Raw genomic sequence first — 57,671 nt, 5'->3', positions numbered from 1 at the left:
GGGTGGTGAGGCGGGAGCGGTTCCCGCTTACGGGTTCCGGTCCGCTCGGTGTGGGAGCGCTCCCACCTCACTCACCATCGAAGCTAGCGCCGCGGGGTGAAGATGTAAACGCCTGACGCACAAGGGCCGCCCCCGGATGACTGGAGCTCCCGGGGCGCGGTCGCGCTCTCACCGCCGAACGGCCGTACGGAGGTCAGGTCGGTGCGTGGTCCGCGGGGCCGGGCTCGCGATGGGCAGCTCGATCGTGAACTCGGTGCGCCCCGGAGCGCTTTCCACGTCGACGCGGCCCCCGTGCGCGGCCACCACGGCCGCCACGATGGCGAGGCCGAGGCCCGAACCCCCGTTCTGAGAACCGCTGCGGGAGCGGGAGACATCGGCTCGGGTGAAGCGTTCGAAGACGGACGGGAGCAGGTGCGGCGGGATTCCGGGGCCGTCGTCGCGCACGCGGATGACACACCGCTCGCCCACGACCTCCGCCGAGGCCACCACCGTCGTGCCGGCGGGCGTGTGGACCCGTGCGTTGGTCAGCAGGTTGGTCATCACCTGGCGCAGCCGGGCCTCGTCGCCGAGGACCGGCGCCGGGGAGTCGAGGAGCAGGGCCAGTTGCCAGTTGTGGTGCTCGCCCGCGGCCCGCGCGTCCCACACCGACTCGGCGACCGTCGCGGCGAGGTCCACCTCGGCCGACCGCAACGGCCGTCCCTCGTCGAGCCGGGCGAGCAGCAGCAGGTCCTCCACCAGCCCCGTCATCCGCGCCGACTCCGCCGACACACGTCGCCAGGCCAGCGTCGGCTCGATGCGCTGTGTACCCCGGTTCATGAGTTCCGCGTATCCGGCGATCGAGGCGAGCGGGGTACGGAGTTCATGGCTGGCGTCGGACAGGAAGCGCCGCATGCGTTCCTCGCCGGCCTCGCGTTCGGCGAGCGACGACTCCACGTGGTCGATCATCCGGTTGAGGGCGGCGCCGACCTGGCCGGCCTCGCTCCCCGGGTCGGTGTCGCGTTCGGGGACGCGGGTGAGGCCGATGACCGCGCCCCGGCCCAGTGGCACGCGCGAGACCTCGACCGCGGTGGCGGCGACCCGTCCCAGGGGCCGCAGTTGGCGCCGTATGACCACCGCGCAGACACAGCCCGCGATCGTCAGTCCGACGGCGGCGACCACGGCTTCGGCAACGACCAGATCCCGGATCATGTTCTGGACGTCGTCCATGGGCAGCCCGGTCAGCACCCGCACACCGTTGTCCGCGCTGCCGCCCACCGCGGTGATCCGGTAGGTGCCGAGTCCCGGCACGGTACGGGTGTGCATCGAGCCGTCGGCCTTGATGCCCGTGAGTGCCGACCGCTGAGCGGCGGTCAGGTCCCGAGGCGCCTCGTCCTGGGTGACGACCTGGGCGGTGAGCAGGGTGCCGTCGGCGGCGAGCCGGGCGGCCAGGGTTCCGGTGGGCTGGCCGTTCTCGTCGAGGAAGCCGAGGTCGGTGTCCAGTTCGGGGTGGAGCTCGGCGCCGCCCTGGCTGCGCGCGACGGCGCCCGCGACCCGCTCGTCGAGGTTGCCCAGCAGGTACTTGTGCTGGGCGAGGACGGTGGTGGCCGCCATGGCCGCGCAGACCACGGTCAGGGTGACCCCGATGAGGAACAGCAGGCGGGTCCGCAGTGAGCGCCCGCGCAGACGTACGGTCATCTCCCGTCCTCCCCCGGCCTGATCGCGCACCCGAGCCCGCGCGGGGTGTGCGTTATCGGCGCCCGGCCCCTGTCGATCCCGCGGCGCGGGCCGGAGCCGTACACCTCGACGAACTCGTCGGCGCTGTCGAAGCAGGTGGTCCACACGTGTTCGAGGATCCGCCCCTTGCCGAGCACCTGGCGCGGATGGCCCATCAGCGGGCTGCGCAGGTCGAACTCCTTGGCGGTGAGCCGGACGGGGGCGCCGTCGACCTCCTCCGGGGAGAACGGCTCGGTGGCGTGGCCGTCGGCGCCCGCCTCCGGTCCGTCGAGACGGTGCACGCGAGCATCGCGGGCGGTGAGCGTCGGGACGGGCAGCCCGGGGCTCCCGTACCGCGGCGTGCGCGGCACCTGGAGGCCGCCGAGGTCGGGCAGCGTGCCGCCGAGGACGACGCCGTGCGGGGCGCGGGAGCAAGCGGTGCGCGGCGCGCTCTCGCCGTCGGCAGCCGGGTGGGGCCGCCGGCCCGCCTCGGTGACGGCCACGCACGACAGTTCCGTGAGCGCCGGTTCGTCGTCGACGATCAGCACACGGATGTGACGGCCGCGAACCCCGTTGGTGCCAGACATGTACGAATCGTGTCCCGGTTTCCTGGGGGAACCCTGTGTTCAGGCTGGGTGACGGCCGTGGGACGCGGTCAACTGCCCTGGCCGAAGGTGGCATTGGCACTCCCCGGCCACACGAATCCCTTGAGCCGCTCTCGTCCCGAGCCCACGCTGATCACTGGCTTCCGCGCCACGAGGGCGGAGGCGTTTCAGCGTTCAGGGGAGGACGTCCACACATGCGAAGACTCCACGCCCTTTGGGCCGTGGCCGGAGCGGCCGGGCTGCTCGCCGGGGCGGTCACGCCCGCGGCGGCAGGTCCCGTGTCCCCGGCCATCGAACCGGGCAGCACGCAGACACCGCACACCGACACCCAGACCGTCACCCTCATCACCGGCGACACGGTTTCCGTCACCACCGGGCCCGACGGCAGATCCGCCGTCGAGGTCGAGCGCGGCAAGGGCCGTGAGGCGGCCACCTTCCTCTCCAGCGAGAAGAAGGGCGAGGTCAGCGTCCTGCCGGCGGACGCGATCCCGCTGATCCAGGCGGGCCGCCTCGACCCGGCCCTCTTCAATGTCACCCAGCTGGTCAAGCAGGGGTACGCGGACTCGAAGACCGGCACCACGCCGGTGATCGCGACGTACAGGAGCGGCAGCGCGACCCCCGAGGGCGCACGCCGGACGCTCAGGCTGCCCGCGATCGACGGGGCCGCGCTGAGCGCGAAGAAGTCGACCTCGTTCTGGGCCGACATCGCTCCCGCGCTCGGCACCGCACCCACCGCGAAGGCCGCGAAGCAGCTCGGCGAGGGCATCGACAAGCTCTGGCTCGACGGCAAGGTGCAGGCGTCCCTCGACGTCAGCGTGGAGCAGATCGGCGCACCCGAGGTGTGGAAGTCGGGCTACGACGGCAAGGGCGTCGACGTCGCCGTCCTGGACACCGGTGTGGACACCGGGCACCCGGATCTGGCGGGGAAGATCGCCGAGACGCAGAGCTTCGTACCGGGCGAGACGGTGCAGGACGGTCACGGCCACGGCACCCATGTGGCGTCCACGATCGTCGGCTCCGGCGCGGCCTCCGGCGGCAAGCGCAAGGGCGTCGCGCCGGGCGCCGATCTGTTCGTCGGCAAGGTGCTCGACAACACCGGCCACGGCCAGGACTCGTGGATCATCGCGGGCATGGACTGGGCGGCCCACTCCGGGGCGAAGATCGTGTCGATGTCGCTGGGCGGTGACGCCACCGGGCCCTCCGACATCCTGAGCGAGACCGTCGACGAGCTGTCCGAGTCCACCGGCACCCTCTTCGTGATCGCTGCGGGCAACTCCGGTCCGGCCGAGCAGACCGTCGGCACCCCGGGCATCGCCGACTCGGCGCTGACGGTCGGCGCCGTCGACAAGTCCGACAAGCTGGCCTATTTCTCCAGCCGGGGCCCGCGCGCCGGCGACTACGCGGTCAAGCCGGAGATCACCGCACCGGGCGCGGGCATCACCGCGGCCCGCGCCGCCGGCACCACCATGGGCACGCCGGTCGACGACTACTACACGACGTCGAGCGGTACGTCGATGGCCACCCCGCATGTCGCGGGTGCCGCGGCGCTGGTCGCCCAGGCCCACCCCGACTGGACGGGCCGGCAGCTCAAGCAGGCGCTGGCGACCACGGCGAAGACCATGCCGGACGCCGACGTCTTCCAGCAGGGCGACGGCCGGGTCGACGCCGTACGGGCCGTGAATCAGGGCGTCTTCGCGACCCCGGCACTGAGCTTCGGCAAGTACGAGGAGGCCGACACCGAGGTCGCCGCCAAGGACATCACGTACACCAACACCACTGACAAAGCGGTGGAGTTGAAGGTGTCCTCGTCACTTCGCGACGCCGTACTGAACGCGGACACGGTCACCGTCCCGGCGAAGGGCACCGCCAGCGTCGCGGTCACGGTCGACCCGGCCAAGGAGGCGACGGGCCGGTACACGGGCCACATCACCGCGAGCGCCGACGGTGTTCTCGTCACCACCGCCGTCGGCTTCGAGAAGCTGCCGAAGACCTACGACCTGAAGGTGTCGCTGCTGGGCCGCGACGGCAAGCCGTCCACATCCGCGTCGCTCTTCATGCTGCAGGAGCTGAACGGCGCGTACGCGGACACCTACGGGTTCATCGGCCAGGGCTACACCTTCAAGGTGCCGGCCGGTACGTATTCCACGGCGTCCTGGATCTCCAAGCGGGACGCGGCCGGACTGGAGGTCGAAACCTCGATCGTCGGTGATCCTGAGATCGAGGTCGACAAGGACACCGAGGTCGTCCTCGACGCCCGCAAGGCGGTCGAGATCAAGCCGAAGACCAAGGAGGACTCCGAGTTCCGGGGCTTCACCACCACCTGGCACCGGGAAGGCCCGGGCACTGGCCTGGGGGTGACCTACAGCCAGGGCTGGTGGACCGACCACGTCTATGTGGCGCCCACCGAGAAGGTCACCCAGGGCATGTTCGAGTTCTCCTCGAAGTTCCGTCTGTACGCCAAGGAGCTGACGGCGAGCGTCACCGGCCCGGAGAAGTACGCGCTGCCCCTCGACTACGCGCAGACGTACAGCGGCCTCCCCGTGAAGGTCAGCGGTGACCACACGGTGCGGGCGGTGGACGCGGGCGCCGGAACCGCGGCCGACTTCGAGGGACTCGACGTCAAGGGGAAGGTGGCCGTCGTCCACGTGGGCGCCGGCAAGAGGGCGGACGAGGCACTGACCAACGCGACCGCGGCCGGGGCCGGTTACGTCCTCGCCTACCAGGAGACGCCCGGGTACTGGCTCGGTTCCGTGCAGAGCATGACCATCCCGCTGATGCTCGCCACCGGCGAGGCCGGCGCGAAGCTCGGCGCCCTGCTGAAGAGCGGGAAGCAGGTCAAGCTGAAGCTGACCGGCACTCCGGTCAGTCCGTACGTGTACAGCGTGATGTTCCCGCAGGTGGGGGGCGTCTCGGCCGACCAGACGTACAACCTGAACAGCTCCAACACGGTGAAACAGACGGTTCGCTACCTCGGGGCCCGGGCCGGTGATGTCGGCAAGGACGCCGTGTACCGGTACCGCCCCTGGCAGTCGGCCGACATCGCGACCACCACCAACGTACAGCTCGGCACGGAGCGCACCGAGTACTACAACGTCTCCGACACCCGGATCTGGCACGCCGTCTATCCCAACTGGAAGGCGAGCCAGCCTCAGCGGGGTGTCGTGCGGACCTTCGAAAAGGCGGGCAGGCAGCCCGCCGAGGACTGGCTGGGCCAGGTCGTCCGCCCGGCGACCGCACAGCAGTACGGCCTTTCCCAGCGCACCGGTGACAAACTCACCTTCCGCATCCCGGAGTTGAGCGATGCGACACCGGGCCACTACGGATCCGTGGACAACGTCCTGGACACCGCGAAGGGCAAGCTGTACGCGGACGGGCAGTTGGTCGGCGACACCGCGCTCGGCGGCTACGGCACCTTCACCGTCCCGGCGGCGAAGTCCTCGTACCGCCTCGTGGTCGACGCACAGCGCACGGCCGACTGGGCGGCGTACTCCACCGGCACCCACACCGAATGGTCCTTCGCCTCGGCGCACACGGACCAACAGACGGCGCTCGGGCTGCTCTCGGTCGACTACGACGTGGCCGGGCTCAACCTCCTCAACAGCGCGAAGGCCGGACACACGTCGAAGCTCGGCCTCTCCGTCCGGAACCAGTCGGGCGGCGTCACCGCCGGTTCCCTGAAGGCCTGGGTCTCGTACGACGACGGCACCTCCTGGAAGGAAGTGAAGGTCAAGAACGGCAGGGCGGAGCTCAAGCACCCGAAGAAGGGCGCCGGGTTCGTGTCGCTGCGCGTACGGGCCGCCGACCGGGACGGCAACACGGTCGACCAGACGGTCGCACGGGCGTTCGGCCTGAAGTAGGCGACCTTCGTCAAACATTGCGAAAATCCTTAACAAAGATCGTCTAACGTGCCGGGCCATGGTGAACACGGCATACGACACGGCAAGGGAGACCCCTGTCGCGAGCCCCTGGGCCGCGGTGGGGGTCTCCGCGTTCGACGAGCGGTTGTATCAGGCCGTCCTCAACCAGCCCGACGCCGGCGCGGCCGGCTGGGCGCTGCTGACCGGTGCCTCCCCGGCCCGGGTCCGCGAGGCCTGCAACCGGCTTCTCACGCTCGGTCTGCTGCAACCACCGGACTCCATGGGCGGGTTACGGGCGGTCGACCCCCGGGTGGCGATCCGCGGGCTGATCCGGCGGCGCGAGACGGAGTCCGAACTGCTGGCCTCCACCGCCGAGGAGATGGCGACCGCGTACGAGGCGGGGCTGCTGCGTGAGGAGCCGTCCCGGCTGGTCGAGGTGGCGTCCGGCGAGGGCGCCATCGCGGCACGCCTGGAGGAGATGTACGCGCGCGCGGAGCACGAGGTGTGCCTTTTCGACACACCGCCGTATCTCGCCCCGGCCGGTCCACAGGTGGATCTCCAGGCCGATCTGCTCAACCGCGGGATCGTCTCCCGTGGGATCTACGCGGCGACCGGCCTGGAGGATCCGAAGGTCCTGTCCCGCGCCTTGACGATGGTCGAACTCGGCGAGCAGGCCCGGGTGTTGCCTTCCGTCCCGCTCAAGCTGCTGGTGGTCGACGGATGCCGGGCGCTGCTGCCGCTGACCGCCTCCGTGGCCGGCGGCTACTGCGCCGTCGTGATCTGGCACTCGGCGGTGACCGAGGCCCTGCAGAAGCTCTTCGAGATGGCCTGGCAGCAGGCGACTCCGCTGGGCCAGGCGGTGGACGACGGTGAACTCTCCGAGAGCGAGAGGACGTTGACCCGGCTGCTGACGGCCGGACTGAAGGACGAGGCCGTGGCCCGCCACCTGGGCGTGAGCCTGCGAATCCTGCGCCGACGGGTGAGCGAGCTGCAGGACCGGCTGGGCGCGTCGAGCCGGTTCCAGCTGGGGGTACGGGCCGCGCAACGGGGCTGGGTGTAGGGGCGCGGAGAGTACACGTACGCGAAGGGCCGCACCCCCGCCGGAGCGGGAGGTGCGGCCCGACGCCTGCCTGATCGCCTGTCAGCGGCCAATGGCTGACGGCTGGTTGGGGTCTGTCGAGCGAGCGGTGCACCGCCTCGGTCCGGTCACGGACCGTGGCCGGCGCGCGCCCGCAGGGAGACGCACCCGCCGGTCCCGAGCCGGTCGAGGGCGAAGGGCCGGCGGCCCGCGTCGAGCGCGTGGGTGACGCAGGGGTGACGGAAGGGGCCTGCGGCCGGTCGGAGCGGACGTGTGGATGCGGACGCACCGGGGCGGCGGGCACACGTGCGCATGCCGTGTTCGACGGAGCGATCCGGCCGGGGCGAGGCGATTTCATGACATCCCCGTACGCCTGCGGAGTCGGTCGGCACGGGTGCTGACCGTCTCGCGACGCTCGGCCCGTCGGCTCGCGGCAGTTCCTGCCGACGCCCGCCCCGATACGGCAGGCTGGGCACCGTCAACGTCCCACGGAGGAAGGAGCGGCCGACTCATGACGGACGGCTCGTTGATCGACGAAGTACTGCGCGGCACACCCGTCTTCGACGGCCACAACGACCTGCCGGTGGCGCTGCGCGCACTGACCGGCTACAGCGTCGAGGGTTTCGACCACGGCCTGCCCGATCTGCACACCGATCTGCCCCGGCTGCGCGCCGGCGGAGTCGGCGCGCAGTTCTGGTCCGTGTACGTGTCCTCCGCACTGCCCGAACCCGAGGCCGTGGTCTCCACCCTGGAGCAGATCGACGCCGTCTACCGGCTCGCCGCCCGCTATCCCGACACGCTGCGCATCGCCTACACCGCGGCCGACGTCGAGAGCGCCTTCGCCGAGGGACGCATAGCCTCCCTGCTCGGCATCGAGGGCGGCCACAGCCTCGCCGAGTCGCCCGGCGTCCTGCGGTCGTTCGCCCGGCTCGGCGTGCGCTACGTGACCCTGACCCACAACGACAACACCTCCTGGGCCGATTCGGCCACCGACGAACCCGTGGTCGGCGGCCTCAACGACATGGGCCGCGCGATCGTCGCGGAACTCAACCGCACCGGCGTCCTGGTGGACCTCTCCCACGTCGCCGAGTCCACCCAGCGCGCCGCCCTCGCCGTGACCACCGCCCCGGTCCTGTTCAGCCACTCCTCCGCGCGGGCCCTCAACGACCACCCCCGCAACGTGAGCGACGAGGTGCTGGAACTGCTGGCCGGCAACGGGGGCGTGATCCAGCTGACCTTCGTGCCGTCCTTCGTCTCCGCCGACGTCGCCGCCTGGGACCGCGCGCTCCGGGACGAACGCGCACGCCTCGGCCTGTCCGACGCGTCCTGGGGCTGGCCGCGCGCACCGCGCCCCGGCGAGGACCCGAAGCTGGTCGCCGAGGAAGTCGCGCGGGGCTTCGCCGTGGCGCCCGCCGAGCGGCTGACTAGCTGGCTCACGGCGCACCCCCGTCCCGAGGCGACCGTCGCCCAGGTCGCCGACCACGTGGAGCACGCCCGCGAGGTGGCCGGAATCGACCACATCGGTCTCGGCGGCGACTACGACGGAGTGGACCACCAGCCGACGGGTCTCGCCGACGTCTCCGGCTACCCCAACCTGCTGCGCGAACTCGCCGACCGCGGCTGGTCCCGGCCCGAACTGGAGGCGCTGACCGGCCGCAACGTCCTGCGTGTCCTGCGCCAGGCTGAGGACCGAGCCACCGAACCCCTGTGGCCCACGACTCCCCTGCGCTGACGGTCCGACAGGCCCCCGTCAGCGGCTCCCGGTGGGTTCCCGCCTCCTTTCCGGCGGGTCGCCCGGGCCGCCGTACGGGGCCCGCCGGGCGCCGACCGGTGGTCCGGTCGGCGCCCGGCGGGCAGGGGTCTCCTCCGTCGGCTTCGGAGGTGTGCGCGGTCGGGCCCCTTTCCCCTCCCGGCGGCGCGGGCCTCCCCCGGCGGCGCGAGTGTCAGCCGGCCACGTCGGGCAGCAGGTGGAGCGGCAGGTCCGAACGGCGGTTCACCCGCAGTTTGCGGTAGGCGCGGGTCAGATGCTGCTCCACGGTGCTGACGGTGATGAACAGTTTGCTGGCGATCTGACGGTTCGTGTGACCGTCGGCTGCCAGTTCGACCACTCTTCGCTCCGCGCGGGTGAGCTGTTCCGCCGAGCCGGGCTGCGGCTTGCGCAGGATGTGTCCGCGCATGCCCGGCGGGAGCCCGTTCGGGGCGGTCACGGCGGCCGAGTCGCCGCCCGGGGCGCCCTGGGGCAGCGCGGGCAGCCGCGGGGGCGCCCCGGGCAGCGGCTGCAGGAACGCCTGCAGCGCGGTGAGTGCGGGGCTGTCGATGGACCCGGGCGGCGGCGCGGCGGCGGGCTTCGCCTGCTGCTTCGACCCGCTGGTGGCGTTGCAGGACAGCCCGCACAGCTCCGCGAGGAGCCGGACGCGGCCGTACTCGGTGCGGGCCGCCGCCTGGTCGCCCATCTGCTCGTACGTGTGGCCGAGGTCGGTCGCGGCGCGCAACTGCTCGTACCAGTCGCCGCCGGAGCGCAAGCTGTCCAGGGCCTGGGCGAGCAGTCGCGCCCGCTCGCGCAGGTCGCTGACCGTGACGGCCAGCAGGGACAGGGCCCGGCCGCGTGTGCGGTGGTCGTGCAGGGGCGTCAGGGTCAGCTGCTCCTCCAGGAGCTGGCGGGCCTCCTGGTCCCGGCCCAGGCGCAGCGTCGCGGCCGCCGCCTCGACGCGCCAGGCGACCAGGTTCCACGCGTCCAGGTTCCACTTCCGCATCAGTTCCCCGCAGCGCAGGAAGTCGCTGAGTGCGGCCTGGACCCGGCCCGCGGCCAGGTGGTGCCGGCCCCGGGCCTGGAGGTAGAGCAGGCCACCGGGGGTGCGGAAGGCCACGTCGGGCACGGGGACCGACAGCAGCTCGGCCGCCTCGTCCGGGCGGCCGAGTGCGGTGAGCGCGGTCACCGCGGCGGACAGCGGCAGCCCGGCCGCCGCCGCCCAGCTCTGCACCGGTATCAGCGCCAGCGCGCTGCGGGCGCACTTCTCGGCCGCGTTCAGCTCCCCGCGCCGCAGGTGGCTGAGGGACTGGAGCGCGCCCAGGAGGGCGGTCCACATGGGGGCGTTGCGGTTGGCGGCCTCCTCGGCCAGCCGTCGGCACCATAGAAGGGCGCGCTCGTCGTGGCCGGCGTAGATCAGCGCCGTCAGGGCCACGATCAGGGGGCTGAGGGTGTCCTCGTCCAGCCGGCAGCCCTGCAGCACCCCCTCTGCGGCCTCCACGACGTCCTGGCCGAAGTCGCCGACGAGGACGCCCGACAGTGAGGCGGCCGCTCGCAGGTACGGGCTGTTGGCGCTCTCGGGAACGGGGGGCTCGGAGCGCGACGCGGACGGCAGCAGACGTGCCGCCAGCTCGGGAAAGGCCTGGGACACCATCAGCGTGATGGTCAGCGCCTCCCGTCCGGGCGTCACCCCGTGCTTCGCCAGTTGGGCGCCGATGCCGTCCAGGACCTCCGCCCCCTGCTCCAGCCTGCCCTGCCACAGCAACTGGGTCACCAGGGCGGTCAGGTCGCGGCAGTCCAGCCGGCCGACGCGCGCGGCCTCGTACAGTTCCGGCAGGTGGCGGGCGGCGACCGCGGGGTTGATCCGCCACTCGGCGCGCATCAGCGCCGAGCGGATCTGCGCGCTGGTCCCGCAGTGGTCGCACATGTCGAGCGCCGCGCACAGGCAGTCCACCGCGAGGACGACGTCGTCGCTGCGCAGTGCCTCCTCGGCGGCCTGCCGGAGCGTCTCCAGCACCCAGGCCTCCTCGCTGCGCCCGGCGGCGACGAGGTGCCGGCCTATCTGCCCGGCGGTCGCGTGCCGGTTGCGCAGCGCCGCCGCGGCACGGGCGTGCAGCGCGGCGGGCCGCTCGGGGGCCATGGCGCGCAGCACCGCGGTCCGCACGCTCTCGTGGCGGAAGCGGCCGTCCAGGAGCAGGCCGGCCTCCTTCAGCGAGCGCAGTACGTCCGCCGCGGCCTCGGCGGTGAGGCCGAGCATGTCGGCGGCCACCTGAGGATCGGCGTCGTCGCCGAGCACCGCGAGCGCGTGCGCCGCGTCCCGCATGGTGATCTCGCAGCGGAACAGGCAGGTCGCGACCGCCCGGCCGAACGCCTCGCCGGCCGGCGCGGTGCCCGGCGCGGTCTGACAGGACTGGTGGTCGTCGGCCAGCGCCCTGACCAGGAGCGGATTGCCGCCGCTGATCCGGTGGAAGTCGGCGGCGAGGAACTGTCCGCTCTCGCCGAAGCGTTCGGTGAGCACCGCGCGCACGCCGGCCTCGCTCAGCACGCGCAGCTGCACACTCACGCAGTCGAGCCGGTGCATCAGTTCGGTCTGGAACAGGGTGCGGTGGGCGTGCGGGCGGCTGCACTGGGTGAAGACCAGCATGATGGGCGCCGTGCGCAGCCGGTGCGCCAGGTGCAACAGCACCAGCAGAGAGGCCGCGTCGGCGTAGTGGGCGTCGTCGACGCCGATCACCAGCGGTCCTTCCGCGGCGAGGTCGAAGAAGACCTTGCTGAGCCGGTGCAGGGTGCCGGGAGACACGCCGACGGCGCCGCCCAGGTCCTGGAACTCCGTCTCCCCCGGGCCCGTTTGCTCATACGCGACGGCGGCCAGGGTGCCGTCGAGCGCCGACTGCACCTCGTCCAGCGCGTCAGCGGGGATGTCCGCGCCGTACAGCAGCTGACTGACCAGGCCCAGCGGCAGGGTGCGCTCGGCCCGTGAGCCGGTCGCGCTGAGGAAGACACCGCCGGCCGCGACGGTGCGCTCGGCGAGTTCCAGCAGAAGGGCCGTCTTGCCGCTCGCCACCGGCCCGGTCACGACAGCCACTCCGCCGTTGCCCGTCAGCGTTTCGCCGAGCAGTCCGTCGAGCGCGGAGATCTCACTATCTCGTTCAACCAACGACATCAAACACTCCCCCGTAATTGCCTGATTATGGAGTCCCCTTTGCCATTGCTTGGGAAATCGCCCGATCAACGCCGCAGTATCCGATGCGGGGCCGCGCCCTGACGTCCGGTCCGCCACTGGCGACAAACACCCCATCTACAACGCACCGCAACCAAGCGACTGTGTGGCGACGAGATCGCCCCCACCCTGGCCAAAGGGGAGAATCGGGCACAGATCGGAACAATTGACGGGGCCTGGAGGTGTCCTCGGCCGAGAAGCCGACAGTGGCATCCGGCACCACCCGTCAGCACCACCTTCCCTCGCCGGTAGCCGTCCCGCCGAATGCGAATGCCTCGCACCGTGACGGCGATGCGCCTCCTGCCGGAACACCCCGCCTCAGGAGCACACTTGCCAGCCCACGTAAATCAATTATCGTTAACGGGCCGATTCTGACATGTTCGGTCGCGGATTTCCACCAATCTTTTATTGCGGGTTCGTTACCCAGGTGACGGCGGCGGAGCGCGATCTTGCTGGTCGGGCCGGTGTGGACGCCGACGCGTCCACCGGAGGCCGCCACGCGTCGCGCGAAGGTGCGAAAAGCGGGCGGCTACGGGTCCCAGGCCGGATTCCACCCACGCGGGCGGGGCGGGCTTCGAGGCGGCCACGACGGGTTTGCCGGTCCGTTTGCAGGTCGGTACCCCGGGCGAAGTCCGTTCGTCCGCGGAGGGGTTGACACCGGGTCAGCCGTCGGGCCGCCGTCCACCTCACCCACTCCGACAAGCGTGGGCCAACCGGCCCAAACTGCGATCGAACGGCCCGGACACCGGCGAAGGCCGGAGCCGGGGCTCGCGCGGCGAACTCGCCTGCCCCCGAAGCCACTTCAACTCACCGGCCCGCGCTCACGGGAGCCGCCCCGCGCTCACCGGAGTCGGACCGCGCTCACAGGGCCGGCCGGGCACCGTGTCCGTCGTCGCCCTTCGGGTCCGGCGGGCCGCGCCCGCCACGCCTGCCCACCGCTCACCGCCCTGCCCGCCGCACGAGCCGGTCCGTCGAACGGCGCCGCCACCCGACGCACTCACGCACAGCCACCACCCGCGACCACTCTCCGCGCCCCAAGAGCGCGATCCGCAGCCGGAGTACTGGACAGGGGAATTCACCTATTCGGCGCTCGGGAAATCCCTCCGCACCGGAATTCTAAAGCCGCGTTAAACCCGTTCTGAAGTGGCGAAATATCCGCAACAAGGTGGACAGGGAAGAGCTCCGAGGGTTAAGTTCTGATCAGGTGACGGGGTCATATCCGATGCTGGCCGACAGATGGGCGTCCCTCCATTAAGTGGCAGTCCACCTCAGGTGACGGTCTCGGCGGGGCCGCCGCCCGTAACACCTCGCTATTCCCTTCCGTGTTCCCTGGTAATTCCGGTTTCACTGCCCCGCCGATTCCTCCCGCCGTTCCCCGTCACGCGGTCCCGTGCCGGTTCCACGCGTGACCGCTCACGAAAGCGAAGCCCGCCGTGCTCGAGTCATCACGCCCCCTGCATCTCGCGGTCGCCCTCGACGGAGCAGGGTGGCATCCGGCGGCCTGGCGCGAGCCGGGCGCCCGCCCGGACGCGCTCTTCACCGCCGGTTACTGGCGCGACGTCGTCGCCGAGGCCGAAGGCGGCCTGCTGGACTTCGTGACCATCGAGGACTCCCTGCGGCTGCAGTCCGACGACTACTTCGAACCGGACCGGCGGACCGACCGGGTGCGCGGACGGCTGGACGCGGTCCTCACCGCCGCCCGCGTCGCCCCGCACACCCGGCACATCGGCATCGTGCCGACGGCGATCGTCACGCACACCGAGCCGTTCCACCTGTCCCGGGCGATCGCCACGCTGGACCATCTCAGCGGCGGGCGGGCCGGCGTACGGGTGCAGGCAGCCGGACGGGCCGACGAGCAGGACCACTTCGGCCGCCGCGACTTCCCGACGCAGCACATGGACAATCTGGAGGAGCCCGAGGTCCAGCAGGCCGGGCTCGACCACTTCGACGAGGCCGCCGACTACGTCGAGGTGCTGCGTCGGCTGTGGGACAGCCGGGAGGACGGCGCGGACACCGGTCCGGTGGCCGACCCCGGCAGGCTGCACACCATCGACTTCGAGGGCCGCTGGTTCTCCGTCAAGGGCCCCTCGACCACGCCCCGTCCGCCGCAGGGTCAGCCCCTCGTGGTCTCGCTCGGCCACTCCGGTGTCTCGTACCGGCTGATCGCCCGCGCGGCCGACGTCGGCTTCGTCACGCCGCGCGACGCGGCCGACGCCGCCGACATCGCCGGGCAGGTCCGCGCCGAGCAGGAGGCGGCCGGCCGCGACGGCGACGGTCTGCACGTGTTCGGCGAACTCGTCGTCCTCCTCGACGAGTCCGAGCAGGCGGCGGCCGACCGGCTGGGCCGCCTCGACGAACGGGCCGGCGCCGCCTACGAGAGCGACGCGCTGGTCTTCACCGGCACCGCGTCCGGGCTGACCGACCTGATGGAGGAGTGGCGGCAGGCCGGGCTGACCGGCTTCCGGCTGCGGCCGGCCGTCGCCGCGCACGACCTGCCCCGGATCGCCCGGGACCTGGCCGGCGAACTGCGGCGCCGCGGCCTCTTCCGTACCGCCTACCAGGCCGGCACCCTGCGCGGCCTGCTCGGCCTGCCCCGGCCCGCCGGCCGCTACGCGACCGCCTGAGCCGGGCGCACCGACCACCAGGACCTCGAGGCAGGACTGCATATGGGCAAGCCGAGCAGACAACTCCATCTCGCCGCGGCGTTCCCCGCCGTGAACAACACGACCGTGTGGAGCGATCCCGCCGCCGGGAGCCAGACCGACTTCGACTCCTTCCGGCATTTCGCGCAGACCGCGGAACGCGGGAAGTTCGACTTCCTGTTCCTCGCCGAGGGCCTGCGGCTGCGCGAGCACAACGGGCTCATCCACGACCTGGACGTGGCCGGGCGGCCCGACACGTTCACGGTCCTCGCCGCGCTGGCCGCCGTCACCGACCGGCTCGGACTGACCGGCACGATCAACTCCACCTTCAACGAACCGTACGAGGTGGCCCGGCAGTTCGCCAGCCTCGACCACCTGTCGGCGGGCCGCGCCGGATGGAACGTGGTCACCTCCTGGGACGCCTTCACCGGCGAGAACTTCCGCCGCGGCGGCTACCTCGCCGAGGAGGACCGCTACGCGCGCGCGGAAGCGTTCCTGCACACCGCGCACGAGCTGTTCGCCTCCTGGCGCGGCGACGAGCTCGTCGCCGACCAGGAGGCGGGCGTGTTCCTCTCCGATCCGAACCCCGGCGTGTTCGCCCACCACGACGCGCACTTCGACATCGCCGGCCGGTTCAACGTGCCGCGCGGTCCCCAGGGCCGGCCGGTGATCTTCCAGGCCGGCGACTCCGAGCGGGGCCGCGACTTCGCCGCGGCCGGCGCGGACGTCATCGTGTCCCGGCACAGCACGTTCGACGAAGGCCGGGCCTTCTACAGCGACGTGAAGGGGCGGCTGGCCCGCTTCGGCCGCACTCCCGAGGAACTGCTGATCATGCCCGGGGCCACCTTCGTGATCGGCGACACCGACCGCGAGGCCGAGGAACTCGCCCGCGCGGTGCGGCTCGCCCAGGTGTCGCCGGCCACCGCGATCAGGTTCCTCGAACTGGTGTGGAACCGCGACCTGTCCGGCCACGACCCGGACGGTCCGCTGCCCGGGACGGACCCGGCGGTGGACACCGAGGCCCTCTCGCCGGGCCGGGTGCCGATGTACCGCGACCCGCTCGCCGCGGCGCGGGCGTGGCGGGCCAAGGCCGAGGCGGAGAAGCTGACCACCCGGGAGCTGGTCATCGAGGTCATCGGCCGGCAGACGTTCGTCGGCGCGCCGGCCACGGTCGCTGAGTCGATGAACCGTTTCGTCCAGCAGGACGCCGCCGACGGGTTCATCCTCATCCCGCACATCACCCCGGGCGGGCTCGACCCGTTCGTGGACCGGGTGGTGCCGCTGCTCCAGGAGCGCGGCGTGTTCCGCGCCGACTACGAGGGAAGCACCCTGCGCGACCATCTCGGTCTGGCGCCGCTGCCCGCCCCGGCCAGGGAGGTGCGCGCATGACGACGACCCCCTCCACCGGGTCCGCCCCGGGTGCCGACGCCGGGGCCACCGGCGGCCACCCGCTCGACAACCCCGTGCACAGCTCGCTCGCCGGCCCGCACGCGCACCTTGCGCAGAGCCGCGGCAGGGCGCTGCGCTACGACCCCGAGGTGTGCCCGTTCGTCGCGCTGCCCGACCGCCCCGAGGCGCGGGACTGGGCCGACGTCGCCGCCCTGATGGGGCCCGGCGCCGTCATCGCGTTCGCCGGGACCGGCGCGCCGCCCCCGGACGGCTGGGAACTCCTCTACCAGGGCCCCGGAGCGCAGCTCGTGGACGACGGCGTCGACGCCACCCCCGACGAGGAGGCGATCCGGCTCACCGCCGCCGACGTGCCCGAGATGCTCGCCCTGGTCGAGCGGACCGACCCGGGACCGTTCCTGCCGCGCGGCATCGAGCTCGGCGAGTACCTGGGCTTCCGCCACAACGGCGAGCTGATCGCCCTGGCCGGCGAGCGGCTGCGGCCGCCGGGCTGGACGGAGATCAGCGCGGTCTGCACCGACAGCGCCCACCGCGGCCGGGGACTGGCCACCCGCCTGGTGCGCGCGGTCGCCCACGGCATCCGGCAGCGCGGCGACACGCCGTTCCTGCACGCCGCCGCCGAGAACACGTCCGCCATCCGCCTGTACGAATCGCTCGGATTCCGGTCGCGCCCGGGCATCGTCTTCCAGGCAGTACGCGTACCCGGCGGCCCGGCCGCCGGGTAGTCCGGCGACCCGGCGGCCACGACGACCACCGACCCATCCACACGGAGGACATCCGCATGCCCCGCACACCCCTGGCCGTTCTGGACCTCATACCCCGAAGCAGCGGTGACAGCATCGGCACCGCGGTGCGCAACGCCGTCGAACTGGCCCAGCAGGCCGAGCGCTTCGGCTACCAGCGGTACTGGTTCGCCGAGCACCACCTGAACCCGGGCGTGCTCGGAGCCTCGCCCTCGGTCGCCATCTCCCTGGTCGCCGCCGCCACCAGCACCATCCGGCTCGGTTCGGCGGGAGTCCAGCTCGGACACCGTCAACCGCTCGCCGTGGTCGAGGAGTTCGGGCTGCTCGACGCCGCCTACCCCGGCCGTCTCGACCTCGGCCTCGGCCGCTCCATCGGCCGGCCCAAGCCGCCGACCGCCGCGCCGGAGGCCCCGACCGGGGCAAGCACCGCGGCCGCCGACTCGGCCTTCGCCGACCGGCTCAGGGAGGGACCCCACTCGGTCGACCGGTACACGCCCAACGGGCTGCTGATCCCGAAGCAGTTCGACGTGAGCCGGCTGATGGCAAGCTCCAAGGGCAAGCTCGAACTGCTCCTCGACCTGCTCCAGCAGCCGGGGGCCTACACGCCGGACTACGAGACCCAGATCAGCACCATCACCGGCCTGCTGGCCGGCACCCACACGTTCGAGGGCACCCCGGCCCGCGCCTTCCCCGGCGAGGGCGCCGCCGTGCAGCTGTGGATCCTCGGCGCCTCCGGAGGGTCCAGCGCGACCCTCGCCGGGGAGCGGGGTATGCGCTTCGCCGCCAGCTACCACCTCAGTCCCACGACGGTGCTCGACGCGGTCGAGGCGTACCGGGCCGCGTTCCGCCCCTCCCCCGAACTCGACGAGCCCTACCTCTCGGTCTCGGCCGACGTCGTCGTGGGCGAGACCGACGAGGAGGCCGCCGAACTGGCCGCCGGCTACGGCCTGTGGGTGTACGGCATCCGCACGGGCGCGGGCGCGATCCCGTTCCCCTCGCCCGAGGAGGTCGCGGCGCACGAGTGGACCGAGGACGACCGCGAGCTGGTACGGGACCGGGTCGCCACCCAGCTGGTCGGCTCGCCGAGCACCGTGGCGGACCGGCTGGAGCAGCTGCGCGACGCCACTGGGGCGCGTGAGCTGGCCGTCACCACCATCACCCACCGGCACAGCGACCGGGTGCGGTCCTACCGGCTGCTCGCCGAGGAGTGGGAGCGCCGGGGCAACTGACGGCGGCGCACGACGAGACGAGAGGGCGGCCCGGGATCTCCCGGGCCGCCCTCTCGTCTCGTCGTGCGACTGTGCGGCTTCCTTCCTGGCTTTCGCCGCCGTCTGCCGAAGGCGGTGCGGGGCGGGGCCGCCTGGCCCCACCCCGCACCGGGCGGCTACTTGTTGCCGAACTCCTTGTCGATGAAGTCGAACAGCTCGTCGTCCGAGGCGCCGTCCAGCAGCTCGGTGTCGTCGGACACCTGGAAGCCCGCCTTCACCAGCACGTCCTGGAGGCGCTGCGCGAGCAGGCCGCGCCGGCCGTCCCCGGTCGGCAGGGAGAGCAGCAGCTCCTCGAGCCGGTCCAGTTCGGCCAGGCCGGAGACGGGCGCGGGCAGCACCTCGGCGTCGAGGTAGCCGGCCAGCGCCACGACCGTCGGCTGGTCGAAGATCAGGGTGCTGGGCAGGTGGTGGCCCACCGCGGCGCTGAGCCGGTTGCGCAGCTCGACCGCGGTGAGCGAGTCCAGTCCCTGGTCGAGCAGCCCGCGTTCGGCGTCAAGCGCGCTGGTGTCCGGGTGCCCGAGCACCTCGGCGACGTGTCCGAGCACGAGGTCGCGCAGCAGTTCCGCGCGCTCGTCCGGCCGCAGTCCGGCCAGTTGCTCGGCGAGCCCGATGCCGGCCGGCGCCGAGTCGCCGCCCACCGCCGCCGTGCGGCGCACCGGCGTGCGGATCAGACCACGCAGCAACGGGGAGGGCTCGCTCGGCGCCGACGGGTCGAGCCGGGCCGGGACGAGCGTCGCCCGCTGGGAGCGCAGACCCGCGTCGAACAGCGCCAGACCGAGCGGCCGTTCGATGGGCAGGATGCCGATCCGGCTCATCCGCGCGAGGTCCGCCTGGCCCAGCTTGCCGGTCATGCCGCCCTCCTGGGCCCACAGGCCCCAGGCGAACGACACCGCCGCCCTGCCCTCAGCGCGCCGCTGGGCTGCCAGCGCGTCGAGGAAGGCGTTGGCCGCCGCGTAGTTGGCCTGTCCGGCGCCGCCGAGCGTGCCCGAAACCGAGGAGAACAGCGCGAACAACTCGACGTCGCCTGCGAGCCGGTGCAGGTTCCAGGCGGCGTCGGCCTTGGGACGCAGCACGGTGGCGATCCGCTCGGGGGTGAGCGAGGCGAGCGTGGCGTCGTCGAGGGCGCCGGCGGCGTGCACGACGCCGGTCACCGGATGGGCGTCCAGGAGCCGCGCGGTGGCCTCGGGGTCGGCGAGGTCGCAGGAGACGAGGACGGCCTCGGCGCCCAGGTCGGCGAGCCCGGCCCGCAGGTCGTCGGCGCCGGGCGCGTCGGGACCGCGCCGGCTGACGAGCAGCAGGCGTTTGACCCCGTACGCGGTGACCAGGTGCCGGGCGACGAGGCCGCCCAGCTCCCCGGTCGCGCCGCTGACCAGCACCGTTCCCTCGGTGCCCGGCAGCGGGGTGTCGGCGTCGTCCGGCGCCGCGTCGGCGCGGGCCAGGCGCGGCACGAACAGCGCGCCGTCCCGCACCGCGAGCTGCGGCTCCCCGGTCGCCAGGGCGTCGGCGAGCGCGGCGGTGGCCGGATCCGGCGCGGTCCCGAGGTCCACCAGGACGAAGCGCCCGGGGTTCTCGGTCTGCGCCGAGCGGCCCAGACCCCACACCGCGGCGTGCGCGAGGCCGCGCGGCCGGTCGCCCGTCGCTCCCTCGGTGACCAGCACCAGCCGCGACGCGGCGAACCGGTCCTCCGCCAGCCACGCCTGCGCCAGCTCCAGTGCCCACGCCAGCGCGGCGGCGGCCTGTGCCGGGGCGTCGTCGCCCGGCGCCGGAGCGGGCACGTGCGCGACGACCGTGTCCGCGGCGCCGACCGCGGCGAGACCCGCCGCGTCCACGACCGCGGGGGGCGTCGCGCCGAGGGCGGTGGCGTCGGCCTCCGGGACCGGCAGGCGCACCCAGTCCACGTGGTAGAGGCTGTCGAGAGTCCGGCCGGTCCGCGCCACCAGGCGTTCCGGGCGCAGCGCATGCACCGTGAGCACGCCGTCCGCGACCGGACCGCCCGAGGCGTCCGTGACCGTCACGGCGACGTCGCCGGGACCGGCCGGCGCCAGCCGGGCCCGCACGGTGCGGGCGCCCGTGGCGTGCACCGCCACCTCCGACCAGGCGGCCGGCAGCCGGACCTCACCGGCCGGGGTGTCCTCGGCGAACGCCATCGGGTGCAGCACGACGTCGAGCAGGGCCGGGTGCAGCGCGAAGGCGTCCGCCCCCGCCGCGTCGGGCAGTACGGCCTCGACGTAGACGTCCTCGCCGTGCCGCCACGCGGCACGCAGCCCCTGGAACGCGGGACCGTACTCCAGGCCGGCCGCGGCCAGCCGCTCGTAGAGTCCGTCCAGGTCCACCGGCTCCGCGTCCTGTGGCGCCGTCGTGCTCGGCCCCGCCGGCACGGCGTCCCCGGCGGCCAGGGCGCCCTTGGCGAGGACGACCGCGGACTCGCCGTCGCGCGACTCCACGGTCACCGGACGCCGCCCGTCGGTGTCGGCGGCGCCGACGGTGACCTGCACCCGCGCCGCGCCGCCGTCCGGGATCCTCAGGGGCGCCCGCAGCGTCAGGTCCGCCAGCCGACCGCAGCCCAGGGTGCCGCCCGCGTGCAGCGCCATCTCGGCGATCGCCGTACCGGGTACGAGCACGGCGCCGCGCACGGCATGGTCGGCGAGCCACGGGTGGCTGCGCACCGACAGCCGTCCGGTGAGCACCGCTCCGCCGTCCTCCGGCAGGAGTACGGCCGCTCCCAGCAGCGGGTGGTCGGTCGCGTCCAGCCCCAGGTCCGCCGCGCTCCCGGTGGTCTCCGGCAACTCGATCCAGTACGTCTGCCGCTGGAAGGCGTACGGCGGCAGCTCGAGCCGGCGCCCCCGGGTCGGCCAGGTCACGGTGTGGCCGTGGGTGTGCGCGGTGGCCAGGGCGCTCAGCGCACTGTCCGTCTCGGCACGCCGGGGTGCGAGGGTCGCCGCGGCGACGGCCTCGGGATACGCGGTCCGGGTCAGCGTGGTCAGGGTCGCGTCCGGGCCCAACTCCACATAGATACCGGCGCCCTCCGCGTCCAGAGTCACCAGCGCGTCGTGGAAGCGCACGGTGTGGCGGAGTTGGCGGACCCAGTAGTCGGGGTCGGTGAGGTCGGTGTCGAGTCGGCCGGTGAGGGTGGAGACGATGGGGATGGTCGGGGGGTGGTAGGTGAGTGTTTCGGCGACGGTGCGGAAGGCGTCGAGGGCGGGGTCCATGTGGGCGGAGTGGAAGGCGCGCCGGGTGTTGAGGATTTTCGCTTTGCGGCCGTGTTCCTTCCACGTGTTGGTGAGTGTGTGGACGGCTGTGGTGTCGCCGGCGATGACGGTGGAGTCGGGGGCGTTGACGGCGGCGATGGTCAGGTTGTCGCCCAGGTGGGGAAGGATGTCGTCCTCGGTGGCCTGGAGGGTGGCCATGGCGCCGTCCTGGGTGTTGTGCATGAGGCGGGCGCGTGCGCTGACGAGGGTGGTGGCGTCTTCGAGGCTGAGGATGCCGGCGACGTGTGCGGCGGCGAGTTCGCCGATGGAGTGTCCGGCGAGCAGGTCCGGGGTGAGGCCGTGGCTTTCCAGGAGCCGGAAGAGGGCCACTTCGAGGGCGAAGAGTGCGGGCTGGGTGTGCAGGGTGGTGTCGAGGAGTCCGTCGGGGCTGGTGGCGATGATGTCGGGGAGCTTCGGGTCGAAGTGGGTGAGGACTTCGTCGTAGGCGGCGGCGAACACCGGGAACGCGGCACGCAGTTCGACGCCCATACCCACCCGCTGCGAACCCTGCCCCGTGAAGAGATACGCCAGCTTCCCCGGATGACTCGCGGTGCCGGTCACGGTGCCACGGGACGAGGTCCCGGAGGCCAGGGCAGTGAGTGCTTCGACGCGCTCACCCGGCAGCACCACCGCACGGTGGTCGAACAGCGTGCGGCCCGCGAGCGAATGCGCGACGTCCGCCACGCCCACGTCCGGGTTCTCAGCCAGCCACTCCAACAGCCGACGGCCCTGGTCACGCAACGCCGCCTCGGACTTCGCCGACAACGACCACACCGGCGACACAGCGGTCCCGGGCGCGGGTTCGAGTGCACCGTCCACGGCGGCGGGCTCCGCCTCCGTGGGAGCCTGCGGCTCGTCCGCAGGGGTCTGGGGCGCCTCCAGGATCACGTGCGCGTTGGTGCCGCTGATCCCGAAGGACGACACCGCCGCGCGGCGCGGCCGGTCGTCCACCTCGTCCCACGTGCGGGCCTCGCTCAGCAGGGCGACCGCGCCGGCCGTCCAGTCCACGTGCGGCGAGGGCTCGTCCGCGAACAGTGTGCGCGGCAGGACGCCCGCCCGCATCGCCATGACCATCTTGATAATGCCGGCGACGCCGGCGGCGGCCTGCGTGTGACCGATGTTGGACTTCAGCGAGCCCAGCCACAGCGGCTGCCCCTCGGGCCGGCCCTGACCGTAGGTCGCGAGCAGCGCCTGCGCCTCGATCGGGTCGCCGAGGGCCGTGCCGGTGCCGTGCGCCTCGACCGCGTCCACATCGGCGGTCGTCAGACCGGCGTTGGCCAGCGCCGTCCTGATCACGCGCTGCTGGGAAGGGCCGTTGGGGGCGGTCAGGCCGTTCGACGCACCGTCCTGGTTCACCGCCGAACCGCGCACGACGGCCAGCACCTCGTGGCCCAACCGCTCTGCGTCGGAGAGGCGTTCGACGAGCAGCAGGCCGACGCCCTCGCTCCAGCCGGTGCCGTCCGCGTCCGCCGAGAACGCCTTGCAGCGCCCGTCGGGCGCGAGCCCCCGCTGCCGGCTGAACTCCACGAAGGTGGTGGGCGTGGCCATCACCGTGGCCCCGCCGGCCAGCGCGAGGTCGCACTCGCCGTTGCGCAGCGACTGGGCGGCCAGGTGCAGGGCGACCAGGGAGGACGAGCACGCCGTGTCCACTGTGACGGCCGGGCCCTCGAAGCCGAAGGTGTAGGAGACCCGTCCGGACGCGATGCTCGGCGCGCTGCCGTTGCTGAGGTAGCCCTCGAAGTCGCGCGGCGCGTGCTGGAGCCGGGACGCGTAGTCGCTGTACATGATGCCGGTGAACACGCCGACCGCGTCCCCACGCAGTGCCGCAGGGTCGATGCCCGCCCGCTCGAACGTCTCCCAGGCGGTCTCCAGCAGCAGACGCTGCTGCGGGTCGGTGGCCAGCGCCTCGCGCGGTGACATCCCGAAGAACGCCGCGTCGAAGTCGCCCGCGTCGTGCAGGAAGCCGCCGTTGCGGGTGTACGTGGTTCCGGCGTGACCGGGGTCCGGGTCGTAGAGCCCGGCGTCCCAGCCGCGGTTGTCGGGGAAGTCGCCGATCGCGTCCACGCCGTCGGCGACCAGCCGCCACAGGTCCTCCGGCGAGCGCACTCCACCGGGGTAACGGCAGGCCAGACCCACGATGGCGATCGGCTCGTCCGCGGCGACCGGGGTGGTGGGCGCCGTGCGGGCGACCGTCTTGCCGCCCTCCAGTTCGGCGGCGAGCGCCGCCGGGGACGGGTGGTCGAAGATGACCGTGGTGGGAAGCCGGCGTCCGGTCGCGGCGCTGAGCCGGTTGCGCAGCTCCACCGCGGTCAGCGAGTCGAAGCCCAGCTCGTTGAACGGGCGTTCGGCGGCGATGCCCGACGCGTCGCGGTGGCCGAGCACGTCCGCGGCGGTGGCCAGCACCAGGTCCAGCATGGACACCGCCGTCCGCGTGGTCTGCTCGGGACGTCTCGGCGCCCTGACCAGACTGCCGAACAGGGCCGGCAGCCGGCCCGAGGTGGCCTGAACGCGCAGCGCCGCGGTGTCGAACGCCGCGGCCGTGGTCGTGGTCGCCGCCAGCCGGGCGTCGAGGGCCGCGAGGCCCTGCTCGACCGGCATCGGCGCGAGTCCGATACGGGACAGCCGCACCCGCTCGCGTTCGCCGAGGCCGCCGGCCATGCCCTGCTCGGTCTCCCACAGTCCCCACGCGAACGACGCGGCGGGCAGACCGAGTCCGGCCCGGTGCTCGGCGAGGCCGTCGAGGAAGGCGTTGGCGGCGCCGTAGGCGGCCTGCCCCGCATTGCCGAGGACACCCGCGACGGAGGAGAAGAGCACGAAGTGCCGCACGTCACCGGCGAGCCGGTGGAGGTTCCAGGCGGCGTCGACCTTGGGCCGCAGGACGCTCGCGAGCCGTTCGGGGGTCAGCGAGGCCACCACGCCGTCGTCCAGGACGCCCGCCACGTGCAGCACGGAATCCACCGGGTGTTCGGCGAGCAGGGCGGCGAGGGCGTCCGGGTCGGCCGCGTCGCAGGCGGCGATCGTGACGTCCGCGCCCGACTCGGCGAGTTCGGCCCGCAGTTCGGCGGCGCCGGGCGCATCGGGTCCGCGCCGGCTGGTGAGCAGCAGCCGCCTGACGTCGTGCCGGGCCACCAGGTGCCGGGCCACTTCCCGGCCGAGCGCTCCGGTGGCGCCGGTGATGAGCACCGTGCCCTCCGGGTCGAACGGGGGAGCGGTCTCCGGCTCCGCGTGGTTCAGCCGGGCCGCGCGCACCTTTCCGTCGCGGATGAGCAGTTCCGGCTCGCCGCTGCGCAGGGCGTCGGCGAGCACCTGCCGCGACGCCTCGGTCCCGTCGGTGTCCACCAGTACGTACCGGCGTGGGCGTTCGGCCCTCACGGAGCGGACGAAGCCCCACAGTGCGGTGTGCGCGGGGTCCCGCGGCCCGTCGCCGACGGCGTTGCGGGTGACGACCGCCAGGCGGCCGTCCTCCGACGATCGGGACTGCACCGCGTCCAGCAGCCAGGCGACGGCGGCGTGCGCGGCGGCGGCGAGGTCGTCCGCACCGGTCTCCGTCACCGGCGCCTCGACCACCTCGGGCAGGTCCGTCTCCCCGGCGCCGGCCAGGTCCACGGGGACCCACTCCACCGCGTACAGCGGGGTGCGCCCGGCGGTGAGCCGGCCCGGCTCGACGCCGCGCAGCGTCAACGCCTCTGCCTCCAGGAGGACTTCGCCCGTCGGCTCGGTCACCGTCAGCGCCACCGTGTCCGGCGCCCGCTCCGAGAGCCGGACCCGCAGCGCGGTGACCGCGGAACCGGAGCCGGGGAACCGGCGCACTCCGGACCAGCTGAACGGCAGCCGTACGGTGCCGTCCTTCGCGCCGAGCGCCAGTGGACGCAGAGCGGCGTCCAGCAGCGCCGGGTGCGGTCCGAAGCGCCCGGCCTCGGACCACCGGTCCTCGGGCAGCTCTACCTCCAGCCAGGTGTCGTGCCCCTGCTGCCAGACCGCGGTGATTCCCTGGAACGCCGGCCCGTAGTCGAGTCCGGCCGTCGCGGTCCGCTCGGCCAGGTCCGCGACGTCCACGACCGTCCCGACGGGTGTCCAGCCGATCTGCTCAGGCTGGGCGCCGCCCGCCAGCAGGCGACCCGTCGCGTGCCGCGTCCAGACGCCCTCGTCGGTCGCGGGGCGGGAGTGCACGGCGACCGTGCGACGGCTGTCGGCGTCGGGTGCGCCGACGCTCAACTGCAGCTGCACGGCGCCCTGTTCCGGCAGGACCAGCGGGGCCTCGATGGTCAGCTCGTCCACGGTGCCGTGGCCGACCTGCGCGCCGGCGTGCAGCGCCATCTCCACGAACGCGGTCCCGGGCAGCAGCGCCGTGCCCAGTACGGCGTGGTCGGCGAGCCACGACTGTGTGCGCAGCGAGAGCAGGCCGGTGAAGACGACGCCGTCCCCCTCCGCCAGTTCCACTGCCGCACCGAGCAGCCCGTGCGTCTGTGCCCCGAGCCCGGCCGCCTCGACGTTCCCGTGTGCCTTGCCCGGCGCCGGCTCCAGCCAGTAGTTCTCGTACTGGAACGGGTAGGTGGGCAGGCCGACGTGTGTGCCCCGGGTCGGCCAGGTCACGGTGTGGCCGTGGGTGTGCGCGGTGGCCAGGGCGCTCAGCGCACTGTCCGTCTCGGCACGCCGGGGTGCGAGGGTCGCCGCGGCGACGGCCCCGGGATACGCGGAACGGGTCAGCGTGGTCAGGGTCGCGTCCGGGCCCAACTCCACATAGATACCGGCGCCCTCCGCGTCCAGAGTCACCAGCGCGTCGTGGAAGCGCACGGTGTGGCGGAGTTGGCGGACCCAGTAGTCGGGGTCGGTGAGGTCGGCATCGAGTCGGCCGGTGAGGGTGGAGACGATGGGGATCGTCGGGGGGTGGTAGGTGAGTGATTCCGCGACGGTGCGGAAGGCGTCGAGAGCGGGGTCCATGTGGGCGGAATGGAAGGCACGCCGGGTGTTGAGGACCTTCGCCTTGCGGCCCTGTTCCTTCCACGTGTTGGTGAGTGCGTGGACGGCTGTGGTGTCGCCGGCGATGACGGTGGAGTCGGGGGCGTTGACCGCGGCGATGGTCAGGTTGTCGCCCAGGTGGGGAAGGATGTCGTCCTCGGTGCCCTGGAGGGTGGCCATGGCGCCGTCCTGGGTGTCGTGCATGAGGCGGGCCCGTGCGCTGACGAGGGTGGCGGCGTCTTCGAGGCTGAGAACACCGGCGACGTGTGCGGCGGCGAGTTCACCGATGGAGTGTCCGGCGAGCAGGTCCGGGGTCAGGCCGTGGCTTTCCAGGAGCCGGAAGAGGGCTACTTCGAGGGCGAAGAGTGCGGGCTGGGTGTGCAGGGTGGTGTCGAGGAGTCCGTCGGGGCTGGTGGCGATGATGTCGGGGAGCTTCGGGTCGAAGTGGGTGAGGACTTCGTCGTAGGCGGCGGCGAACACCGGGAACGCGGCACGCAGTTCGACGCCCATACCCACCCGCTGCGAACCCTGCCCCGTGAAGAGATACGCCAGCTTCCCCGGATGACTCGCGGTGCCGGTCACGGTGCCACGGGACGAGGTCCCGGAGGCCAGGGCAGTGAGTGCTTCGACGCGCTCACCCGGCAGCACCACCGCACGGTGGTCGAACAGCGTGCGGCCCGCGAGCGAATGCGCGACGTCCGCCACGCCCACGTCCGGGTTCTCAGCCAGCCACTCCAACAGCCGACGGCCCTGGTCACGCAACGCCGCCTCGGACTTCGCCGACAACGACCACACCGGCGACACAGCGGTCCCGGGCGCGGCATCCTCCGCCGGCTCCGGCGCGCCGTCCACACCCGCGTGCGCCTCCTCCAGGATCACGTGCGCGTTGGTGCCGCTGATCCCGAACGAGGACACCGCCGCGCGGCGCGGCCGGTCGTCCACCTCGTCCCAGGTACGGGCCTCGCTCAGCAGGGAGACCGCGCCGGCCGTCCAGTCCACGTGCGGCGAGGGCTCGTCGACGTGCAGGGTCTTCGGCAGCTCGCGGTTGCGCAGTGCCATGACCATCTTGATGATGCCGGCGACGCCGGCGGCGGCCTGCGTGTGACCGATGTTGGACTTCAGCGAGCCCAGCCACAGCGGCCGGCCCTCGGGCCGGCCCTGACCGTAGGTCGCGAGCAGCGCCTGCGCCTCGATCGGGTCGCCGAGCGCGGTGCCTGTGCCGTGCGCCTCCACCGCGTCCACATCGGCGGTCGTCAGACCGGCGTTGGCCAGCGCCGTCCTGATCATCCGCTGCTGGGAAGGGCCGTTGGGGGCGGTCAGGCCGTTCGACGCACCGTCCTGGTTCACCGCGGTCCCGCGCACGACGGCCAGCACCTCGTGGCCCAACCGCTCTGCGTCGGAGAGGCGTTCGACGAGCAGCAGGCCGACGCCCTCGCTCCAGCCGGCGCCGTTCGCCTCGGCGGAGAAGGACTTGGAGCGGCCGTCGGGCGCGAGCCCCCGCTGTCTGCTGAACTCGATGAACGGTGCGGGAGTGGCCATCACGGTCACACCGCCGGCCAGCGCGAGGTCGCACTCGCCGTTGCGCAGCGACTGGGCGGCCAGGTGCAGGGCGACCAGGGAGGACGAGCACGCCGTGTCCACTGTGACGGCCGGGCCCTCGAAGCCGAAGGTGTACGACACCCGTCCGGACGCGATGCTCGGCGCGCTGCCGTTGCCGAGGTAGGCCTCGAAGCCGTCGGGGGCCTCGTCGCGCAGCCGCCAGCGGTAGTCGTTGTACATCACGCCGGCGAACACGCCGGTGCGGCTGCCGCGCAGCCCGGCCGGGTCGATGCCCGCCCGCTCGAACGTCTCCCAGGCGGTCTCCAGCAGCAGGCGCTGCTGCGGGTCGGTGGCCAGCGCCTCGCGCGGGGAGATCCCGAAGAACTCGGCGTCGAACCGGGCGACGTCGTAGAGGAAGCCGCCCTCCTTGGCGTAGGCCTTGCCCTCCTTGTCCGGGTCAGGGTCGTAGAGGTCGTCCAGGTCCCAGCCGCGGTTGTCGGGGAAGTCGCCGATCGCGTCCACGCCGTCGGTGACCAGCCGCCACAGGTCCTCCGGCGAGCGGACCCCGCCGGGGAAGCGGCAGGCCATGCCGACGACGACGATCGGGTCGTCGTCGAGCGGCGCCGTCGGTGCGACGGTTGCCGGGGCGGCCGTTTCGACGCCGGTGACCTCGGCCAGCAGGTGGCCGGTGAGGGTGCTGAGCGTGGGGTAGTCGAAGACCAGGGTGCTGGACAGCCGCAGGCCGGTCGCGGTGATGAGCCGGTTGCGCAGCTCCACCGCGGTCAGCGAGTCGAAGCCCAGTTCCTTGAAGGCGCGTTCGGCGTCGATGCTCTGCGGTGTGGCGTGGCCGAGGACGGTCGCGACCTGGGCCCTGACGAGGTCGAGGACCGCGCCTTGGCGCTGGTCGGCGGGGAGGGCGGCGGTTCGCCGGGCCCACGAGGTGCCGCCGCCCACGGAGGCGACGGCCCTGCGCACGGTCGGCCGTACCAGGGCACGGAAGGCCGCGGGGATCGACGGCAGCGCGCGGACGGCGGACAGGTCGACGCGTGCGGGCACGACCAGTGGCCGCTGGGTGGAGACCGCCGCGTCGAGCAGTTCGAGGCCGCGCGCCGAGGGCAGCGGGAGGATGCCGCCGCGGGCCATCCGGGCCCGGTCGGCGTCGGTCATCGCCGAGGTCATGCCGCTGGCCTGCTCCCACAGGCCCCAGGCCAGGGCGACGGCGGGCAGGCCGAGCGCGCGGCGCCGGGCGGCGAGCGCGTCGAGGAAGGTGTTCGCGGCGGCGTAGTTGGCCTGGCCGGCGCCGCCGACGATGCCCACGACGGAGGAGAAGAGCACGAACCGGTCGACGTCACCGGTGAGTTCGTGCAGGTTCCAGGCCGCGTCCATCTTGGGGCGCAGCACGGCGTCCAGTTGCTCGCCGGTGAGGCCGGCGACGGTGGCGTCGTCCAGGACGCCGGCGGTGTGGAAGACCGCGGTGAGCGGGTGTGAGGCGGGCACGGTGGCCAGCAGCCCGGCCAGGCTGACCGTGTCGGCGGCGTCGCAGGCCGCGATGGTCACGTGCGCGCCCAGGTCGGCGAGTTCGGCGCGCAGTTCCGCAGCGCCCGGTGCCGACCGGCCGCTGCGGCTGATCAGCAGGAGCCTGCGGGCGCCGTGGACGGTGACCAGGTGCCGGGCCACCAGTCGGCCGAGGGTGCCGGTGGCGCCGGTGACGAGCACCGTGCCGTGCGGGTCGAGGAGGCCGGCCGAGGTGTCCTCGGTGCTTCCGGCCTCGGTGCCGGCCGCCGGCAGTGCGCGGATCAGGCGCGGCGCCCATGCCCCGCCGTCGCGGACGGCGAGTTCGGGCTCGCCGGAGGCGAGTGCGGCGGCGACGGCCCGCGCGCCGACGCCGGTGGTGCCGTCGTCCGTGGCGTCGCCGGAGACCGCCGGGTGGTCGACGTCCACGACCACGATCCGGCCCGGGTGCTCGGCCTGAGCGGTGCGCAGCAGGCCGTGCACCGGTGCGTGGGCGAGGTCCGCCAGGTCGGTTCCGTCCTCGTGGACGGCCACGGCGCCGCGGGTGACGACCGCGAGCCGGGAGTCGGCGAAGCGGTCCTCGGCCAGCCATCGCTGGACCAGCGTCAGGGTGTCGTGCAGGGCGGCCCGTGCCGCGGCCGGTATGTCGTCCTGTTGTGCGGCGGGCGGCAGCACGTGCACCAGAACAGCGGGCACGTCCTCGGACGGGTGCGCGAGCGCCCGGGTGAGCAGGCCCCAGCCGTCGGAGCCGGCGGTGTCCTGCGGCATGGGCACGGGGCGCCACTCCACGGTGTACAGGTCGTCGTGCCGGGCGCCCAGGGCGCTCGCCGCGATCGGCCGCAGGGTCAGTCCGTCCACCGACGCCACCGGCGCGCCGGAACCGTCCGCGGCCACCAGGCCGTAGGTGTCGGGCCCGCCGGGGACCAGTGCGACGCGCAGTTCGGTCGCCCCGGTGGCGTGCAGCCGTACCCCCGACCAGGCGAACGGCAGCGGGATCTCGCCGGTCGGCCCGGCCAGGCGGCCCAGCGGTTCCAGCACCGCCGGGTGCAGGGCGGCGTCGAGGAGGGCGGGGTGGATGCCGAAGCCGTCGACGCCGGTGCCCTCGGGGAGCGCGACCTCCGCGAACAGTTCCTCGCCGCGTCGCCACAGTGCCCGCAGTCCCTGGAAGAGGGGGCCGTACTCGTAGCCGTGGGCGGCCAGCAGGTCGTACGCCTCGTCGGTGCCGAGGGCGGTGGCGCCCCGCGGCGGCCAGTCCGTCAGGTCCCGCGCGCCCTCCGTGTCGGGGGCGAGGGTGCCGGTGGCGTGCCGGGTCCACGGGGTGTCGTCGTCGGCCCGCGAGTACACGCCGACGGTCCTGCGGCCGTCCTCGCCGGGTGCTCCGGCCTGGACCTGGATCCGCACGCCACCCGTCTCCGGCACCACCAGCGGCGCCTCCAGGGTGAGCTCCTCCAGCAGCGCGGCGGCCACGCGGTCGCCCGCGGCCAACGCGAGTTCCACGAACGCGGTGCCCGGCAGCAGCACCGTGCCGGCCACCGCGTGGTCCACCAGCCAGGGCTGCGCCTGCCGCGACACCAGGCCGCTGAGCAGCGTCGTCCCGTCCTCCGCGGCGTTCACCGAGGCGGCGAGCAGCGGGTGGCCGACGGCGGTGAGGCCGAGCTGCGAAGGCTCGGTGGCGAACTGCGGCGTCTCGATCCAGTAGTGCCGGCGCTGGAAGGGGTAGGTGGGCAGCTCGGGGAGCGGGCCAGGCTCGGCGGATTCGTGCCGGTCGGGCGTCAGCCCGTGCGCCTCCACGTGGGCCAGGGCGCGCGGGAAGTGGTCGCCATGGTGCCGGCGCAGGGTGGGGTGCAGCGCCACCGAGGTGTCGCCTTCGAACGTCTGGTTGAGGGAGGGCAGCAGCACGGGGTGCGGGCTGGCCTCGATGAAGCGCCGGTAGCCGTCCGCGCGCAGCCGCACGATCGTCTCGTGCAGTTGGACGGGGCTGCGGAGATTGGTGAACCAGTATTCGGGGGTGAGCGTCGTGGTGTCGATCGGCTCGGTGGTGACCGTGGAGTAGAAGGCGATGCCTTCGGCGGCCCGGGGGGCCAGCGGTGTGAGGGCGGCGATCAGCTCGTCGTGCAGGGGCTGGACGTGCGGGCAGTGCGAGGCGTAGTTGACGGGGATCTTGCGGGCGTCGACGCCGCGCTCCCGGCACAGTGCCGTCAGGGCGTCGATGGCCTCCGACGTGCCCGAGACGATCGTCGTGGTGGGGGAATTGCGGGCGGCGACGTGGGTGTCCGCGGTCAGGAGCGGTTCCAGCTCCGCGACCGGCAGAGGCACCGAGGCCATGCCGCCGGTGTTCTGCAGGGCGATGAGGGCCTGTGCGCGCAGGATGACGGTCTTGGCGGCGTCCTCCAGGGTGAGGGCGCCCGCGGTGTACGCGGCGGCGATCTCGCCCTGGGAGTGGCCGACCACCGCGTCGGGAACGACGCCGTGGTGCCGCCAGATGGCGGCGAGGCCCGTCATGACGGCGAACAGCACCGGCTGGACGACGTCGACGCGTTCCAGCAGCTCCGGGTCCTGGCCCGTCAGCACCTCGGTGAGGTTCCAGTCCGACGCGTGCGGTGCGAAGGCCGCCGTGCACGCCGCGATGTGCCGGGCGAAGACGGGGTCGGTGGCCAGCAGGTGCTGTCCCATCGCCGGCCACTGCGAGCCCTGCCCGGGGAAGACGAACACCGCCCTGCCCGAGACCGCGGTGCCGGTGACCGCATCGGGGTGCGGTGTGCCGGCCGCCAGCGCGTCCAGCGCCTCGGGGGCGAGTACGACCGCGCGGTGCGCGAAGTGCGGCTTGCGGGCGAGTGCGCGGGCGACCCGGGCCGCCGGCAGCTCCGGTCGTCCGGTGAGCAGGTCGCTGAGGCGGCGCGCCTGGTCGCGCACCGCCTCCTCCGTCTTGGCGGACAGGACGAACGGCAGCGGCAGTGCGCCGTCGGCATCCGGCACGGACTCCCGGACGTCCTCGGCCCCCGCGTCCTGCCCGGCGTCGGCGGTCACAGGCGCCGGCGGTGCGGCGGACTCCGGCTCGGGTTCCGCGCCGGGGGCCTCCTCCAGGATGACGTGCGCGTTGGTGCCGCTGATGCCGAACGACGACACACCGGCGCGGCGCGGACGCCCGTCGGTCTCCCACGGCCGCGCCTGCGACAGCAGCGACACCGCGCCCGCCGACCACTCGATGTGCGGTGACGGCTCGTCCGCGTGCAGGGTACGCGGCAGCAGCCCGTGCCGCATGGCCATCACCATCTTGATCACGCCGCCCACACCGGCCGCTGCCTGGGTGTGGCCGATGTTGGACTTCAGCGAGCCCAGCCACAACGGCCGGTCCTCCGCACGGTCCTGGCCGTAGGTGTTGATCAGGGCCTGCGCCTCGATCGGGTCGCCGAGCTTCGTGCCGGTGCCGTGCGCCTCGACCGCGTCCACGTCTCCGGAGGAGAGCCCGGCGTTCGCCAGCGCCGTCCTGATCACGCGCTGCTGGGAGGGGCCGTTGGGCGCTGTCAGGCCGTTCGACGCGCCGTCCTGGTTGATCGCGGAACCGCGGATCACGGCGAGGACCTGGTGGCCGTTGCGCCGCGCGTCGGACAACCGCTCCAGCAGCAGCATGCCGACGCCCTCGGCCCAGCCGGTGCCGTCCGCGTCCGCCGAGAACGCCTTGCAGCGCCCGTCCGGGGCGAGCCCGCGCTGCCGGCTGAACTCCACGAGCATGCCGGGCGTGGCCATCACCGCGGCGCCGCCGGCCAGCGCGAGCGAGCACTCGCCCTGCCGCAGTGCCTGGGCGGCCAGGTGCAGGGCCACCAGCGACGACGAGCACGCCGTGTCCACCGTGACGGCCGGTCCCTCGAAGCCGTACGTGTACGAGATGCGGCCGGACGCCACGCTGACCGTGCTGCCGGTCAGCAAATAACCCTCCATGCCCTCGGCCGGCTCGTGCAGCCGCGGGCCGTACTCCTGGGACATCGCGCCGACGAACACGCCGACCTGGCTGCCGCCGAGCGCCGTCGGGTCGAGACCGGCCCGCTCCAGCGTCTCCCAGGACGTCTCGAGGAGCAGCCGCTGCTGCGGGTCCATCGCCGCGGCCTCGCGCGGCGAGATCCCGAAGAACTCGGGGTCGAACTCACCGGCGTCGTAAAGGAAACCGCCGGCTCGGGCGTACGTGGTGCCGCTGTGCGCGGGATCGGGGTCGTAGAGCGCGGCGAGGTCCCAGCCGCGGTTCTCCGGGAAGTCGCCGATCGCGTCCCGGCCCTCGGACACCAGCCGCCACAGCTCCTCGGGCGAGTTGACGTCGCCGGGGTAGCGGCAGGCCATGCCGACCACGGCCACGGGCTCGTCGAGCGCCACCGCCGACACGATCCGCTCGGCCGTGTCCTCGTTCGACAGCTCGGTCCGCAGGTGGCGGACCAGCGCGGCCGGCGTGGGATGGTCGTAGAGCAGCCCCGCGGCCAGGTTCAGGCCGGTCCACTGGGACAGCCGGGTACGCAGCTCCAGCGAGAGCGAGGAGTCGAAGCCCAGGTCGCGGAAGGTCCCGGAGGCGTCGATCGCCTCCCCCGTGACATGGCCGAGCGTGATGGTCATGCTCGTGAGGACCAACTCCTGGAGCGCCTGCTCCAGTTCCTCCCCGCTGAGCCGCGCCAGCCGCTGCGCCGACGTGAGATCTTCCTCGGCCGGCTCCTCCGCCGCCGGTTCCGCGGCCGGTGCCGTGGCGCGTGCGCCGGAGTGCTCGGGCTCGGTCGTCTCGATCCAGTAGCGGCGGCGCTGGAACGGGTAGGTGGGCAGGCCGACGTGTGTGCCCCGGGTCGGCCAGGTCACGGTGTGGCCGTGGGTGTGCGCGGTGGCCAGGGCGCTCAGCGCACTGTCCGTCTCGGCACGCTGGCGTGTCAGGGTCGCCGCGGCGACGGCCTCGGGATACGCGGTCCGGGTCAGCGTGGTCAGGGTCGCGTCCGGGCCCAACTCCACATAGATACCGGCGCCCTCCGCGTCCAGAGTCACCAGCGCGTCGTGGAAGCGGACGGTGTGGCGGAGTTGGCGGACCCAGTAGTCGGGGTCGGTGAGGTCGGTGTCGAGTCGGCCGGTGAGGGTGGAGACGATGGGGATGGTCGGGGGGTGGTAGGTGAGTGTTTCCGCGACGGTGCGGAAGGCGTCGAGGGCGGGGTCCATGTGGGCGGAGTGGAAGGCACGCCGGGTGTTGAGGACCTTCGCCTTGCGGCCCTGTTCCTTCCACGTGGCGGTGAGTGTGTGGACGGCTGTGGTGTCGCCGGCGATGACGGTGGAGTCGGGGGCGTTGACGGCGGCGATGGTCAGGTTGTCGCCCAGGTGGGGAAGGATGTCGTCCTCGGTGGCCTGGAGGGTGGCCATGGCGCCGTCCTGGGTGTTGTGCATGAGGCGGGCGCGTGCGCTGACGAGGGTGGTGGCGTCTTCGAGGCTGAGGATGCCGGCGACGTGTGCGGCGGCGAGTTCGCCGATGGAGTGTCCGGCGAGCAGGTCCGGGGTGAGGCCGTGGCTTTCCAGGAGCCGGAAGAGGGCTACTTCGAGGGCGAAGAGTGCGGGCTGGGTGTGCAGGGTGGTGTCGAGGAGTCCGTCGGGGCTGGTGGCGATGATGTCGGGGAGCTTCGGGTCGAAGTGGGTGAGGACTTCGTCGTAGGCGGCGGCGAACACCGGGAACGCGGCACGCAGTTCGACGCCCATACCCACCCGCTGCGAACCCTGCCCCGTGAAGAGATACGCCAGCTTCCCCGGATGACTCGCGGTGCCGGTCACGACCCGGCCGTGCGGAGTTCCCTCGGCGAGGGCCCGCAGTGCCTCGGACCGCTCCTCGGGTGTGCCGTCGGGTCCGGGCAGGACGACCGCCCGGTGGTCGAACAGCGAGCGGGTGGTCACGAGCGCGTGGGCGACGTCCGCCACGCCCGCGTCCGGGTGTTCGGCCGCCCAGGCCCGCAGCCGCCGGGCCTGCGCCCGGAGCGCCGTCGGCGACTTGGCCGACAGCGGCCACACCACGGGAGCGTCCGCCGTCGCCGGCCGCTCACCGGCCGGGGCCGGGGTCGCCGCCTCGGCGGCCGTCGGCGGCTCGGCCAGCACGACGTGCGCGTTCGTCCCGCCCATGCCGAAGGAGGAGACGCCCGCCAGGAGCGGACCCTCGGGCCACGGGCCCTGCTCGGTGCGCACCCGCAGGTTCAGGGCGTCGAAGTCGATGTCGGGGTTGGGGGTGGCGAAGTTGAGGCTCGGCGGCAGTTCGCGGTGGCTGATCGCCAGGGCGGCCTTGATCAGGCCGACGATGCCGGCCGCGCCCTCCAGGTGGCCGACGTTGGTCTTCGCGGAGCCGACCAGCAGCGGCGAGCCCTCGGGGCGGGCCCGGCCGATGGCGGCGCCGAGCGCGGCGGCCTCGATCGGGTCGCCGACCCGGGTGCCGGTGCCGTGCAGTTCGACGTACTGGATCTGGCCCGGGTCCACGCCGGCCCGCTGGTGGGCGCGCCGCAGCACCGTCTCCTGCGCCTGTGCGCTGGGCACCGTCAGGCCGTCGGTGGCGCCGTCGTTGTTGACTGCGCTGCCGCGGACGACCGCGTGGATGTGGTCGCCGTCAGCGAGGGCCCGGTCGAGGCGCTTGAGGACGACGGCGCCGCCGCCCTCTCCCCGGACGTACCCGTTGGCACGCGCGTCGAAGGTGTAGCTGACGCCGTCGGGGGACAGGCCGCCGAAACGGGTCAGGCTCAGGGTGCTGTCGGGGGTGACGATCAGGTTGACGCCGCCGGCGATCGCGAGGTCGGACTCCCCGCTGCGCAGGCTCTCGCACGCCATGTGGACGGCGACCAGCGCGGAGGACTGCGCGGCGTCCACGGTGAGGCTGGGGCCGTGCAGGCCGAGCGTGTAGGAGATCCGGTTGGCGATGATGCCCCGGTTCAGGCCGGTGACGGTGTGCGGGGTGATCGCGTCGACACCGCGCTGGTGCAGCAGCGTGCTGTAGTCGCCGGCGATGGCGCCCACGAACACACTGGTCTGCGAACCGTGCAGATTCTCGGGAACGATCCCGGCGTCCTCCAGCCCTTCCCAGGCGAGCTCGAGCATCAGGCGTTGCTGGGGGTCCATCAGGGTCGCCTCGCGGGGCGAGACACCGAAGAAGACCGGATCGAAGGTGTCGATCCGGTCCAGGAATCCACCGCGGGTAGGAATCGCATCGAATTCCGCACCGCCCCGGCGATCCGGGGGATAATCCGTGATGCCGTCGGCACCACGCCGCAGCAGATCCCAGAAGGCACCGGGGTCCGGGGCCTTCGGAAAACGGCAGGAAATACCAATGATGGCGACAGCGTCAATAAGCATTGAATCCCCCATGTACCCGAGTATTGGAGGCGTCGCTAATGGGCCACTTGGCGATGGCTAAAGCGACGGATAAGCGGCCGGACAAGGCCCCCACGACATCGTGGAGGATCCGTTGGTAAAAACATCGGCCGACCGGCCGAACCCGCAGCCCACGGTCGGTGCGGGTGCCGGCGGACGTCGGCTGGAAAGCTGGCGGGAGTGCGCCGCGGACGGCTGTACGACGGCACAATTCCCTTTGATTCCGACTCCAGAACCTTGAACAGCCTAGGTGGCGGGCCATGTACGGACGTAACCCCTACCACCCCTATGAGGGGACTGTTAGGGGCAGCAGACGTTCCGGTAAGGGAGTGGAAAGCCATTAGGGGTGCCCGCTCGGGGTGGGCGGATCGTATGGTGTCGGGAAAGGCGGCGATAGCCGCGGACAGTATATGACTTGTTTCACATCTGGCCCTGTAGGGAGGACCCATTGGGACCCGCAGTGCAGCCCGGCACCCGATCTGCGGAAAATATCGGAGCGGCCACTCGTAAAGAGCAGGCCATGTGGTTGCTGGAACGGCTGGTGCCCGACAGCGCGGCCAACAATCTGAGCCTTGCATTCCAGACGGAAGGGAGACTCGATGGCGCGGCGGTCCGCCGCACCCTGTCGATTCTGTTCCGCAGGTACGAGGTTCTCAGGACCGTCTACTTCGCGAACGGGGCGGAGCTGGAGAAAGGCGTCGTTCCGGCCGACGGCTTCGACGTGCCGCTGGAGGAGTCCGACGGCCCCGACGTGCCGTCGGACGCGCTCGCGGAAGGGCTGCTGCCCTTCGTCAACCGTCGCTTCGCCTTCGACGGACGGCCGCTGGTCAGGGCCGGGCTCTTCCACCACGCCGACGGTGACGTGCTCTGTCTGGCCGTCCACCACCTGGACTACGACATCATCTCCGGCACCACGCTGCTGGAGGAGATCGTCGCGCTGTACGGCGAACTCGCCGCGGGCCGCGAGGCGCCGGCCGCCCTGTTGGAGCCGGTGGCCGCGTTCCACGAGCCGGAACCCGGCGAGGCGGACGTGGAGTTCTGGCGCGGGCAGCTGGAGGGCTTCGACCCCGACGGCCTCGACCTGTGGTGCGGCGCCGCGGACGCGGCCGACCCCACCCTCAAGGGCGACCAGCTGGTGCGCACGCTGTCGCCGGAGGCCAGGACGGTGCTGCGCGCCCTCCAGCGGGAGGTGCGCGCCCCGGAGGCCGTGGTCCTGCTGACCCTGTTCGACGTGCTGCTGGCCGCGCACGGCGCGGGTCCCGACCTGAACGTGGGCTCCCCGGTCAGCGTCCGGCCGCCCGAGGCGCCGCGCACCGTGGGCCACCACACCAACGTGCTGCCGCTGCGCGTGCGGGTCGAACCCGAGGACGGCTTCCGCACTCTGGTCCGGCGGGTCCGCGACACCTACTTCGGCGCGCTCACGCACGCCGCGGTGCCGGAGGACACCATCGCGGGCCTGCTGCCGCGGGCCGGATCGACGTGGCGCAACCGCCTCGCCCGGCATCTGTTCAACTACTTCCCGCAGCTGGAGCTGACCCACTTCGAGATCGCCGGGCAGGCCGCCCGCCCGATCGTGATCGAGAACGGCTACAGCAAGTACGACCTGGAGTTCTTCGTCGCGTCCTCGCCGGACGTCGTCCAGGTCACCGCCCGCTACTCGACCGAGAAGTTCAGCCCCGCCGACGCCGAGGCGCTGCTGCTGCGCTACGAGGCGCTGCTGCCGGCCATCGCCGCGGACGTCGACCGGCCCGTCGGCGAGCTGCTGGTGTGGAGCGAGCAGGACCACGCGGTCATCGACACGGCCAACGACACCGCCGTCGTGTACTCGCCGCCCGGCCCGGCGAACGTCCTGGAGGCCGTGCACCGCCACGCGGGCGCCACCCCGGTCGCGGTCGCCGTCCAGCACGGCGAGCGCGAGATCGGCTACCGGCGGCTGTGGGAGGCCGGCCGCGCCGCCCACGCCACCCTCGCCGCCGCCGGCGTGGGCCCCGGTGACGTGGTCGCCATCGCGGCGTCCCGCTCCCCGGAGCTGACGGCCGCCGTGCTCGGCGTGTGGCTGACCGGAGCCGCCTACCTGCCGGTCGACCCCGAGCATCCGGCGCAACGGGTGGCGTACCTGCTGGCCGACTCCGGCGCCAAGGCGGTCTTCACCGACCGGGAGCTGCCGCTGCCCGGCGCCGCCGAGCTGCCCCGGCTGGCGCTGCCCGCGATCGCGGACGCCGCGCCCGAGGAGCCGCTCGCGGACCTCCCGGTCCGCCTGGACCCGGAGTCCCCGGCGTATCTCATCTACACCTCGGGTTCCAGCGGCCGGCCCAAGGGCGCGCTGCTCCCGCACCGGGCGATCTCCAACATCGCCTCGGACTACACGGTGCGGCTGCGGGCCACCCCCGAGGACGCCACGCTGTGGATGACCACCTTCGCCTTCGACATGGCGAACCTGGAGCACTACGTGCCGCTGTACTCGGGCGGCCGGATCGTCGTGGCGCCCGACGAGGCGCGCACCGACGGCAAGGTGCTGCGGGAGCTGATCGACCGTTACGCGCCCCGGATCCTCCAGGCGACGCCCACCACCTTGCGCATGGTGTACGACGACGTCGCCGACCGCCTGGCCGGCCGTATCGTGGTGACGGGGGCGGAACCCGTGCCGGTCGTCCTGGCCAAGCGGCTGCTCGCGGCCGGTGCCGAGGTCGTCAACGCGTACGGGCCCACCGAGACCATCACGTGGTGCACCTGGGGCGTGGTCCCCGACGACCTGGACGACCGTATCTCGGTCGGTGGGCCCATCCAGAACATCCGCATGTTCGTGCTCGCGCCGGACGGCAGGGAGCTGCCGGTAGGTGTGCGCGGTGAGGTGTGCATCGCCGGGGACGGCGTGTGCCTGGGGTATCTGGGCCGTCCGGAACTGAACGCCGAGCGTTTCGGCGAGCATCCGCGCTACGGGCGGTTCTACCGCTCGGGCGACCTGGGCCGGTGGCTGCCCGACGGCACCTTCGAACTCCTCGGCCGTGCCGACCGGCAGGTGAAGCTGCGCGGCAACCGCATCGAGCTGGGCGAGATCGAGGCGACCCTGCTCGGCCATCCGGGGGTGAAGGGGGCCGCCGCGGTCGTGGTCGGCGACCGCAGCTCCGACGGCCGGCTGTTGGTGTTCGTGGAAGCCGCCCCGGACGCGGGCGAGGGCCTGGCCGACAGCCTCTGGGACTTCGCGCGCGCCGAACTGCCGCGCGCCGCGGTGCCGCAGGAGTTCACCGTGCTGGACGCCCTGCCGGTCAACGCCAACGAGAAGGTCGACCATCTCGCCCTGGAGGCCCTGGCCATGTCCGTCGACTCCGGTGCCGCCCGGTCCGCGGAGGGTTCCCCCGCCGCGGCGGGGGACGAGCCGGCCGACCCGCTCGTGCGCGATCTGATCGGGCTCTGGCGCGACCTGCTCGGCCACGACGACGTCGGTCCCGACTCCAACTTCTTCACCAGCGGCGGTCATTCGCTGCTGGGCGCGAAGCTCCTGCAGCGCATCGAGGAGGAGTACGGCGTCCAGGTCAAGCTGGCCGATCTCTTCGCCAGCCCCTCCCCCGCCGCCATCGCCGGGATCCTGCGGTCCGGCGCCGGTGACGGCGCGGACACGGACGACGACGGGGCCGGGGACGCGGCGGACGCCCGCCCGGCCTGAGCGGTCCGGGCGCCCGTCGTGGCGCGGACGGCCGAAGGGCCCCGGGGATGCCCCGGGGCCCTTCGGCGCGGCGCGCCCGTCACAGGCCGACGGGCTCCAGCACGTCCGAACGCAGGATCGCCTCGTGCAACTCCCGCATCGGCGTGCACGGTTCGAGGCCCAGCTCCTCGATGAGCACGCGGCGGGTGGACTGGTACACCTTGAGGGCGTCCGCGCGGCGCTCGGAGCGGTACAGCGCCAGCATCAGCTGACGGTGGAACGTCTCCCGCAGCGGGTTCTCCGCGGTGATGGTGTACAGCATGCCGATCACCTCGCGGTGCCGGCCGCGCTCCAACTGGACGTCCATCAGCATCTCCAGGCACTCCAGCCGCGTCTCGGTCAGCCGGGTCGCGAAGCTGCTGAGCACCGGGCCCTGGCCCAGGTCGCCGAGCGCGGGGCCGCGCCACAGCGCCAGCGCCTCCTCGAGCGATTCCCGGGCCTCCTCGTAGCGCCGCTCGCGCACCAGCCGGCGGGCGACGCCCGCCAGTGCCAGGAAGATCTCGGAGTCCAGCTCGTCGCCGTCCAACCGCAACCCGTAGCCCGGCACACGTGTGATGATCGGGCTCTGCGCCCGGTCCGGCCGGTGCAGGAACTTGCGCAGCTCCGACACGTAGACGTGCAGGCCGGCCAGGGCGCGGCGGGGCGGCTGCTTGCCCCAGATCTCGTTCATCAGCTGACTGGACGAGACCACGTGGTCGGCGTTGGCGAGCAGCGTGGCAAACAGGATCTCGATTTTCTGCGCACCGATGGACGAGATCTGCGGCCCGTCGACGACGCGCAGGTTCCCCAGGAGTTCGTACCTCACCGCTCAGTTCTCCTTGTCTGCGTTTGACCTGCGAGTGCTTCGTGCCTGTCGTCCCCGTGCGGGGGTCAGCCGGTGATCTCCTTGACGGCACCGGTGATCAGGTCGGCGATCTCGGTCGGGTACTTGTCCAGGTAGAAGTGGCCGCCGGGGAACACTTTGAGGTCGAAGGCGGCCGTGGTGTGGTCGGCCCAGGACCGGGCCTCCGCCTCGGTGGTGTGCGGGTCGTCGTCGCCTACCAGCATCGTGAGCGGGGAGTCGAGGCGGGCGCCGATCTGGCGGGGGTGCGTCTCGATGGCGGTGTAGTCGGCCTGGAGCGCGGGCAGGACGGTCGCCATGAACTCGGCGTTCTCCAGCCACACCGGGTCGGTGCCGCCCACGGTGCGCAGTTCCTCGATGATGCCCGCGTCGCCGCGCCGGTGGATGTCGCCGCCGCGCAGCACCGACGGGGCCGGGTAGCCGGAGGTGAACACCCGGGCCGGTGCGGTGCCGGCGTCCTGGAGGCGGCGGGCGGTCTCGAAGGCGAGCACCGATCCCAGGCTGTGGCCGAACAGGATCAGGGGCTTGTCCCCGAGGTTCCACTGCGACAGTGCCTCGAAGGAGCGGTCGGCGAGTTCGGCGAGGCTGCGCAGGGCCGGCTCCTTGGCGCGGTCCTGCCGGCCCGGGTACTGCAGTGCCAGTGTCTCCACGGCCGGGGCGAGTCGCTCCGACAGCGGGAAGTAGTAGGTCGCCGATCCGCCCGCGTGCGGAAAACACACCAGCCGGGCGGCGGAGTCCGGCGACCGGTGGAAGCGGCGGACCCAGTCCCCGCCGGTCTTCGTGGCACTCGTCACGGCACGTCCCCTTCACTGCTTTCACTGACTCGGGATTTCGCTGCGGAGTCTAGGAAGCCGTGAAGGGGGTGGGTAACCCCGGAAAAGCCCCTACGCACCCGTACACCCCCCTGCCGGTAGGGGGGTGTACGGGTGCGTAGGTGACCCCCTGTGTGGATGTGATGCGCCGCCCGTGGGGGGGGCCACGGGCGGCGCGGTCCGGGTGGCGGAGCGGGGAACCCAGGGGTTCGAAGGGGGCGGCCGGGCGCCGCGGTCGAGCGGAGGCCGGTACGGCTCGTCGCCCGCCTCTCCGTCAGGCGGCGGGTACGGCCCAGTCGCCCGCCATGGTCGGGCTGAGCCCGGTACGGCCCAGTCGCCCGCCATGGTCGGGCTGAGCCCGGTACGGCCCAGTCGCCCGCCGCGGTCGGGCTGAGGCCGGTACGGCCCAGTCGCCCGCTTCCGTGTCAGGCGGAAGCAGGCAGGGCCTCGTCGCCGAGCAGGGAGGCGACGAGAGAAGGTTCGACGTTGCCTCCGGAGAGCAGGACGCCGACGTCGGTGCGGCCCCCGCGCCAGGCGATCCGCAGCGCCGCGGCGACGGCGGTGGCCGCGGCCGGTTCGACCAGCAGCCGGCACTCGGTGAGCACGGTGCGCATCGCGTCGGCGATGGCGTCCTCCTCGACCCGCACCACGTCGGTCACGGCGTGCCGGGCCACGTCGAAGGGCAGCTTCCCGATGCGGTCGGGGCGCAGCCCGTCCGCGATGGTGGCCCGGGCCGGCACGGTCACCGGCGCTCCGGCCCGCAGTGCCTCGCTGAGCGCCGGCACGGCGTCCGGCTCCGCGCCGATCACCTCGATGCCGGTACCGGCGGTGACCAGGCACGCACCGGCGACCGCGCTGCCGCCCCCGACGGGGATCACCACCGCGTCCAGCCAGCCGCCCGCGGTGGCCACGCCGTCCAGCAGTTCGGCGGTCGCCGTGCCCTGACCGAGGACCACGTCGATGTCCTCGTAGGGGTCGATGACGTCCAGGCCGCGCAGCGCCCGAATCCGCTCCACGACCGCGATCCGGTCGGCGAGCGTGGTGCCGGCCTGAAGGCATTCGGCGCCGGTGTCGCGGATGCGGCGCACCTTCGTGGGCGCGGCGTCCTCCGGCAGCACGAGGGTCGCGGGCAGGCCGCACTCCTGGGCGGCCACGGCCACCGCGATCGCGTGGTTGCCGGTGCTCTGGGCCACCACGCCCCGGCTGTCGGCCGCCACGAGCCGTTCCACGGCCAGCAGCGCGCCGCGCATCTTGAACGATCCGCCGCGCTGCAGGTTCTCGGCCTTGAGCCACAGCCGGGCCCCGGCGCGCCGGTCCAGTTCCTCGGAGCGGATCACCGGCGTCCGCGCCACCCGTCCCGCCAGCCGCTGCTGGGCCCTGCGGACACCGGAGGAACTCAGCCGCGGCGAGCTGTCCGCGAGCACCTCCGTGCCCGTCTCGGTGCCGGTCATGTCGACGCCTCTTCTCATGGGGTCCGTGTGCTCCCGAAGACGGCCCGGGGCCGTCGGCACACGCACCGACATCCGGGGGGCCTCGGGGTCGGGGATCAGCATCGGGAATGCGGCTAAGGTCCGGCTAAATGCCCGGCTGTCCGCGGCCTTGTGCCGCCGTGGTCCCGCGGCTCCCCGGGAGGGCGGGCGCCGGTTTTAGCGCATGGCAAGGACCGGGTTAGCCGGCTCGGGGACCGTGGCGGGATGCAGATCACCGCCATGGCCAAAGAACGAAGGCACACGCTGGCCTTCCTCAGCGAGATACGCGCGATCTCCCCCGTCTTCCTGGGCACGGACGTGGACATGAGCGCGGTGCTCGACCACCGGAACGGCACCGGCGCCGACTCCACCGCCCACAAGTACTCCATCGTGACGTACGTGCTGCACACCGCGGCACGTGTGCTGGTCGCGCATCCGGAGGCGAACGCCGCGGTCCGCGGGCGCGTCCGGCCGCGGGTGGCCCGCTATTCCGGCGCCAACGGCAAGCTGACCCTGGACCGGACGGTGCGCGGTCAGCGGATCGTGCTGTCCGCCGTGCTGCCGGGCCTGGAGCGCAGTTCGCTGGCCGAGGTGCAGGAGCGGGTGAGCCACCTGCGCGACGGCGACCCGGCGAACATGCCGGAGTTCGCGGGCGCCCGGGTGCTGCAGGGTGTGCCGCGGCCGGTGGGCGGGCTGCTGTTCCGGCTCGGCGTGCGGCCGCTGGGTCGCCGGGGCGAGTCGTTCGGCACGTTCGCGGTGACGTCGCTCGGGCACCGGCCGGTGGACGACTTCTACTCGGTGGGCGGCACCACCATCACGCTGGGCGTGGGGCGCATCGCCCAGCGGCCGGTGGTGCGCGACGGGGAGGTGGTGGCCGCTCCGGTGCTGCGGCTGTCCCTGACCTTCGACCATCGGGTCATCGACGGCGCCGAGGCCGCCGACGTGCTGGCCGACCTCAAGGAGGCGCTGGAAGGCTTCCGCGCTCCGGAGGGGCCGGTGGTGGAGTCCGTCGAGGCCGTCCCGTCCAGCGACGGAGTGGGCGCATGAACGACGTGGACGAGCTGAAGCGGTACGTGGGTGTGCACGCCAGGAGCCTGGAGATCGCCGGGTACCGGCAGTTGCTGGACCGCGTCCGCACCGACGGCGAAGGGCCGGGCTCGTGGTCCGGCGAGTGGCTCGCGCAAGGTGATCTGCTCACCGCGCGGGGCAAGGACGTGGAGGCGGCTCGCCACTACCTGATGGCGCGCTTCCCCTTCGTGGACGGCCCCGGCCGCCAGGAGGCGTACGACAAGTCGCTGGCCGCCTTCGAACGGTGGCGCGCCGGCCAGGACGTGCACCGCCTTGACCTGCAGTTCGAGGGGCGCCGGGTGGGCGCCTGGGCCGCCGGCCTGACCCCGGGTCAGCGTCGGCCGGTGGTGCTGGTGATGGGCGGCTTCCTCACCGTCAAGGAGCAGTGGGCGCCCTCCCTGCCGGTGTTCGCCCGGCTCGGCTACACGGCCATCGGTCTGGAGATGCCCGGGGTCGGCGAGAACGAGGTCTCCTACGACCGCCACAGCTGGCGCTTCCTGTCCGCCGTGCTGGACGCGGTGGCCGACCGGGCGGACGTGTCGCGCACCTACGCGCTGGCGATGAGCTTCAGCGGCCACCAGGCGCTGCGGTGTGCGATGGACGACCCCCGGATCAGGGGTGTCGTCACGGTGGGCGCGCCGGTCAGCGCGTTCTTCACGGACGCGGCGTGGCGCAAGGACCTGCCCCGGGTGACCGTGGACAGCCTCACCCACCTCACCGGCGTGGATCTGGCACGGATGGAGGACTGGGCGTTGCCCGCGGACCGGCTGGCGTCGCTGGACATCCCGGTGGCTTATCTGGAGAGTCTGCGGGACGAGGTGATCCCGCCGGCCGACCCGCGCCTGCTCCGCGAGACCGTGCGACGGGTGAGCGTGCTCGCCCACGACGACGTGCACGGCTCGCCGGGCCACTCCGGCGAGAACAAGTTCTGGCTGACCTGGTCGCTGCTGCGCATGCGGAACGCCAAGGACCTGCGGACCCGCACCCTGGGTCTGATGTGGGGCGCGGCACGGGCGCGCGGCCGTATCGGCGCTCTGCTCGGCCGCGGGAACACCCCGGCCTGAGCCCGGCCCACACGTCCCGTGGGGCGCCCGGGTCCCGGACAACCGACAGGTCCCGCACGACCCGCCGCCGCCACCGGACCCGTCGGACACGTACATCTCGCCAGGCCCGCAGGACCCGCCGGACCCGCCGGACCCGCCGGACCGGAGTCGACCGGCCCGTAGGACCCGCCCGTGGCGGCCGTGCCGACGAGCCGGCCGCACCAGCGCCGGGCCGTCCGACCTGCCCGGACGCCGGGTCCGCTCCTGCGGACGCGCACCCCGCTCCCCCGCTTCCGAGGTTGCGGCAAGCCGACGGCAACCCTCTTTAACATGCAACACGCAGATGATGGCGACTTTAGTTTGACAGTTACCCCCAACATCAGTAGCTTCCATGATGCGGAGTTCTCCGTACCACTCACAAGTCGCTGAATCCTGCCGGAGGTCGTCATGTCTGCCGCAGTCTCGGATGCCGCTCCCTCACCACCCCCCGCACTCGCGTCCTCGCCCCGCCGCTGGTGGGCGCTGGCCGCGCTGACGCTGTGCGTGCTGATCATCGGTCTGGACGGGACCATCATCAACGTGGCCCTGCCGTCCATCGCGCAGGAACTGGGCGCCAACAGCGCCCAGTTGCAGTGGATCAGCGGCGGCTATCTGCTGGCCCTGTCCGCCGCCATGCTCCCGATCGGCATGCTCGGCGACCGCTTCGGACACAAGAAGCTGCTGGTCTGCGGCATCGCGCTGTTCGGCGTGGCATCCGTGTCCGGTGCGCTGGTCGACAGCACCGGCGCGGTGATCGCCGTCCGCGCCGTGCTCGGCCTGGCCGCCGCCATCATCACACCGCTGTCGATGGCGATCCTGCCGAAGATCTTCGCCCAGGACGAGCTGCAGAAGGCCATCGCCACCTGGACCGGCGCCACCGCGCTCGGCCTGCCGATCGGCCCGCTGGTCGGCGGCTGGCTGCTGAACCACTTCTGGTGGGGTTCCGTCTTCGTCTTCAACGTCCCCGTGGTCGTCGCCGCACTGATCGCCGGCGTGTGGCTGCTGCCCAACGACAGCAGGCGCCACGAGGCGGAGGCCGCGCGCGCCGCCGGCCTGACCCCTGTCGAGGAGAAGCACGGCTCGTTCGACCTGATCGGCACCGTCCTCAGCGCCGTGGGCATCACCGTCCTGGTGTACGGCACCATCCTGCAGCCGACCAAGGGCTGGGACGACGTGCAGGTGACCGGCTCGCTGACCGCCGGCATCGTGCTGCTGGCCGGCTTCGTGCTCCACCAGCGGCGCATCTCCCACCCGCTGGTCAACCTCAAGCTGTTCAGCGACCACCGGTTCGGCTGGGGCTCGCTGATCGCGGTCTTCGTCCAGTTCGCCGTGGTGGGCATCCTGTTCGTGCTGCCCCAGTACCTCCAGGGCGTGCTCGGCGCCAACGCCTTCGGCACCGGCCTGCGGCTGCTCCCGATGATCGGCGGCCTGATGGGGGCCGCCGCGCTCAGTGACGGCCTGGTCTCCAAGCTCGGGACGCGCATCATCATCCCGATCGGCCTGCTGCTGCTCGCCGGCGGCGGCCTGCTCGGCTCCTTCACCGAGAACGGCGACGGCTACGGGTCGGTGGCGCTGTGGCTGACCATGACCGGTCTCGGCTTCGGCCTGGCGATCGTGCCGGCCACCACCCTGGTGATGTCCTCGCTGCCGCCGGAGCGCTCCGGCGCGGGCACCAGCCTGCTGGAGACGCTGCAGCAGGTCGGCGGCGTGCTCGGCGTGGCCGTGCTGGGCAGCCTGCTCAGCTCGCGCTACCTCGACCGGCTGTCCACCGACAACCTGCCGGCGCCCGCGGCCCACGCCGCGCGCGACTCGGTGCTCGGCGCCGACGCGGTGGCCGCCGAGCTCCAGGACAAGGCCCTGCTCGCCTCCGCGCACAGCGCCTTCGTCCACGGCATGGGCCTGGTGCTCCTGGTGTGCGCGGTGTCCTCGTTGGTGGCCGCCGTCCTCGCCGTGGTGTTCCTGCCCGCCCGGTCGCAGGACCCGGCGCTGCTGAAGGCCAAGGAGTCCGAGGAGGCCAGGAAGGCCGAGAAGGCCGAGGCGGCCGAGGCGGCGAAGAAGGCGCAGGCGGCCGCCGACGGCACGGCCCAGGACACGGAGGATGGCAGCACCACCAACGAACGCGGAGAATCGCTGGTATGAACGCCAGAGAGATCTCCACCATGCCCGCGACATCGACCCTCGGTCTGCGCGAACGCAAGAAGCTGAAGACTTGGCGGAGCATCCGGCGCGAGGCGTTCCGGCTCTTCGCCGAGCAGGGCTACGACGCGACGTCCGTCGACCAGATCGCAGCGGCCGCCGAGGTCTCGCAAAGCACGTTCTTCCGGTACTTCCCCACCAAGGAGGACGTCGTCCTCATGGACGAGTACGACTCCATGCTCGGTGACGCCCTGGGCAACCGCCCGGTGGACGAGCCGATCGTGGACGCCGTACGGCACGCCCTGTCCGACTCGCTGGCCAGACTGCTGGCCAGCGACCGGGAGGAACTGCTCTTCCGCACCCGGCTGACCTTCAGCGTCCCGTCGATCCGGGCGCGTTCGCTGGAGGAGCAGTTGCAGAGCCAGGCCGCCATCGCCCAGCTGATCGCCGAGCGCACCGGTCGCGACGGCGACGACCTGGAGGTCAAGTGCGTCGCCGCGGCCATCATCGCGGTGCTCACCACCGTGATCTGGCACTGGGTGGAACACGACGGCGTCGGTGATCTGACGGCGCTGTACGACAACCAGCTCGCCCTTCTCTCCCAGGGCCTGCACCTCTGACGCACCGCCGGCCAGGACGCCGCCGGTCGATCCGGGCCCGCGTTTCGCTTCGCCTCGCCCCGCCGCCACGCGGCGGGGCGAAGTGCTGCCAGGGTGTGAGGTGCCTGGGCAGGCGCTCTGGGCGATGGGTGGGCATCCAGAGGTTGCCGGTGAAGGCGCGGTGGATGGCTTCGAAGGCGCCGATGCCGTGTTTGCGGGCGGAGTCCAGGTAGGAGCGCACGCTGAGCCAGGCCGTGGCACCGTCGTCGGACTGGTGGCAGCCGGAGATCTTCAGCTGGGTCCTGGCCGGCCGGCCGCACCCACCATCTGTCACATCGTCAGGCAGGCACCTCGCACTCAACCTTCTGAATGCTTACACCTCCTCCGACTTCGCTGCCGGCCAGGCGTTTGTTTCGGGCCCTGCCGGAAAAGCGTCTCAAGACGCCGGGAGGTTTTTGTCCCAGCGATATGAAAAGGAACTTCTCCGGGGTCACCCCTACGGTTTTCCCAGGACCCGGATAGGGGTGCGTTAGGGGTGGTCCGGGGTGGGGATCGATACACCGCCCACGGTAGCCTCGTCGCATGTCCGTCGGCCTGTGACCAAGGAGAAATGGTGACCGCATCAGGCACGTGGAAGACCTTGGTGGAGAGCGACAGCCCCGAGGGAATAGTGCTTGCCGTCGACTTCGACACCACCGGTCGACCCGAAGCACGCTTTTCCGATCTGGTGGCGAACATGGGGTCGGCCTTCGAGGTCTGGGAGTCCGTACCGCCGAACGTCGCGCCGGGACAGTCCCTGTCCGGCGCCGACTACGTCGACCACTGGGCGGCCCGCCTGGAGACGGAGCGCCCCAAGGTGCACGCCGTCCTGGGCTTCTGCGGTGGCGCCGTGTACGCCGGCGCGCTGGCCGAGCGGATCGGCCGGTACCAGGAAGTGCCGCCGCTGGTGGTCTTCGACCCCGAACTGTCCACCGCCCAGACACTGTTCTGGCAGTTCCACAAGGTGATCGGGTTCCTGTCCGACACCCTGTCGGCCCCGGAGATCGCCGAGGCGCGCTCCATCGGCGAGGAGGCCTTCCAGCGCATCACCGACGCGGTGGAGCTCAAGGACGAGCTGCTGCGGCTGATGCGGGAGTTCGGCATGCCGGCGCTGGAGCGGCTCGGGCTCGACGAGACCCGGCGCGAGGAGCTGTTCGGTGTCTTCGACTCCTTCCTCTGCTACCTGGCCGCCGCCAGCGAGATCGACCCGCGCGAGCAGTGGCGCTCGGCGGTCGCCTTCAACTCCACCAGCGCGCTCAGCGGTCTGAACGCCATGCGCAGCGCCGGTGTGGAGATCGAGGTCGGACGCGAGATCACCATCGAGGCCGACCACGGAACCCTGCTGTCCGACAAGGACATGGCCGGGGCCGTCGTCGACCTGCTCAAGAGCTGAGCGGCCGGCCATGCCTCAGACGATCAGCGCCTATCTGCCGCCGTCGGCCGCGCCGGGCACCGCCGTGCGTCTGCTGTGCTTCCCGCACGCCGGCGGCGGCGCCTCGGCCTTCGGAACCTGGCAGCGGCTCCTCGGCCCGGACGTCACCGTGCTGCCGGTCCAGCTGCCCGGCCGCGAACGGCGCGTCCAGGAGCCCAGGTTCACCAGCGTGCACGAGCTGGCCGCCGACCTCGACCGCAGCCTCGACCCGTTGCTGGAGAGCGGCCCGTACGCCTTCTACGGGCACAGCATGGGCGCGATCATCGCCTACCACCTGACGCGGCTGCGGGCCGCGCGCGGAGCGAGCCTGCCGCAGCGGCTGATGGTCGGCGCCTTCCCCCCGCCCCACCTTCTTGCCCCCGTGACCGAAGCCCTCAACCTGTCCGACGACGGGCTCGCGCAGTGGCTGGTGAACCTGGGCGGCATGTCTCAGGAGCTGCTGCGCTACCCGGAGTGGGTGCGGTCGGCGCTCGCCCTGCTCCGCGACGACCTGAAGATCTGCCACAGCCACCGGGCCGCCGGAGATCCGCTGCCCTGCCCGGTCGACGTCTTCGCCGGCGACCGCGACCCGCTGCTGCCGCTGGACGTGGTGGACGGCTGGGCGCGGCACACCACCGTGAGCTGCGACGTGCACACCGTGCCCGGCGGTCACTTCTTCCAGCAGGACTCGCCGGAGGTGTTCTTCCCGCTCGTCGCCGACCTGCTCACCCGCGAGCTGAGCCGCCGGTAGGCATCGGGGAACGACGGGAGCGAACCCCTAAGGGGAGGGGCGGCCGCCGGGCCGCCCCTCCCCTTCTCTTTGCCCGTGCGCGCCCCGAACGACTCAGGGCGCCGAAGGGCGGAGGGTGTTACCGGAATTCACCCTCCCCTTTTTTCCCGGGATTTTCCCGTGCCGCGATTCGCTTTGCTTTTCGGGGTCTTGCCGGCGGCGCCCGCACGCCGTGCGGCATTCACTCGGCATGAACTATTCCGCCGCCCCCCTGCCGCCTTTAGAGGTTGGTTAGAGCGCTATTAGCCCTGCTCGCGATATTGACTCGGAAGATCGCCCTCGATGAGAGGTACCTGGACCCCATGGCCAACGAGGACAAGCTCCGCGACTATCTGAAGCGCACCACCCTGGAACTGCGTCAGGCGAACGAGCGCCTGAAGCGGCTGGAGTCGGCGAAGAGCGAGCCGCTCGCGGTGGTCGGCATCGGGTGCCGCTATCCGGGCGAGGTGCGTTCGCCGGAGGACCTGTGGGCCCTGGTCGCTTCCGGTACCGACGCGATCGGTGACTTCCCCACCGACCGCGGCTGGGACAACGAGGGCCTGTACGACCCCGACCCGGACCACCCGGGCACCACCCACACCCGGCGCGGCGGATTCCTCTACGACGCCGGGGAGTTCGACGCCCCCTTCTTCGGGATGTCGCCGCGCGAGGCGCTGGCCACCGACCCGCAGCAGCGGCTGCTGCTGGAGACCGCCTGGGAGGCGTTCGAGCACGCGGGCATCGTCCCGGCGACGCTGCGCGGCTCGCGCACCGCGGTGTTCGCCGGTGTGATGTACGACGACTACGGCAACGGCCTGCACCAGATGCCGGAGGAGCTGGAGGGCTACCTGGGCACCGGCAGCGCCGGCAGCGTCGCCTCCGGCCGCATCTCGTACGTCCTGGGGCTTGAGGGCCCGGCCGTCACCGTGGACACGGCCTGCTCGTCGTCGTTGGTCGCCCTGCACCTGGCCGCGCAGTCGCTGCGCGACGGAGAGTGCGACCTGGCGCTGGCCGGCGGGGTCACCGTGATCTCGACGCCGGGTCTGTTCGTGGAGTTCAGCCGGCAGCGCGGCCTGTCGCTCGACGGCCGCTGCAAGGCGTACTCCGCCGACGCGGACGGCACCGGCTGGGGCGAGGGCGCGGGTCTGCTGCTCCTGGAGCGGCTGTCCGACGCGCGGCGCAACGGGCACCGCGTCCTCGGCCTGGTCCGCGGCACCGCGGTCAACCAGGACGGCGCCAGCAGTCGGCTCTCCGCGCCGAGCGGTCCCTCGCAGCAGCGGGTGATCCGCGAGGCGCTGTCCGACGCCGGGCTCACCACCGCGGACGTCGACGTGGTCGAGGGGCACGGCACCGGCACCACGCTGGGCGACCCGATCGAGGCGCACGCCCTGCTCGGCACCTACGGCCGGCAGCGCGAGGGACAGCCGCTGAAGCTGGGGTCGGTCAAGTCCAACATCGGCCACACGCAGGCCGCGGCCGGCGCCGCCGGCGTCATCAAGATGATCATGGCGATGCGGCACGGGGTGCTGCCCAGGACGCTGCACGCCGAGGAGCCCAGCCCCAACATCGACTGGTCGACCGGTGCGGTGGAACTGCTCAACGAGGCGGAGCCGTGGCCCGAGACCGGCCGCCCGCGCCGGGCCGCGGTCTCCTCGTTCGGCATCAGCGGCACCAACGCGCACGTCATCCTGGAGCAGGCGCCGTCCGAGCGGGAGGACGCCGACGGCGACGCCGGGCAGGAGATACCCGCGGCGGCCACCGGATCCGAGACGGCCGACGCGTCCTCCGACGCGCCCGCCCCCGTCACTTGGCTGCTGTCGGCCCGGAGCGAGGAGGCCGTCCGCGAGCAGGCCCGCCGTCTGTCGGCGGCCGCCGCCGACGCCGTGACGCACCCCGCGGACGCCGCCCGCACCCTGGCCTTCAGCCGTACCCACTTCGACCACCGTGCCGCCGTGGTCGCCGGATCGCGCGAGGAGCTGACCGCCGGGCTCACCGCTCTGGCGGCGGGCGAGTCGGCGCCGGGTGTGACGGCCGGCGCCGTCCCGGGCCGCACCGGCAAGACCGTGTTCGTCTTCCCCGGCCAGGGGTCGCAGTGGGCCGGCATGGGTCTCGAACTGGCGGCCCAGTCACCGGTGTTCGCCGCGCGGCTGGGCGAGTGCGAGGCCGCGCTCGCGCCGTTCGCCGACTGGACCCTGACCCAGGCGCTCGGCGACGCCGAGGCGCTGGAGCGGGTGGACGTCGTCCAGCCCGCGCTGTGGGCGGTCATGGTGTCGCTGGCCGCCCTGTGGCAGGCGCACGGGGTGACGCCCGACACGGTGATCGGCCACTCCCAGGGCGAGATCGCCGCCGCCACGGTGGCCGGCGCGCTCTCCCTCGAGGACGGCGCGCGCGTGGTGGCGCTGCGCTCCAAGGCCCTGGTCGCGCTGGCAGGCCAGGGCTCGATGTCCCAGGTGGCGGCCCCCGCCGAGCAGGTGGAGGAGCGGCTCGAACCGTGGCGCGGGCGGGTCTTCGTGGCCGCCGTCAACGGCCCCTCGGCCACGGTGATCTCCGGTGAGACCGCCGCCGTGGAGGAGGTGACCGCGGCGCTGGAGGCGGACGGGGTCCGAGTGCGCCGCATCCCGGTGGACTACGCCTCGCACTCCGGGCACGTCGAGGCGATCGAGCGGGAACTGCTCGACCTGCTGGCCCCGGTGCGTCCGCGCGGCACCGCGATCGCCTTCCACTCCACGGTCACCGGCGAGCTGCTCGACGGCTCGGAGGTCGACGCCGGGTACTGGTACCGCAATCTGCGCCGGCCGGTCCTGCTCCAGCCGGTGGTCGCCGAGCTGGCCCGCACCGGCCACACGCACTTCGTGGAGATCTCGCCGCACTCGGTGCTCAACGGCCCCTTGCAGGACTCCCTGCCCGAGACCGCCGCGGTGATCCGCACGCTCCGCCGCGACGGCGACACCCTGGCGCACTTCCACACCGCGCTCGCCACCGGTCACACCCGCGGGCTGGCCGTGGACTGGAGCACGGTCGTCGCGCCCGACGGGCCCCGGGCGGAACTGCCCGCCTACCCCTTCGAGCGGGAGCGGTACTGGCTGGTGCGGCCCGCCGGCGGCGACGTGACCTCGGCCGGCCTGACCGCGGCGGAACACCCGCTGCTCGACGCCGCGCTCGAACTCGCCGACGGCGGACTGGTGCTGACCGGCCGTCAGATGCCCGCCGGTCACTCGTGGCTGGCCGGGCACTCCGTGCTGGGCAACGCGCTCCTGCCGGGCACCGCGTACGTCGACCTCGCGCTGCACACCGTCGATCTGCTGGGCGGCGGCACGGTCGAGGAACTGACCCTGGAGGCCCCGCTGGCCGTCCCGGAGGCCGCCGCGCTGCGGTTCCGGGTGAGCGCCTCGTGCGCCGACGCGGCGGGCCGGCGCGGTCTGGAGATCCACTCCCGCGCCGACGCCGAGGACGCGCTGTGGGTCAGGCACGCCACCGGCGTCCTCGCCCCCGCTCCGGAGTCCGCCCCCGCCGACGACCACCTGCGGCCCCCGGCCACGGCCGTGGCGCTGCCGGTGGAGGGCCTGTACGAGCGTCTGGCGGAGCGGTCGATCGGCTACGAGGAGGTGTTCCGCGGCCTGCGCGGCGCCTGGCGGGACGGCGACGACCTGTACGCCGACGTCGAGGTGGCCGCGGACGTCTCCGGTCACGCCATCCACCCGGTGCTCCTGGACGCCGCGCTGCAGAGCCGGTTCCTGGAGATCCCGCACGAGCGGACCGCGGACGAGGAGATCTCGCTGCCCTTCGCCTGGTCCGGGGTGCGGCTGCACGCGGTGGGCGCGACCGCCCTGCGGGTGCGGATCTCCCGACGTCCCGACGACTCGTTCGCACTGCTGGCCGTCGACCCCGCGGGCCGTCCCGTGATCGAGGCCGAGGCGGTCGTCACCCGCTCGGTCCGTCCGGACCAGCTGGTGCAGCGCACCGGCGACCCGCTGTACGCGCTCGACTGGGTGCCGACCACCCTGCCCGCGGCCCCGGAGCAGGAGGTGCCCGAGGTCACGGTCCTGTCCGTGGCCCCGGGCACCGGGATCGACGAGGTCCGCGCGGCGGTCGCGGAGGCGCGCGCGGCGGTCGCGGCGCTGCCCGCCGACGGCCTGCTGGCCGTCGTCGGCCACGGCGCCGTCGCGGCACTGGCCGGCGAGGAGCCGGCCGACCTCGCGGGCGCCGCGGCCTGGAGCACGGTCTCCACCGCCTTGGCCGCCCGCCCCGACGCGTTCGTGCTGATCGACGTCGACGGCACCGGGACGGCCCCCGAGGACGGCCCCCGCGCCGCCGGGCCCGACACGGACGCGGACGAGCCGGCCGGGCTGGCCCTGCGGGCACTGGCCGCGGGCGAGCCTCGGATCGCCGTACGCGGCGGCGACGTGCTGGCCCCCCGTCTGGTCCGGCACCGCCCCGGCCCGGCACCCTCCGCTCCCGAGGGCACCGTGCTGGTGACCGGGCCCGGCGCCGAGCCGCTCGCGCGGCACCTGACCGGCCGCCTCGGCCTGGCGCACGTGCTGGTCCACGCCGACCCGGCCGACGGTCTCGACGCCGCCCTGGCCGTCGTACCGGCCGAGCACCCGCTGTCCGCGGTCGTGCACACCACCGCCGACGCGGACGGCACGGCGGCGCCCGACGCCCTGATCGAGGCCGCCTGGGCGGTGGACGCGGCCACCCGCCTGCCGGGCGTCGCCCACTTCGTCGTCCTGACGCCCGCCGGGGCCGCGACCGGCTCGGCCCCGGGCGAACCGGCGTCCTTCCTCGACGCGCTCACCCGCCGGCGCGGCGCCCAGGGCAACCCGGCCCGTACGGTCGCCTGCGCGTCGGTGGACGGGCTGGACCTGCCGGTGCTGTTCGGCGAGGAACCCCGCCTGGTGACGGCCCGGATCGAACTGGCCGCCGCCCGCCGCTCGGCCGCGGCCGTGCCCGCGGTGCTGCGCGGGCTGGTCCGCGGCAGGACCCAGGCCGCCGCGGGTGACGCCGACCTCGCCGCGCGGCTGGCCGGACTGCCGGAGGCCGAACGCGACCGGCTGCTGCGGGACCTGGTGCTCATGCACGCCGCGGCTGTGCTCGGCCACAGCGGGGCCGACGGTCTGCGCGAGGAGCAGGCTTTCCGGGAGCTGGGCTTCGACTCGCTGACCGGTGTGGAGCTGCGCAACCGGCTCAACGCCGCCACCGGCCTCAAGCTGTCCGCGACCCTGGTCTTCGACCACCCCAGTCCGGTCGCGGTGGCCGGCCACCTGCTGGCCGAGCTGTCCGGCGAGCGCGGCGCCGCGGCGCCCGCGCCGCGGCGCACGACCACCGTGGACGAGCCGATCGCCCTGGTGGCGATGGGCTGCCGTTACCCGGGCGGGGTCCGCTCCCCGGAGGACCTGTGGGAACTGGTCGCCTCCGGCACGGACGCCATGACGACGTTCCCGACCGATCGCGGCTGGGACCTGGACAACCTCTACCACCCCGACCCCGACCACGCGGGCACGACCTACACCCGGCACGGCGGATTCGTCTTCGACGCCGGTGACTTCGACCCCGCGTTCTTCGGCATCTCGCCCCGCGAGGCGCTGGCCGTCGACCCCCAGCAGCGGCTGCTGCTGGAGACCGCCTGGGAGACGTTCGAGCGCGCCGGGATCGACCCGACCTCCCTGCGCGGCAGCCGTACCGGCGTGTTCACCGGCCTGATCTACACCGACTACGGCACCCGCTTCGCCCCGCCCGCCGACCTGGAGGGATACATCGGCACCGGCAGCGCCGGCAGCGTGGTGTCCGGGCGGCTGTCGTACGTGTTCGGCTTCGAGGGTCCCGCGGTGTCGGTGGACACCGCCTGCTCCTCGTCGCTGGTGGCGCTGCACCTCGCCGCCCAGGCGCTGCGCTCGGGCGAGTGCGACCTCGCGCTGGCCGGCGGCGTGGCCATCATGTCCACCCCGATGATGTACGTGCACTTCGCGCGGCAGCGTGGGCTGTCGGAGGACGGCCGCTGCAAGGCGTTCTCCGCGGACGCCGACGGCACCGGGTTCTCCGAGGGTGCCGGTCTGCTGCTGCTGGAGCGGCTGTCGGACGCACGGCGCAACGGCCACCAGATCCTGGGTCTCGTCCGCGGCTCGGCGGTCAACCAGGACGGCGCGACCAACGGGCTCACCGCCCCCAACGGCCCCTCCCAGCGGCGCGTCATCGAGGCCGCGCTCGCCGACGCCCGGCTCACCCCGGCCGAGATCGACGCCGTCGAGGCGCACGGCACCGGCACCACGCTGGGCGACCCGATCGAGGCGCAGGCGCTGCTGGCCACCTACGGCCAGGAGCGCGAGGAGCCGCTGTGGCTCGGCTCGGTGAAGTCGAACATCGGTCACACGCAGGCGGCCTCCGGCGTGGCCGGAGTGATCAAGACCGTCATGGCGATGCGGCACGGCGTGCTGCCCAGGACGCTGCACGTCGGTGAGCCGACCCCGCACGTGGACTGGTCCGCGGGCGCTGTGAGCCTGCTGACCGAGTCGACCGCGTGGCCGGAGACCGGCCGCCCGCGCCGGGCCGGGGTGTCGGCGTTCGGGATGAGCGGCACCAACGCGCACGTCGTGCTGGAGCAGGCGCCACCGGTGCCGGCGCCCGCCGCCGCGCAGACTCCCGCGGTGCTGCCGTGGCTGCTGTCGGCGAAGTCCGAGGACGCGCTGCGCGACCAGGCCCGTGCCCTGTCGGAGCTGGACCTCGACCCGGCGGAGATCGGCCGCTCGCTGGCGACCGGCCGTGCGCACCTCGACCACCGTGCCGCGGTGGTGGGCACCGACCGGGAGGAACTGCTCGACGGGCTACGCGCCCTCGCCGCCGGAATGCCCGCCCCCGGCCTGGTACGCGGCACC

22 protein-coding genes are annotated in these 57,671 nt (G+C 73.0%); 15 read left to right on the top strand and 7 right to left on the bottom strand.

Annotated features, from left to right (window positions below):
- Positions 1–168 precede the first annotated feature (168 nt).
- Both PV734_RS33775 and PV734_RS33770 read right to left on the bottom strand, forming a co-directional pair.
- On the bottom strand, positions 169–1,674 hold the full coding sequence (locus PV734_RS33775; protein ID WP_319293389.1) for an ATP-binding protein: 1,506 nt from the start codon (positions 1,672–1,674) through the stop codon (positions 169–171).
- Positions 1,671–2,279, bottom strand: coding sequence for a response regulator transcription factor (locus tag PV734_RS33770; RefSeq protein ID WP_319293388.1), 609 nt, complete (start codon positions 2,277–2,279; stop codon positions 1,671–1,673). The genes PV734_RS33775 and PV734_RS33770 overlap by 4 nt, the downstream gene beginning before the upstream one ends.
- Before the next feature lie 212 nt (positions 2,280–2,491).
- Between PV734_RS33770 and PV734_RS33765 the strand changes: the two genes are divergently transcribed.
- The 3 genes from PV734_RS33765 to PV734_RS33755 all read left to right on the top strand — a co-directional run bounded on the left by PV734_RS33765 (position 2,492) and on the right by PV734_RS33755 (position 8,964).
- On the top strand, positions 2,492–6,154 hold the full coding sequence (locus PV734_RS33765; protein WP_319293387.1) for a S8 family serine peptidase: 3,663 nt from the start codon (positions 2,492–2,494) through the stop codon (positions 6,152–6,154).
- A 58-nt stretch (positions 6,155–6,212) separates the two neighbouring features.
- Positions 6,213–7,214 (top strand): helix-turn-helix transcriptional regulator, encoded by a 1,002-nt coding sequence (locus tag PV734_RS33760; RefSeq protein ID WP_319293386.1) that lies wholly within the window; start codon positions 6,213–6,215, stop codon positions 7,212–7,214.
- A gap of 529 nt (positions 7,215–7,743) precedes the next feature.
- Positions 7,744–8,964: a dipeptidase gene (locus PV734_RS33755; protein ID WP_319095943.1), complete on the top strand. Its 1,221-nt coding sequence runs from the start codon at positions 7,744–7,746 to the stop codon at positions 8,962–8,964.
- A 211-nt stretch (positions 8,965–9,175) separates the two neighbouring features.
- On the opposite strand, the gene PV734_RS33750 is transcribed toward PV734_RS33755, so the two are convergent.
- The gene (locus tag PV734_RS33750) at positions 9,176–12,142 is read right to left on the bottom strand and encodes a helix-turn-helix transcriptional regulator (protein ID WP_319095944.1); all 2,967 of its coding nucleotides are present in this window, start codon (positions 12,140–12,142) and stop codon (positions 9,176–9,178) included.
- Positions 12,143–13,632: 1,490 nt separating this feature from the next.
- Here PV734_RS33750 and PV734_RS33745 point away from each other — a divergent pair.
- The 4 genes from PV734_RS33745 to PV734_RS33730 are packed head-to-tail and all read left to right on the top strand — an operon-like array spanning position 13,633 to position 18,220.
- On the top strand, positions 13,633–14,823 hold the full coding sequence (locus PV734_RS33745) for an LLM class flavin-dependent oxidoreductase (protein ID WP_319095945.1): 1,191 nt from the start codon (positions 13,633–13,635) through the stop codon (positions 14,821–14,823).
- A 42-nt stretch (positions 14,824–14,865) separates the two neighbouring features.
- Entirely contained in the window at positions 14,866–16,230 is a 1,365-nt protein-coding gene (locus PV734_RS33740; RefSeq protein ID WP_319293385.1) for an NtaA/DmoA family FMN-dependent monooxygenase, read from the top strand.
- Positions 16,227–16,973 (top strand): GNAT family N-acetyltransferase, encoded by a 747-nt coding sequence (locus PV734_RS33735; RefSeq protein WP_319095947.1) that lies wholly within the window; start codon positions 16,227–16,229, stop codon positions 16,971–16,973. The genes PV734_RS33740 and PV734_RS33735 overlap by 4 nt, the downstream gene beginning before the upstream one ends.
- A 56-nt stretch (positions 16,974–17,029) precedes the next feature.
- Positions 17,030–18,220, top strand: a complete 1,191-nt coding sequence (locus PV734_RS33730) for an LLM class flavin-dependent oxidoreductase (RefSeq protein WP_319293384.1) — start codon at positions 17,030–17,032, stop codon at positions 18,218–18,220.
- 155 nt (positions 18,221–18,375) lie between these two features.
- Here PV734_RS33730 and PV734_RS33725 read toward each other — a convergent pair whose 3' ends face one another.
- Positions 18,376–36,855: an SDR family NAD(P)-dependent oxidoreductase gene (locus PV734_RS33725; RefSeq protein WP_319293383.1), complete on the bottom strand. Its 18,480-nt coding sequence runs from the start codon at positions 36,853–36,855 to the stop codon at positions 18,376–18,378.
- Positions 36,856–37,393: 538 nt separating this feature from the next.
- Between PV734_RS33725 and PV734_RS33720 the strand changes: the two genes are divergently transcribed.
- The gene (locus PV734_RS33720; RefSeq protein WP_319293382.1) at positions 37,394–40,537 is read left to right on the top strand and encodes an amino acid adenylation domain-containing protein; all 3,144 of its coding nucleotides are present in this window, start codon (positions 37,394–37,396) and stop codon (positions 40,535–40,537) included.
- Between the two features lie 79 nt (positions 40,538–40,616).
- Here the strand turns inward: PV734_RS33720 and PV734_RS33715 are convergent, their stop codons facing one another.
- The 3 genes from PV734_RS33715 to PV734_RS33705 all read right to left on the bottom strand — a co-directional run bounded on the left by PV734_RS33715 (position 40,617) and on the right by PV734_RS33705 (position 43,680).
- Positions 40,617–41,381 carry an AfsR/SARP family transcriptional regulator gene (locus PV734_RS33715; protein WP_319098734.1) on the bottom strand — a complete coding sequence of 255 codons (765 nt, stop codon included), beginning with the start codon at positions 41,379–41,381 and terminating at the stop codon, positions 40,617–40,619.
- Between the two features lie 65 nt (positions 41,382–41,446).
- Positions 41,447–42,211 (bottom strand): thioesterase II family protein, encoded by a 765-nt coding sequence (locus tag PV734_RS33710; protein ID WP_319098733.1) that lies wholly within the window; start codon positions 42,209–42,211, stop codon positions 41,447–41,449.
- 443 nt (positions 42,212–42,654) lie between these two features.
- Positions 42,655–43,680, bottom strand: a complete 1,026-nt coding sequence (locus PV734_RS33705; protein WP_319098731.1) for a threonine/serine dehydratase — start codon at positions 43,678–43,680, stop codon at positions 42,655–42,657.
- 243 nt (positions 43,681–43,923) lie between these two features.
- Between PV734_RS33705 and PV734_RS33700 the strand changes: the two genes are divergently transcribed.
- The 7 genes from PV734_RS33700 to PV734_RS33670 form a co-directional block, all read left to right on the top strand.
- The gene (locus tag PV734_RS33700) at positions 43,924–44,745 is read left to right on the top strand and encodes a 2-oxo acid dehydrogenase subunit E2 (protein ID WP_319098730.1); all 822 of its coding nucleotides are present in this window, start codon (positions 43,924–43,926) and stop codon (positions 44,743–44,745) included.
- Entirely contained in the window at positions 44,742–45,830 is a 1,089-nt protein-coding gene (locus PV734_RS33695; protein ID WP_319098729.1) for an alpha/beta fold hydrolase, read from the top strand. Before PV734_RS33700 ends, PV734_RS33695 begins: the two co-directional genes overlap by 4 nt.
- Positions 45,831–46,256: 426 nt before the next feature.
- The gene (locus PV734_RS33690; RefSeq protein WP_319293381.1) at positions 46,257–47,987 is read left to right on the top strand and encodes an MFS transporter; all 1,731 of its coding nucleotides are present in this window, start codon (positions 46,257–46,259) and stop codon (positions 47,985–47,987) included.
- Positions 47,984–48,604, top strand: coding sequence for a TetR family transcriptional regulator (locus PV734_RS33685; protein WP_319098727.1), 621 nt, complete (start codon positions 47,984–47,986; stop codon positions 48,602–48,604). Before PV734_RS33690 ends, PV734_RS33685 begins: the two co-directional genes overlap by 4 nt.
- Positions 48,605–49,193: 589 nt before the next feature.
- Positions 49,194–50,015 carry a hypothetical protein gene (locus tag PV734_RS33680; protein WP_319098726.1) on the top strand — a complete coding sequence of 274 codons (822 nt, stop codon included), beginning with the start codon at positions 49,194–49,196 and terminating at the stop codon, positions 50,013–50,015.
- A 10-nt stretch (positions 50,016–50,025) separates the two neighbouring features.
- Entirely contained in the window at positions 50,026–50,784 is a 759-nt protein-coding gene (locus tag PV734_RS33675) for a thioesterase II family protein (protein WP_319098725.1), read from the top strand.
- 341 nt (positions 50,785–51,125) lie between these two features.
- The coding region (locus PV734_RS33670; protein WP_319293380.1) for a polyketide synthase at positions 51,126–57,671 on the top strand (6,546 nt) is incomplete at its 3' end.

This window comes from Streptomyces sp. AK08-02, assembly GCF_033795085.1.
Lineage (GTDB): Bacteria > Actinomycetota > Actinomycetes > Streptomycetales > Streptomycetaceae > Streptomyces > Streptomyces echiniscabiei.
Note: the sequence above shows the minus strand (reverse complement) of the source record. Positions and strands in the feature narration are given on the sequence as shown.

Bases quoted from the DNA above. Each gene is read 5' to 3' on its own strand.
- PV734_RS33770 (WP_319293388.1), bottom strand. From the start codon at position 2,279: ATGTCTGGCACCAACGGGGTTCGCGGCCGTCACATCCGTGTGCTGATC.
- PV734_RS33740 (WP_319293385.1), top strand. From the start codon at position 14,866: ATGGGCAAGCCGAGCAGACAACTCCATCTCGCCGCGGCGTTCCCCGCC.
- PV734_RS33765 (WP_319293387.1), top strand. From the start codon at position 2,492: ATGCGAAGACTCCACGCCCTTTGGGCCGTGGCCGGAGCGGCCGGGCTG.
- PV734_RS33725 (WP_319293383.1), bottom strand. From the start codon at position 36,855: ATGCTTATTGACGCTGTCGCCATCATTGGTATTTCCTGCCGTTTTCCG.
- PV734_RS33730 (WP_319293384.1), top strand. From the start codon at position 17,030: ATGCCCCGCACACCCCTGGCCGTTCTGGACCTCATACCCCGAAGCAGC.
- PV734_RS33675 (WP_319098725.1), top strand. From the start codon at position 50,026: ATGCCTCAGACGATCAGCGCCTATCTGCCGCCGTCGGCCGCGCCGGGC.
- PV734_RS33685 (WP_319098727.1), top strand. From the start codon at position 47,984: ATGAACGCCAGAGAGATCTCCACCATGCCCGCGACATCGACCCTCGGT.
- PV734_RS33735 (WP_319095947.1), top strand. From the start codon at position 16,227: ATGACGACGACCCCCTCCACCGGGTCCGCCCCGGGTGCCGACGCCGGG.
- PV734_RS33755 (WP_319095943.1), top strand. From the start codon at position 7,744: ATGACGGACGGCTCGTTGATCGACGAAGTACTGCGCGGCACACCCGTC.
- PV734_RS33750 (WP_319095944.1), bottom strand. From the start codon at position 12,142: ATGTCGTTGGTTGAACGAGATAGTGAGATCTCCGCGCTCGACGGACTG.
- PV734_RS33775 (WP_319293389.1), bottom strand. From the start codon at position 1,674: ATGACCGTACGTCTGCGCGGGCGCTCACTGCGGACCCGCCTGCTGTTC.
- PV734_RS33680 (WP_319098726.1), top strand. From the start codon at position 49,194: ATGGTGACCGCATCAGGCACGTGGAAGACCTTGGTGGAGAGCGACAGC.
- PV734_RS33690 (WP_319293381.1), top strand. From the start codon at position 46,257: ATGTCTGCCGCAGTCTCGGATGCCGCTCCCTCACCACCCCCCGCACTC.
- PV734_RS33705 (WP_319098731.1), bottom strand. From the start codon at position 43,680: ATGACCGGCACCGAGACGGGCACGGAGGTGCTCGCGGACAGCTCGCCG.
- PV734_RS33700 (WP_319098730.1), top strand. From the start codon at position 43,924: ATGCAGATCACCGCCATGGCCAAAGAACGAAGGCACACGCTGGCCTTC.
- PV734_RS33720 (WP_319293382.1), top strand. From the start codon at position 37,394: ATGTGGTTGCTGGAACGGCTGGTGCCCGACAGCGCGGCCAACAATCTG.
- PV734_RS33695 (WP_319098729.1), top strand. From the start codon at position 44,742: ATGAACGACGTGGACGAGCTGAAGCGGTACGTGGGTGTGCACGCCAGG.
- PV734_RS33760 (WP_319293386.1), top strand. From the start codon at position 6,213: ATGGTGAACACGGCATACGACACGGCAAGGGAGACCCCTGTCGCGAGC.